Origin of the sequence: Pseudomonas peli (assembly GCF_050563605.1) — a bacterium.
Taxonomy (GTDB): Bacteria; Pseudomonadota; Gammaproteobacteria; order Pseudomonadales; family Pseudomonadaceae; genus Aquipseudomonas; species Aquipseudomonas peli_A.
Genome location: NZ_JBNXUH010000011.1, coordinates 1 through 55,367 on the forward strand (window position 1 = coordinate 1; position 55,367 = coordinate 55,367).

Below are 55,367 nucleotides of genomic sequence, written 5' to 3' on the forward strand. Positions count from 1 at the left end.
CGTTAAGCCTGATCAGAAACTTTCGCGATTAGGCCAACACCAATCGCTGGAGTCGCTGAACGGGTTCTCCCCGGCCGGCTCAGGCCACCGGCCGGAGCCGCTCAAAAAAGCCGGTTGAGGCCGTCGAACGCCGCCACCCGGTAGGCTTCCGCCATGGTCGGGTAGTTGAAGGTGGTGTTGACGAAATACTTGATGGTATTGGCCTCACCCTTCTGGTTCATGATCGCCTGGCCGATATGCACGATCTCCGAGGCTTGGTAGCCGAAGCAATGCACACCGAGCACTTCTAGAGTTTCGCGGTGGAACAGTAGCTTGAGCATGCCTACCGGCTCGTGGGAAATCTGCGCCCGCGCCATACCTTTGAAGAACGCCTTGCCGACTTCGTAAGGGATCTTGGCCTGGGTCAACTCGCGCTCGTTCTTACCAATCGAGCTGATTTCCGGAATGGTGTAGATACCGGTCGGCACGTCATCGACGAAACGCCAGCTGCCATTGTCGACGATGCTGCCGGCCGCCGAACGGCCCTGGTCGGCCGCCGCACTGGCCAGGCTCGGCCAGCCGATCACGTCGCCTGCGGCGTAAACGTTCAACACCTGGGTACGATAGCTCTCGTCGACTTCGATCTGCCCCCGGCTGTTGACCTTGATGCCGATATTTTCCAAGCCCAGCTGATCGGTGTTGCCGGTACGGCCGTTGCACCAGAGAAACGCGTCAGCCTTGATCTTCTTACCGGACTTGAGGTGCAGGATCACCCCATTCTCCACCCCTTCAACGCTTTCGTACTCTTCGTTGTGACGAATCAGCACGTTGTTATTGCGCAGGTGGTAGCTCAATGCATCGGAGATTTCCGCATCGAGGAAGCTCAGCAGCTGATCACGGTTGTCGATCAGGTCGACCAGCACACCCAGGCCACTGAAGATCGAGGCGTACTCGGAACCGATTACCCCGGCACCGTAGATAATGATGCGGCGTGGGGTATGGCCGAGGCTGAGAATGGTGTCGCTGTCGTAGATGCGTGGGTGGTGGAAGTCCACGTCCACCGGGCGATATGGCCGCGAACCGGTGGCGATGACGATCTGCTTGGCCACCAGTTTTTCCACCACGCCATTGGCGCAGACCACTTCGATGGTGTGCTCATCGGCAAAGCTGCCGGTGCCGAAGAACACATCGATACGGTTGCGCGCGTAATAGCCGGTACGCGAGCTTACTTGTTTGGCGATCACCCGCTCGGCGCTTTTCAGCACGTCGGGGAAGGAGAACCAACGCGGCTCGCCGATCTGACGGAACATCGGGTTGGTGTTGAACTGCATGATCTGCCGCACCGAGTGGCGCAGCGCCTTGGACGGGATGGTGCCCAGGTGGGTGCAGTTGCCGCCGACTTCGCGGCGGCTGTCGACCACGGCCACCTTGCGCCCGGCCTTGGCCGCGTTCATTGCCGCGCCTTCACCTGCAGGGCCGGAACCCAGCACCACTACGTCGTAGTTGTAGACCGCCATGTTTACTCCTTCAGATCACACCGGAGCACTTGTACCGCACTCTCGGCAGGGCCAGCACTGCGCACGCAGCCTGACAATCAATTCGTAGCTGCAAGCCTAGCCTTTTAGCCGGCCGCAGGACGATTAGCGTTTGGTCGCGTCGTAGGCCAGGTCTTCGGTTTTGCCTTGCGGGTCGCTGTTGATCTCCTCGCACTTCTCGCGGCTACCACCACAGATCGAGCATTCCTTCTCGATACCCAAGTTGGCGATACCGCCGCACGAACCGGCGATGGGCTTGCGGCCCATGATCACACCCACAGCCATCATGCCGACTACCAGCACCATGACCAGAAACACCACTAAAAACGTCATTGCTCGTCTCCTGCAGCGAATAGCTGCTCGAAAGCCTGAGTTGTCTGTGTGACGAAAGCGTCACCTTCACGGGTCACGAAAAACGCTGCAATCCCCATGCGCTCAGCAAATGCCAGGCCACGCTCAGTGCCCATCACCATTAGCACTGTAGACAAGCCATCGGCGCGCAAGGTCGATTTGTCCACCACGGTCACCGCTGCCAGCTTGTGAGTGATCGGTGCTCCGGTAAACGGATCGAGGGTGTGCGAGTAGCGCTGGCCCTCTTCCTCGAAGTAATTGCGGTAATCACCTGAGGTGGAAATGCCGTAGCCATCCACCGCCAGCACTCGCTGGGCGACACGCTGGCCGTCCTGCGGGGCCTCCAGGCCAATGCGCCAAGGCTGACCGTCGGGCTTTTTACCCGCAGCCTTAAGCTCACCGGTTACCTCAACCATATAACTGGTCACGCCCAGCTCAGTGAAGCGCTGCACAAGCTTGTCCACCGCATAACCGGCAGCAATGCTGTTGAAGTCGACCTGTACATCAACCTCTTTGCACAGCTGCTGCCCGTCACGACGCAGATACTGCATGCCCACCCGCGCACGCGCGGCGACCAGTTGCTCAGCAGTCGGCACCTTTTCGGCGCGCGCTTTGGGACCGAAGCCCCAGAGATTGAGCAGCGGTTCCAGGGTCAGGTCGAATGCACCCTGACTATGCTCATGCAGCACGCGTCCAGCGTCGACCAGCTCCAGCACCCCGTCAGGCATGGCCTGACAGGTACCCGCTGGGGCCTGGTTGAATTGCTCGATTGCGGAATCATCGCGATAGGTCGACATCTGCACGTCAACCTCAGCCAGGATTGCATCGGTCTCGCGCTTGAGTAGCTCAACGCTCGGCGAATCCTTGCTGCGCACGTATTTGACCGTGTAGGTGCTGCCCATGGTTGGGCCGCCAAATTCTTCTACAGGCTCTGAAAACCAACAGCCCGTTAGGGCTGCCAGCAAGCTGACAGCGATAACGGGCCGCAGTAGCACATGGATCATGCTTAACCGCCGAAGTCGTCGAGCAGGATGTTCTCCTCCTCCACACCTAGGTCGATCAGCATCTTGATCACGGCTGCGTTCATCATGGGCGGGCCGCACATATAGAACTCACACTCTTCCGGAGCCGGATGGTCCTTGAGGTAGTTCTCGTACAGCACGTTGTGGATAAAGCCTTTGAGACCGCTCCAGTTGTCTTCCGGTAGCGGATCGGACAGCGCCAGATGCCACTTGAAGTTGGGGTTCTCGGCCTGCAGCTGATCGTATTCTTCAACGTAGAAGGCTTCACGCATGGAGCGTGCGCCGTACCAGAAGCTGATCTTGCGGGTCGACTTCAAGCGCTTGAGCTGGTCGAAGATGTGCGAACGCATCGGCGCCATACCGGCACCGCCGCCGATAAACACCATCTCGGCGTCGGTTTCCTTGGCGAAGAACTCACCGAACGGACCGTACACATCGATCTTGTCGCCTGGCTTGAGGCTGAACACATAGGAACTCATCTTGCCCGGCGGCAGATCGTCCTTGCCCGGTGGCGGCGAAGCAATACGAATATTGAACTTCACCAGGCCCACTTCTTCCGGATAGTTGGCCATGGAGTAGGCACGGATCACGGTCTCTTCGACCTTGGACACGTACTTCCACTGGTTAAACTTGTCCCAGTCGCCGCGGTACTCTTCCTGAATGTCAAAATCCTTGTAGCGCACTTCGTGCGGCGGGCACTCCAGCTGTACATAACCACCGGCGCGGAAGTCGACGCTTTCGCCTTCCGGCAGTTTCAGCGTCAGTTCCTTGATGAAGGTGGCCACGTTGGGGTTGGACTCAACGGTGCATTGCCACTTCTTCACGCCGAACACTTCTTCCGGCACTTCGATCTTCATGTCCTGCTTGACCGGCGTCTGGCAGGACAGGCGCCAGCCGGCCTTGGCTTCGCGACGAGTGAAAGCAGCCTCTTCAGTCGGCAACATTTCACCGCCGCCATGCTCGACCACACACTTGCACTGGGCGCAGGTACCACCGCCGCCGCACGCCGAAGAGAGGAAGATGTTGTTGGCCGCCAGGGTCTGCAGCAACTTGCCGCCCGCAGGAACCACAATGGTTTTTTCGCCGTTGATCTCGATGCTCACATCACCACTGGAAACCAGCTTGGCGCGCGCCGCGAGAATGACCAGCACCAGCGCCAGCACGATGCCGGTGAACATGCCGATGGCGATAAGAATCTCTAAATTGATCATCTATGCATCCCTTCCTTACAACTGCACGCCGGAGAAGGACATAAAGCCCAGAGACATCAGACCGATGGTGATAAAGGTGATACCCAGGCCCTGCAGGCCAGCCGGTACGTCGCTGTACTTGAGCTTCTCGCGGATACCCGCCAGTGCGGCAATCGCCAGCGCCCAGGACAGACCGGAGCCGAAGCCATACACGGTACTTTCCGCCAGGTTGTAGTCACGCTCGACCATGAACAGGGTGCCGCCCATGATGGCGCAGTTCACCGTGATCAGCGGCAGGAACACCCCCAGGGCGTTGTAGAGGCTGGGTACATACTTATCCAGCAGCATCTCGAGGATCTGCACGATGGCCGCGATCACCCCGATATAGCTGAGCAGACCGAGGAAGCTCAGGTCCACTTCCGGCAAACCGGCCCAAGCCAGCGCGCCATCTTTCAGCAGGTAGGTGTAGATCAGGTTGTTCGCAGGCACGGTGATGACTTGCACCACGATAACCGCGATACCCAGGCCAATCGCCGTCTCGACTTTCTTCGAGATGGCGATGAAGGTGCACATGCCGAGGAAGAAGGCCAATGCCATGTTCTCAACGAACACCGCCTTGGCCAGCAAGCTGAGGTAATGCTCCATTAGTAAGCCTCCTTATTCGAGACCTGCGGAGCCATCTTGAAGCTTGGCTTCTCCAGCTGATCTTTTTTCCAGCTACGCAGTGCCCAGATAAACAAACCGATCAGGAAGAACGCCGAAGGCGGCAGCAACAGCATGCCGTTAGGCTGGTACCAGCCACCGTCGTTGATCACCGGAATGATCTCGTAGCCCATCAGTTTGCCCGCGCCGAACAGCTCGCGAACGATGCCCAGCACGATCAGCATGGCGCTGTAGCCGAGGCCGTTACCGATGCCGTCGAAGAACGACAACACCGGCGGGTTCTGCATGGCGAAAGCTTCAGCGCGGCCCATCACGATGCAGTTGGTGATGATCAGACCGACGAACACCGACAGCTGCTTGGACAGGCTGAACGCAAAGGCCTTGAGCACCTGATCGACCACGATCACCAGGGAAGCAATGATCACCATCTGCACGATCATGCGGATGGAGCTGGGGATCTGGCTGCGAATCATCGAGATAAACAGGTTGGAAAACCCGGTTACCAGGGTCAGGGCAATCGACATCACCAGCGCGGTTTTCAGGTTCGAGGTCACCGCCAGAGCGGAACAGATACCCAGAATCTGCAAACCAATCGGGTTGTTGTTGAAAATCGGGTTGAGCAGAACTTCTTTAATAGTCGGCTGCGACATGATCAAGCCTCCCCTTTTTGCAGATTGGCGAGGAACTGGGCGAAGCCGTTCTCTCCCAGCCAGAAGTGCAGCAAGTTATTCACACCATTGCTGGTCAGGGTTGCACCCGCCAGGCCATCGACCTGGTGAGTCGCCTGCGCGCTCTGCGCATCGACGTTGCCCTTGATGATCTGAATCGCCAGCTCGCCCTTGTCATCAAACAAGGTCTTGCCCAGCCACAGACTTTTCCACTTCGGGTTATCCACTTCGCCGCCCAGACCCGGGGTCTCGGCATGCTGGTAGAAGCCGAAACCGGCAACGGTATTGAGGTCACCCTGGAGGGCCATAAAGCCGTGCAGGGTCGACCACAGGCCATAGCCGCGCACAGGCAGAATCACGGTTTCCAGCTTGCCATCCTGCTCCACCAGGTAAACCGTGGTGAAACGCTCGCGGCGCTTGATCGAGGCGATATCGTCAGAGCCTTCAAGCACGGCTGACAACTTCGGATCCTTGGACGCTTTCAGCGGATCGAAAGTAGCCGGATTCTGCGCATCGCTGAAGGTGCCAGTGTCGAGATCGACAATCCGTGCGCGGATGCGCTCGGCGAACAACGCCTTGACCTGCGCGCTGCTCATGCTGGCATCGCCCAGCCCGGCGATTGCCAGGATGCTGCGCTGCTTGTCCAGCTGGCGGTTTTCCACCTGAGTCGGTTTCAGCGCGATGGCTGCACCGGCAACAAACACCGAGCACACCAGGCAGACCAACAGGGCTACCACCAAGGTGCGGACGGTGGATTCTTTTTGACTAGACATTGCGTGCCAGCCTCCGCTTGATATTGGCTTGAACGACAAAGTGGTCGATCAGCGGTGCAAACAGGTTGGCGAACAGGATCGCCAGCATCATGCCTTCGGGGAAGGCTGGGTTGACCACACGGATCATCACCACCATCACACCGATCAGGGCACCGAAAATCCACTTGCCGGTATTGGTCATGGAAGCCGACACCGGGTCGGTAGCCATAAAGAACATACCGAAAGCAAAACCGCCCACCACCAGGTGCCAGTGCCAAGGCATGGCAAACATCGGGTTGGTGGTCGAACCGAGCATATTGAGCAGCAGGCTGAAGCCGATCATGCCCAACATCACACCGGTAACGATGCGCCAGGAGGCAATCTTGGTAATCAGCAGAATGCCGCCACCAATAAGGATCGCCAGGGTGCTGGTTTCGCCCATGGAACCGTGAATGGTGCCAACGAAAGCATCCATCCAGGTGATGCCATTGCTCACCACGTTTTCAATGCCACCAGCAGCGGCCAGGCTCAGCGAGGTTGCGCCGGCAAAGCCGTCAACCGCGGTCCACACTGCATCACCGGACATCTGCGCCGGGTAGGCGAAGAACAGGAAGGCACGACCGGTCAGCGCCGGGTTGAGGAAGTTTTTGCCGGTACCGCCAAACACTTCCTTGCCGATCACCACGCCGAAGCTGATACCCAGCGCGACCTGCCACAGCGGAATGCTCGGCGGCAGAATCAGGGCGAACAGTACCGAGGTGACGAAGAAACCTTCGTTGACTTCATGCTTGCGGACCGAAGCGAACAGCACTTCCCAGAAACCGCCGACGATAAACGCCGTGGCATAAACCGGCAGGAAGTAAGCCGCGCCCTGGATAAAGTTATCCCACAGGCTGTTGGGGTCGAACCCGGCCAGCGAGCCGATCAGCGCGAAGCGCCAGCCTTCCTGGGCCGCCAGCAGCTCAGGGCTGTTAGCGAAGATCAGGTTGGCCTGATAACCGGTGTTCCACATCCCGAAAAACATCATCGGGAAGGTACACAGCCACACGGTGATCATCATGCGCTTGAGGTCGATGCCGTCACGCACATGGGCGGTGGTCTTGGTTACGCTGCCAGGGCGATAGAAGAAGGTGTCAACAGCCTCATAGAGGGCGTACCACTTCTCGAACTTGCCGCCTTTTTCGAAGTTGTGCTCGACTTTGTCGAGGAATGCACGAATACCCATGACTTAACCCTCCTTCTCAATACGGGCGAGGTTATCGCGCAGGATCGGGCCGTACTCATACTTGCCGGCACAGACATAGGTGCACAGCGCCAAGTCTTCTTCGTCGAGTTCCAGGCAGCCCAGTTTCTGAGCCATCTCGGTGTCACCGACAATCAGGTAGCGCAGCAGTTGCGTCGGCAGGATATCCAGCGGCATCACGGCTTCGTAGTTGCCCACCGGCACCATGGCGCGCGGGCTGCCATTGGTGGTGGTGGAGAAAGCGAACTTCTTCGCAGCGTTGAGCTTGGAAACAAAGATGTTCATCACCGAGTGCTTGTTTACCCCGGCACGCAGGTAATGCATCAGTTCACGCTCGTGCCCTTCAACCAGGCAGGACACCTGCAGGTGATAACGACCGAGGAAGGCGAAAGCGCCCTGCGCGGTACGGCCACCCAGCACTGAGCCGGAAATAACCCGGTTGAAACCAGGCTGCAGCTGGCCGGCAGTCAGCTCGCTGAGGCTTGCGCCCAGACGGGTGCGCACCAAGCGCGGCTGCTCGACCACAGGACCGGCCAGCGCGACAACGCGCTCGGTCCACAGCTGCCCGGTAGTGAACAGTTTGCCGACGGCAATCACGTCCTGATAGTTGATCGACCAGACGCTCTTGCTGACGCTGACCGGATCGAGAAAGTGAATGTGCGTACCTGGCAAGCCCGCAGGGTGTGGACCGGCGAAGGCTTCGGTGTGCACCTTGCTCAGTTGCTCGCCAGGCAAGCTGGCACCCTCAGCCTTGCACAGAAACACCTTGGCCAGATTGCTCAGCACCTGCAGACCGTTAGTAAAGTCGGCGGCGTACTCGGCAATCACCACAGCCGGATCGGCTGCCAGCGGGTGGGTATCAATGGCCGTGACGAAAATCGAGCTGGGCTGCGCGTCAGCAGCAGGCACCTTGCTGAACGGACGGGCGCGCAATGCGGTCCACAGGCCCGATTGCAGCAGCACTTCACGCACTTTGGCGTCGCCGACAGTCGCAAGCTGATCCACCGCTACCTGATCAAAGGTAATTTGCTCTTCACCCTCGACATCGATCACCACCGATTGCAGCACTCGCTTCTCGCCGCGGTGGATAGCGCTGATCACGCCTGCAGCTGGAGCGGTGTATTGCACGCCTGGCGATTTCTTGTCCGAGAACAGCACCTGGCCAAGCTTGACCCGGTCACCGACCTGAACCTCCATCGAAGGCTTCATTCCGTGATAATCGAAGCCTATGACGGCGACGCTACGCACCGGCCTTGCAGCCTCAATGCGCTGCACCGGCACGCCTGTTATGGGCAAATCAAGCCCATGTTTTATTTTGATCATAGGTTTGCCTAACCACTGATTTATAAACTTTTTTAGAATACGGACGACACCAACGCAGAAAAATGCGGCGCAACGCCAAAACAGATTGGGCGCTGGGCAGGATGTCGGTCGCGGGAAAAAATCTGGCCGATTATAAGTCGCACCTTCGGCCACTGGCCACCCAAGCGCTTGCTTTTATCCGGTTTAACGTAACAGAAGGCAACAGATAGCGGCTTGACTGCAGAGGCCCGGCGCGCGACATAAGACCAATAGACTAACTGGAGCCCTGCCATGCGCCTGCTACTCGCGCTCACCACCTTACTGCTGCTCAGCGGCGAGTTATTCGCCAACAACCGCGAACGCCTGCAAGAAGCCAACTTCGCTGCCACTCACGAATTCGAGCAGAACAGCCTGGAACGCAAGAACCAGAGCGTGCTGACCTACCTGTGGGCCGATGTTTACGCCGCCGCTTTCTACGCCCCCGCCCAGGCCAGTGCCAGCCAGGCGGTCACCAAGCCACTCACGCAACGCCTGGAGCTCTACTACTTTCGCGACATCGATAGCCAAGACGTGATCAAGGCAGCCTGGGTCACCCTCGAACGCCAGCACGACGCCGCCACACTGCAGCGTCTGCGCCCGGAGATAGACGCCCTGCACGCCACCTTCCGGGATATTCGCCCCGGCGACCGCTACGCCCTGAACTTTAACGCCGACAGCGGCCTGACCCTGGAAGTGAATGGCAAGGTCGCCTACACCAGCCAGGACCCTGCCCTGGCCAAGGCCTACTTGGGCATCTGGCTCTCACCCAACGGTCTGTCGGATAAGTTGCGCACTAGCCTGCTGGCCGACTAAAACAGGCTGCTGAAAAACTACCTGCGTTGCCATCGCGGCGTTAAAAACAGGCTCACAGCCGTAAGGCTGAACGTGCGTTAGCACGGCCCAACAGGGGTGAGCGAAGCGAATCAAATGCTCATTTACAGCTCGTAAACTCCGCTTTTCGCCTGTTTTGCCTTGCGCTGGCTGCCTCGCCTACGTTTCAACAACCTGTTAATCCAGACAATAAAAAACGGGAGCCGAAGCTCCCGTTTTTTTATGCATTGCCTGCGCTTAGCGCGGGAAGGCTGGCGGGTTAACCCCGGCCATATCTTCCATCACACGAACCACCTGGCAGCTGTAACCGAACTCGTTGTCGTACCACACGTACAGCACAACGCGGTTGTCGTTGCAGATGGTGGCTTCGGCATCGACTACACCGGCGTGACGCGAGCCAACGAAGTCAGTGGAAACCACTTCCTGCGACTGAACGAAGTCGATCTGCTTCTGCAGGTCCGAGTGCATGGCCATCTGGCGCAGGTACTCGTTGACCTCTTCACGGGTGGTGGCCTTCTCAAGGTTGAGGTTGAGGATGGCCATCGACACGTTCGGCGTCGGTACGCGAATAGCGTTGCCGGTCAGCTTGCCTTTCAGCACTGGCAGCGCCTTGGCAGCAGCAGTGGCAGCACCAGTCTCGGTGATCACCATGTTCAGCGGTGCGCTGCGACCACGGCGATCGCCCTTGTGGAAGTTGTCGATCAGGTTCTGGTCGTTGGTGTACGAGTGAACGGTTTCGACGTGACCATTAAGGATGCCGTACTGATCATTGATCGCCTTGAGCACCGGCACGATGGCGTTGGTGGTGCAGGAAGCGGCCGAGATGATCTTGTCATCAGGAGTGATTTCACCGTGGTTGATGCCGTGCACGATGTTCTTCAGCGCGCCTTTGCCAGGTGCGGTGAGGACTACGCGATCGACACCCGGGCAGGCCAGATGCTGGCCCAGGCCGTCGGCGTCACGCCATACACCGGTGTTGTCCACCAGCAGCGCGTTCTTGATGCCGTACTGGGTGTAATCCACCTCGGCTGGCGACTTGGCGTAGATCACCTGGATCAGGTTGCCGTTGGCCGTCAGGGTGCTGTTTTCTTCATCGATGGTGATGGTGCCATCAAACTTGCCATGCACCGAGTCGCGGCGCAGCAGGCTGGCGCGCTTGACCAGGTCATTGGTCGCACCTTTGCGCACAACAATAGCGCGCAGACGCAGGCCGTCGCCACCACCGGTTTTCTCGATCAGGATGCGTGCCAGCAGACGGCCGATACGACCGAAGCCGTAGAGCACCACGTCGGTGCCTTCGCGGGCTTCGCTGTTCTGCTTGCCAACCACTTCAACCAGCTCGTCCTTGACGAACTGCTCGATGCTGCGGCCCTGGCCTTCGGCCTTGAACTTGCTGACCATCTTGCCCAGATCTATCGAGGCGGCGCCCAGCTTGAGCTCGCTCATGGCCTTGAGCACCAGGAAGGTATCGTGCACCGACAGCTCGCTGTCGCCGGTCAGGCGGTGACGTGCAAAGCGGTGGGCCTTGAGAATGTCGATCACCGAGCGGTTGATCAAACCACGGCCGTAGATCGAGGTGACCACGTTGTTGTTACGGTAGAGTTGGCCAATCATCGGAATCATCGCTTCCGCAAGGGCTTCTCGATCGATCCACTCACCGAGACACTGGTCGGGCTTCTGAGTCACGGGCAGTACCTTCCACATGTAGGGGCTGAAAAAAGGGGCTACATTATGACGGCGCAAGCAAGCATGAGCAATGCACGACTGTCGTAACTGACACCGCACATAAACGCCCGCTACAATCGCCGACCTTGTGCCATGACCGTGAGCCGCCCGTGTCCGTACTGCGTCTACCGTCCCTACCGGCCACTGCCGGCAAACAACACTGGGGCAACCTGCCTGGTGCCGCGCTGAGCCTGGCGATTGCCGAAGCCGCCAGCAATGCCAAACGCTTCACCCTGCTGCTGACTGCCGACAGCCAGAGCGCCGAGCGCCTGCAAGAGGAGCTGAGCTTTTTCGCTCCGGATTTGCCGGTACTGCATTTCCCTGACTGGGAAACCCTGCCCTACGACCTGTTTTCGCCGCACCAGGACATCATTTCGCAGCGGATTGCCGCGCTTTATCGCCTGCCCGAGCTGAAACACGGCGTATTGGTAGTCCCGATCACCACCGCCCTACACCGCCTGGCGCCCAAACGTTTTCTGCTCGGCAGCAGCCTGGTCATGCAGGTTGGTCAGCAACTCGACGTAAACCAGATGCGCGGCAACCTGGAAGCTGCCGGCTATCGCTGCGTAGACACGGTGTACGAGCATGGCGAGTTCGCGGTACGCGGGGCGCTGATTGATCTGTTCCCGATGGGCAGCAGCCAGCCATACCGCATCGACCTGTTTGATGACGAAATCGAAACCCTGCGCACCTTTGATCCGGAAAACCAGCGCTCTATCGACAAGGTCGAGTCGATCAAGCTGCTGCCGGCGCGCGAATTCCCGCTGGAAAAGAAAGCCGTTACAGATTTTCGCGGGCGCTTTCGCGAGCGTTTCGACGTGGATTTCCGCCGCTGCCCGATCTATCAGGACCTCAGCACCGGCATCACCCCGGCCGGGATCGAGTACTACCTGCCGCTGTTCTTCGAAGAAACCGCCACCCTCTTCGACTATTTACCCGTCGACACCCAGGTGTTTTCCCTGCCGGGCATCGAAAAAGCCGCCGAGCAGTTCTGGGTGGATGCGCGCAGCCGCTACGAAGACCGCCGGGTAGACCCGGAACGCCCGCTGCTGCCGCCTGCCGACATATTCCTGCCGGTGGAAGACTGCTTCGCTCGCCTGAAAAACTGGCCGCGCGTGGTGGTCAGCCAGGACGATATAGAGGAAGGCGTCGGCCGCCTGCGTTTCAACGCCAAACCGCTGCCCGACCTGGCGATCCAGGCCAAGGCCGGCGAACCGCTGGCGGCGCTACGGCGTTTTATCGAGGAATACCCTGGCCGCGTACTGTTCTGCGCCGAGTCCGCCGGACGCCGTGAGGTGCTGCTGGAATTGCTCGCGCGCCTCAAGCTCAAGCCCAACGAATTTGAAAGCTGGCCGGCCTTCACCGCCAGCAAACAACGCTTAGGGATATGCATTGCGCCGCTGGATGACGGCCTGCTGCTCGAAGACCTGGCCCTGGTGGCGGAAAGCCCACTCTTCGGCCAGCGCGTTATGCAGCGCCGGCGCCGCGAGAAATCACGCGATGGCGGCGACAACGTCATCAAGAACCTTACCGAGCTGCGCGAAGGCGCGCCGGTGGTACATATCGACCACGGCGTCGGCCGCTATCTGGGCCTGGTGACCATGGAATTCGACGGCCAGGCCGCCGAATTCCTCGCGCTGATGTACGCCGAGGAAGCCAAGCTCTACGTGCCGGTGGCCAGCCTGCACCTGATCGCCCGCTACACCGGCAGCGATGACGCCCTCGCCCCACTGCACCGCTTAGGCTCGGAAGTCTGGCAGAAGGCCAAGCGCAAAGCCGCCGAACAAGTGCGTGATGTCGCCGCCGAGCTGCTCGACATCTACGCCCGCCGGGCCGCCCGCGAAGGCTATGCCTTTGCCGACCCGAAGGCCGATTACGCCACCTTCAGCGCTGGTTTTCCCTTCGAAGAAACGCCGGACCAGCAAGCCGCCATCGACGCGGTGCATGACGACATGCTCGCGCCCAAGCCGATGGACCGCCTGGTCTGCGGCGATGTTGGCTTCGGCAAGACCGAAGTGGCGATGCGCGCGGCCTTTATCGCCGTGCATGGCGGCAAGCAGGTGGCGGTACTGGTACCGACCACCCTGCTCGCCCAGCAGCACTACAACAGCTTCCGCGACCGCTTCGCCGACTGGCCGGTGAAAGTCGAGGTAATGAGCCGCTTCAAAAGCGCCAAGGAAGTCAGCGAGGCCGTGCAGCAATTGGCCGAAGGCAAGGTGGATATCGTGATCGGTACCCACAAGCTCCTGCAGGAAGACGTCAAGTTCAGCAACCTGGGCCTGGTGATTATCGACGAAGAGCACCGTTTCGGCGTGCGCCAGAAGGAGCAGCTCAAGGCCCTGCGCAGCGAAGTCGATATCCTCACCCTCACCGCCACACCAATTCCACGCACCCTGAACATGGCCGTGGCCGGCATGCGTGATCTGTCGATCATCGCCACGCCGCCGGCACGGCGCCTCTCAGTGCGTACCTTCGTCATGGAGCAGAACAACCCGACGATCAAGGAAGCGCTGCTGCGCGAACTGCTGCGCGGCGGCCAGGTGTATTACCTGCACAACGATGTGAAAACCATCGAGAAATGCGCCGCCGACCTCGCCGAACTGGTGCCCGAAGCACGCATCGGCATCGGCCACGGGCAGATGCGCGAGCGCGAGCTGGAACAGGTGATGGGCGACTTCTACCACAAGCGCTTCAACGTGCTGATCGCCTCGACCATCATCGAAACCGGTATCGACGTACCGAGCGCCAACACCATCATCATCGAGCGCGCCGACAAGTTCGGCCTAGCCCAATTGCACCAGCTGCGCGGCCGTGTCGGCCGTAGTCACCACCAGGCCTACGCCTACTTGCTGACCCCGCCGCGCAAGCAGATGACTGACGATGCGCAAAAACGTCTGGAAGCCATCTCCGGCGCCCAGGACCTCGGCGCAGGCTTCCTGTTGGCCACCCACGATTTGGAAATCCGCGGTGCCGGCGAGCTGCTCGGCGACGGCCAGAGCGGGCAGATCCAGGCGGTGGGTTTCACCCTTTATATGGAAATGCTTGAGCGCGCGGTGAAATCGATCCGCAAGGGCGAGCAGCCTAACCTCGACCAACCCCTTGGCGGCGGCCCGGAAATCAACCTGCGCGTACCAGCGTTGATCCCCGAGGACTACCTGCCCGACGTGCATGCGCGGCTGATCCTCTACAAACGCATCGCCAACGCCGCCGATGAGGATGGCCTGAAAGAGCTGCAAGTGGAGATGATCGACCGCTTCGGCCTGCTGCCGGATGCAAGCAAGAACCTGATACGCATCACCCTGATGAAATTGCAGGCGGAAAAGCTCGGGATCAAGAAGGTCGATGCCGGCCCACAAGGCGGACGTATCGAATTCGCCGCCGATACCTGCGTCGATCCGCTGACCCTGATCAAGCTGATCCAGAGCGCGCCGAACCGCTACAAGTTCGAAGGCGCGACGATGTTTAAGATCCAGGTGCCCATGGAGCGCCCGGAAGAACGCTTCAATACCTTAGAGGCGCTGTTCGAGCGCCTGACTCCCTCTACCTAAAGGACTGACCCATGCGCGCACTCCGCACCCTGGCCCTGCTGCCGCTTATCCTGCTGGGCCTGCTCAGCAGCACTGCCGCCCTGGCTGAAAGCCTGTACCAGGTTGAAGTCATCGTATTCCGCCAGGCCGCCACACCGATTTCCGCCGGCCAGCTGCCGCCGGACAACTGGGCGCAGAACGCGCTGCCGGTGGACGGCAGCAACAGCCGCAGCACCGCCCTGAATGCCGAAGCCGGCAAACTCAGCCCTTCCAGCGGTTATCAGGTTCTACTGCACAAAGCCTGGTCCCAGAGCCTGGGCGAATCGAGCAGCCGCGTCGCCATCAGCACCGGCGATGAGCAGTTCGGCCACTACCCCGTCGAAGGCACCATCAGCCTCAAGGCCGGGCGCGTGATGGAGCTGGACAGTGACATCTGGGTCAACCAGCTCGACGCCAGTGGCATCCTCAATGACAGCGAGCGCATCAAGCAGAGCAGCCGCCTGAAAAGCGGCGAGCTGACCTTTGTCGATAATGGCAGCCTTGGCCTATTGATTCGCGTCAGTCCGCTGTAAGAACGCAGGCAATAAAAAGGGCCGCATTTCGCGGCCCTTTTTATTGCAGCACGGCCCAGTCAGCTGGCCAGCACGCGCGCCAATACGGCCTTGACCGTACCCATGCCCTCTTCCAGGGCGCGCTCGATTTCCGCCATGGTGATCAGCGCACGGGACTTGCCAGCGGCTGGATTCACCACCAACGCCAGGCAGGCGTAGGGCAAAGCCAGCTCACGGGCCAGCACCGCTTCCGGCATGCCGGTCATACCGACGATGTCGCAGCCATCGCGCTCCATTCGGGCGATTTCCGCTGCGGTTTCCAGGCGCGGCCCTTGGGTGCAGCCGTACAGCCCATGATTGCTGAACGCACAGTGCTCAGCAGTCAGAGCATTGGCCAGCTTGGTGCGCAGCCCAGCGTCATAGGGATGGCTGAAATCGACATGGGTGACATGCTCCAACTCACCCTCGAAATAGGTGTGCTCGCGGCCGTAGGTGTAATCGATAATCTGGTGCGGCAGGCAGAAGTGCCCGGTGCCCATGGCCGAGTGAATACCGCCCACCGCGTTCACGGCGATGATGGCCTTGGCCCCCGCCTCACGCAGCGCCCAGAGGTTGGCGCGGTAGTTGACCTGATGCGGCGGGATGCGGTGCGGATGCCCGTGACGTGCGAGGAACAACACCTCGCGGCCGGCATAGTCGCCTTTGAGCACCGCCGCAGAGGGTGCGCCATAGGGCGTATCGATATGCAGCGCGGCCTTGATGGTCAGACCGTCCAGCTTGGTCAGCCCCGTACCGCCGATAATCGCGTAAACCGTCATCCCTTACTCCTAGTCGATTAATTGCGCATCGCGCAGGCTGCCAAGTGCCGCCAGCCAGCGCGGGTTCTGCCGATACTCAATACCCGGGAAAGCCTGCCGGCGCATTCGCGCCAGACCGTGCGGCGGCTCCACCTTGAGTCGCTGCAAGGCGCTCAGGGCCAGCTCCGCCGCAGCCCGGTCATTACACACCAGGCCCATATCGCAACCCGCTGCCAGCGCCGCTTCGATACGGCAGGCCGCATCGCCGACCACATGGGCGCCGGCCATGGACAAATCGTCGCTGAAAATCACCCCATCAAAGGCTAGCTCGCCACGCAGAATGTCCTGCAGCCAGCGCCGGGAGAAACCCGCAGGCTGACTGTCCACCTGAGGGTAGATCACATGGGCGGGCATCACCGCAGCCAACTGCCGGCTCAACTGGGCAAAGGGCTGCAAGTCGACTGCACGAATCTGTTCCAGGCTGCGCTCATCCACCGGGATGGCCACATGGGAATCCGCCTCGGCCCAGCCGTGCCCGGGGAAGTGCTTGCCGGTGGCGGCCATGCCCGCAGCGTTCATCCCACGAATAAAAGCGCCGGCCAGCAAGGTCGCGCGCTGCGCATCGCCCTCAAAGGAGCGACTGCCGACCACCGCGCTGCGCTGATGATCGAGATCCAGCACCGGGGCAAAGCTCAGGTCCAAGCCTGCAGCCAGCACTTCGGTGGCCATAACCCAGCCGCACTGCTCGGCCAAATGCTCGGCATTGGCGTTGTCGGCCAGCGCACGCATCGCCGGCAAGCGCACAAAACCCTGACGCAGACGCTGAACGCGCCCTCCTTCCTGATCCACCGCCAGCAGCAGGTCCGGCCGCAGCGCGCGAATGGCAGCAGACAGCTCGCGCACCTGGCGCGGGTCTTCAATATTGCGGGCAAACAGAATCAACCCAGCTACCTGCGGCTGACGCAGGATCTGACGATCCTCAGCGGTCAGCCAGGTGCCGGCGATATCCAGCATCAATGAACCTTGCATGGGTGAACTCACAACTCGTCCTTAAATAAGAGGCGCAACCGCCCACTCGGGGCAGGCGGCCTCGTCAATCTGTACCGCACATTGAACCGGGACACGCGCAAAGAGTTCCAGCAAGTCACTGTTGCGCAGGCGCACGCAGCCATGCGACAGCGCCACGCCCATAGGCTCGCTGTCCGGCGTACCGTGTATGTAGATATAGCGGCGAAAGGTATCGACAGCGCCCAGACGATTGCGTCCAGGCTCACAACCACTCAGCCAGAGAATGCGCGTAAGAATCCAGTCACGCCCGGGAAATTGCGCATGCAACTCGGGCGACCAGACTTCGCCGGTCCAGCGCCTGCCGCGCAGCACGGCGGCGCTCGGCAAGCCCTCACCAATCTTCGCCCGCACCTTGTGCAAGCCGCGTGGCGTACAGCCGGAACCATTGCGCTCACCGGCGCCATTCAGCGCAGTGGAAACACTCAGGCGCAGCTGCAGCTGCCCATTGGCAAAGCCATACAGGCACTGATCAGCGAGGGAAATATGCAGAAAATCGAGAGCAACCATGGGCGGCTAGCTTAGCGGATCAAATCCACCAAGCCCACCCGCCGAGGTCAAACTTTGCTGGGGATGGCTGGAGTCTTGGTGCGCGGCTTGAGCTGTGCGCTGGCCAGGGCTTCATCGGTCAGGCCGGTTTCCGAACGCATACCGGCAGCCAGAAATGGCACCATCAGGCGCATCACCTGCTCAATCGAAGTATTGACGCCGAAATCGGTTTCAGACATGGCCCGCAAGGCCTTGATCCCGGACATGCTGAAAGCCGCGGCGCCGAGCATAAAGTGCACGCGCCAGAACAGTTCCAGCGGAGGAATGCGCGGAGCGGCTTCATGCACCAGCTGCATATAACGGCGGAACACCTTGCCGTACACCTCTTCGAGGTACTTACGCAGGTGACCCTGGCTCTGGCTGAAGGCCAGACCCAGCAAGCGCATAAAGATTGAAAGATCATTACCACTACGCGGCTTTACTGCCAGCGCCTGCTCGACCAGCAACTCAAGCAGCTCTTCCAGGCTGACCTTGGTTTCCGGCTTGGCCTGACGGCGATCCAGCTCACGCTCCAGGCTTACGCAGAAAGGCCCGAGAAAGCGCGAGAACACCGCCTGAATCAGGGCCTTTTTCGAGCCGAAGTGGTAATTCACCGCAGCCAGGTTTACCCCTGCTTTGCTGGTGATCAAACGCAGAGAAGTTTCTGCGAAACCTTTCTCCGCAAAAAGCTGCTCTGCCGCATCGAGAATGCGTTCAACGGTTTCCGACTGGGCCATGACTCTTTTCATCTGAACAAACACTTGTTTGAAACATACGTTTCAGCCGCCCGCCTTGTCAAGCCGGGCAAACCATCTTGTGGCCGGGTGGTCACAGACATCCGCTAAAGGTACAGGCTAACCCTTGCTAGACGCCCCATAAACGGCCTGAGTAACAGTGCACTGCAACAGACGATACGAAGGTCAATTGAGTAGAGATCAGAACACAAGGATTGCCAATCGCCGATCACTGTATATAATCCCAGTCACTGTACAAAAAAACAGAGCCGACCATGCTAAAACTGACGCCGCGCCAAGCTGAAATTCTCGCCTTCATCAAGCAGTGCCTTGAAGACAACGGCTACCCGCCTACCCGCGCGGAAATCGCCTTGAAACTGGGGTTCAAATCACCCAACGCAGCGGAAGAGCACCTCAAGGCCTTGGCTCGCAAGGGTGCCATCGAAATGACCCCTGGCGCTTCACGCGGCATCCGCATTCCAGGCTTCGAGCCCAATGCCGAGGAAGACGAAGGCCTACCGGTGATTGGCCGCGTCGCCGCAGGTGCGCCGATCCTGGCGCAGCAGCATGTCGAAGAGTCCTGCAAGATCAATCCAGACTTCTTCCACCCCAAGGCTGATTACCTGCTGCGTGTACGCGGCATGAGCATGAAGGACATCGGCATCTTCGATGGCGATCTGCTGGCCGTACACACCACCCGTGAAGCCCGTAACGGGCAAGTAGTGGTGGCGCGTCTCGACGATGAAGTGACCGTCAAACGCTTCAAGCGTGAAGGCAACAAGGTCTGGCTGATTGCGGAAAACCCGGAGTTCGCGCCGATCGAAGTGAACCTGGAAGAACAGGATTTGATTATTGAAGGTTTGAGCGTCGGCGTTATCCGCCGCTAGTGGAGGATTTATGCAGTTCCCGCAATCACTGAACCGTACACAACTGCCTTTGTTCGATGCATTTCTGGCATCGACGGTGACGCCATTACTTGCCGATAGCGCTGAGCTGCCCTGGCAGGATGATGAGACAGAGGCTTTCAGTGAACTGTCGCTGCGTGGTGCAGCCGGGCACTGCCTGAACCTTCTAGCACCGATTCTGCGTGAGCTTAGCGACAACCACGACGAACGCTGGCTGACCCTAATCGCCCCGCCGTCCAGCCTGACCCAAACCTGGCTACGCGAAGCAGGCCTGAACCGCGAACGCATTCTGCTGCTCCACCCGCGCGGCGAACAGAGCGCGTTGGAGTTGGCGCAACAGGCGTTGACGCTGGGCCGCAGCCACACGGTTGTTAGCTGGCTGCACCCACTTGAACGCCAGGCGCGGCAACAGCTTGAGCAAGCGGCCCGTAAGGGCAAAGCGCAAAGCCTGAATATCAGTCTGGGGTAATTGGCCAAAGGTCACGCACAAGGAATGTGCATGCTAGCCAGTAGAAACCTGATGCAAGAAACACCCAACACGAGCAGAACGCTCTAGCTCAGAGCCCGGAAGAGTTCTGCAATCAATGCAGAACCCGCGGCCCTTCTTCCTGCTGGAAATTATTTTCAGCCAGGCGCCCCGCCATCTGCACACCGACATTAAGCATGGCCTTGGCCACCTCGACGTGCTGCCCCTGCAGAAATGCCTTGGCATCAGCAGAGAAATCCAGCACCACCAGCGACTCTTCATCCTCTGCACGACGCAGGGCAATACGCCCGTCGGGCAATTCAACAATTTCCAGGAATGATGTAGGCATTGGCTTAGCTCTCCACGGTAGGCCGACAGTGTAACAGCCGACCCGGGCTCGCCCTAGTCCGCCGGTCCAATCAGCCTCTTACCATTCGCTCAGGGTTTGCCGAAAGCGCTGTGCCAGAGCCTTCAGCTGCTGACGCCAGGCTTCAAGCGTCTCCTGCGCCAAGGGTGCGACTTCTTCATCCAGACTGACCGCTGTGATCAATGGCGTAGCGGGATCGACCTTGGCTTTCTTACCCGCCTGCGGCGGCTGAAATAGCTCGGCATAGGCCTTGAGCAGCTGAGCAACCCAGCTGTCAGCGGACTGTGCCAGCTCGACCAGCTCACCCAACTCCTGGCTCGGCGCTGCTTGCAACACCTCCTCAGTGAGGAATCGCTCGGCACGCGGCGCGGCGCTGTCAGGCAAACGGTAATAGCCAGCAATCTCATGGCACAGGCCCAGCAACGCACCATACAGATGAAACAACGCAGCCTCGCGCTCGGCCTGGATCAAGGCTAGAGCATTCATGCTCTGGCCCTGCTCGGCTTTGCGCCAGGACTCCAGCGCCAGGCCGGCGTAGAAGACTTTCTGATTGGTGCGGGTATAGAGTTCATTGGCCATTGCGGCACCCTCCACAGCGGATTGGATAAGCATACGCGCGCCGGCTAATGGCCGACACGCGCTCCGCTAGATCAGCTCTTGTCTTCGACTTTCCACTTACCGCCATCAAAGAACGCACGCCAGCCAGTCGGCTTGCCGTCGACTTCGGTCTGTACGTACTGCTCTTTAGTCTTGCGGCTGTAGCGGATCACCGCTGCGCGACCTTGTGGATCTTTCTTAGGCGCATCGCAGAGGAAGTGATACTTGGGATCGATCTCATCACGATGCGGAATCAGCTCCAACACCAGCGGTGCGCGAGTTTCGCGGTTTTTCGGGAACTGGCTGGCAGCCAGGAACAGACCCGAAGCGCCATCGCGCAGGATGTAGGTGTCGTTGACCTTCTCGCACTTGAGCTCCGGCATCTTCACCGGGTCCATTTTCGGCGGCGCCGCTTCACCACTTTTCAGCAGTTTGCGGGTGTTCTTGCACTCGCTATTGGTGCAGCCGAAGAACTTGCCGAAACGGCCGGTCTTGAGCTGCATCTGGCTACCGCACTTGTCGCAATCCAGGCTCGGGCCTTCGTAGCCCTTGATACGGTACTGGCCCTGCTCTACTTCATAACCGCTGCAATCCGGGTTATTGCCGCAGATATGCAACTTGCGAGTTTCATCGAGCAGGTAGGCGTCCATCGCGGTCGAGCAGATCGGGCAGCGGTGCTTGCCGAGCAGCACGCGCGACTCCGACTCACCCTCGTCATCGGCGGCAATTTCGTCGCCTGGCACCAGGTTGACAGTGGCCTTGCAGCGCTCTTTCGGCGGCAGTGCATAGCCGGAACAACCGAGGAATACCCCGGTTGATGCGGTACGAATGGTCATCGGTCGGCCGCAATCACGGCAGGCGATATCGGTCAGCGTCGGCTGGTTGGCACGCATGCCGCCCTCACCTGCCTCAGCCACTTCAAGTTTCTTCTTGAAGTCACCGTAGAACTCGTCCAGCACGTGTTTCCACTCGCGCTCGCCCTGGGCCACATCATCGAGATGCTCTTCCATGCCAGCGGTGAAGCCGTAGTCCATCAGGTTGGAGAAACTCTCGGCCAAACGCTCGGTGACGATGTCGCCCATCTTCTCGGAGTAGAAGCGACGGTTGTGCAGCGCCACATAGCCGCGGTCCTGGATGGTGCCGATAATCGCTGCATAGGTCGACGGACGACCGATACCACGCTTCTCCATTTCCTTGACCAGGCTGGCTTCCGAGTAACGCGCTGGCGGCTTGGTGAAGTGCTGGCTAGGGTCGAGCTTGACCAGCTTGAGCACTTCGCCCTGATTCATTTCCGGCAAGACATCGTCATCGCCTGGCTTGCTCAGCTGCGGCAACACGCGGGTATAACCGTCGAACTTGAGAATACGGCCCTTGGCACGCAGCTCGAACTGCGCTGCCGTCACGGTAACTGTGGTCGACAGGTATTCAGCCGGCGGCATCTGGCAGGCTACGAACTGGCGCCAGATCAGCTCGTACAGGCGCTCGGCGTCACGCTCCATGCCCGACAATTGAGTCGGCTTGAGGTTGACGTCGGAAGGACGGATCGCTTCGTGCGCTTCCTGGGCGCCTTCCTTGCTGCTGTAGGCGATCGGGTTGGCGGGCAGGTACTTCTTGCCGAACTCGCCTTCGATAAAGTCACGCACCATGCTCACAGCATCAGCCGAGAGATTGGTCGAGTCGGTACGCATATAGGTGATGTAGCCGGCCTCATACAGACGCTGGGCCATCATCATGGTCTTCTTCACCCCAAAGCCCAGGCGGTTACTCGCGGCCTGCTGCAGGGTGGAGGTGATAAACGGCGCCGAAGGCTTGCTGCTGGTCGGTTTGTCTTCGCGCTTGGTGATGCTGTAGCTGGAAGCTTTCAGCGTGGCCAGGGCCGCCATGGCCTGGGCCTCGTTCAGCGGCTTGAAGGCAGCGCCGTTCTCACGGGCTACTTCAAAGCGCACATTGGCACCTTTGGCGGTGCCCAGATCAGCGTGCACTTCCCAGTATTCTTCTGGGACGAAAGCGCGGATCTCTTTTTCGCGCTCCACCACCAGCTTCACTGCTACCGACTGCACACGACCGGCAGACAGACCACGGGCGATCTTCGCCCACAGCAGCGGAGAGACCATATAACCCACTACGCGGTCGAGGAAGCGCCGCGCCTGCTGGGCGTTGACTCGGTTGATATCCAGCTCGCCAGGCTTGGAAAACGCTTCCTGGATCGCCTTCTTGGTGATTTCGTTGAACACCACGCGCTTGTAGCGGCTGTCGTCACCACCGATGGATTCGCGCAGGTGCCAGGCAATGGCTTCCCCCTCGCGGTCCAAGTCGGTTGCGAGATAGATAGTGTCGGCATCCTTGGCCAAACGGCGCAATTCCTCGACCACCTTCTCCTTGCCTGGAAGGATCTCGTACTTGGCTTTCCAGCCGTGTTCGGGATCAACCCCCATGCGTGCAAACAGCTGACGCTTGGCTTTTTCCTTGGGCGACAGCGCCGGTACTTCACCTGCAGCGGCTTTACCACGCTTGACCGGCTCTTTGGCGGTACTCGCCGAACCACTGGTGGGTAGGTCACGGATGTGGCCGATGCTCGACTTCACCACGTACTCGTTGCCCAAGTACTTGTTGATGGTCTTGGCCTTGGCCGGGGATTCCACGATGACCAGCGATTTGCCCATGGATTGGAAAATTCCTGAAATTCGGTAAATAAATGCGGGAGGCGCTGTACTGCCTGCTAGCGCGGCACCGCTATATATAGTGGTGGTCCGGCCGAGGTCAAGCGCAGCAGTGGCCCGATGTCAGCTCAAGGCCGAGTGAACAGTGCGGTTTCAGCCTGAATCAAAGCAAAGCGTGGAACCGTCTCGCCGTCCACCTCAACGCTTTCGCAGAACATCTCCAACGGCCTCACCCATAGGCCAAACTCGCCGTACAGCGCCTGATAGACCACCATCGCCTGTTCCGTTTCGGAATGCTGGGCTACGCCAAACACACGGTATTCAGGGCCTTTATAGTGGCGGTAGAGGCCGGGCTGTAGCTGCATGGGTGAATTCCTTGAAGATTTTCTGCTGATAAACAAAAACCGGGGCACTGGGCCCCGGTTTTTTCCATCTCTTACACCGGTGAAGCTTAGAGGCGTTCGAAGACGGTGGTGATGCCTTGGCCGAGACCTACGCACATGGTCGACACACCGAAGGTGCCGCCATTCTGCTTCATCACGTTCAGCAGGGTACCGGAGATACGCGCGCCGGAACAACCGAACGGGTGACCCAGGGCGATCGCGCCGCCATGCAGGTTGACCTTCTCTTCCATCTTATCGAGCACTTTCAGGTCCTTCAGCACAGGCAGGGCCTGGGCAGCGAAGGCTTCGTTGAGCTCGAAGAAGTCGATGTCATTGATGGTCAGGCCAGCACGCTTGAGGGCTTTCTGAGTCGACGGTACTGGACCGTAACCCATGATCGCTGGATCAACACCGGCCACGGCCATGGCACGAACCACTGCCATTGGCTGAATGCCGAGGTCTTGGGCGCGCTGGGCGCTCATGACGATCATGCAGGAAGCGCCGTCAGTGATCTGCGAGGACGTACCTGCAGTCACGGTGCCGCCTTTCGGGTTGAACGCAGGCTTCAGTGCAGCCAGGCTTGCCAAGGTAGTTTCCGGACGAATGGTTTCGTCGTAGTCGAACACCTTCAGGAAGCCGTTCTCGTCGTAGCCTTGCATCGGGATGATTTCATCCTTGAACTTGCCTTCGACGGTAGCTTTGTGGGCCAGACGGTGCGAACGCTCACCGAATGCGTCCTGCTGCTCACGGCTGATGCCATGCATCTTGCCGAGCATTTCAGCGGTCAGCCCCATCATGCCCGAGGCCTTGGCCGCGTACAGCGACAGGTGCGGGTTTGGATCGACGCCATGCATCATGCCAACGTGGCCCATGTGCTCCACACCGCCGATGACGAACACGTCACCGTTGCCGGTCTGGATCGCCTGCACAGCAGTGTGCAGAGCGCTCATGGACGAACCGCACAGGCGGCTTACAGTCTGGCCAGCAGCTGTGTGCGGGATCTGGGTCATCAACGACGCCATGCGCGCGATGTTCCAGCCCTGCTCCAGGGTCTGGTTAACGCAGCCCCAGATCACGTCTTCCACTTCAGCTGGATCCAGCTTGGTGTTACGTGCCAGCACGCCGCTGATCAGGTTAGCCGACATGGTCTCGGCACGGGTGTTGCGATGCATGCCGCCCTTGGAACGACCCATCGGGGTACGACCGAAGTCGACGATGACTGCATCTCTAGGATTCAGGCTCATAAATTCACTCTCGCTCTAGTCTGTCCGCGATTAACCGAAAAACTTCTGGCCGTTAGCGGCCATTTCGCGAAGCTTGGCAGTCGGGGTGTACAGCGCGCCCAGCTCGGCGTATTTGTCGGCCAGGGCAACGAACTCGGCTACACCGACGGTATCGATATAACGCAGCGCACCACCGCGGAACGGCGGGAAGCCGATGCCGTAGATCAGGCCCATATCGGCCTCAGCTGCGGTATCAACGATGCCGTCTTCCAGACAACGCACGGTTTCCATGCACAGAGGAATCATCATGAAGTTGATGATGTCTTCATCAGTCACTTCACGCTGCTCGGTCACGATGGACTTGAGCAGATCGTAGGCAACCGGATCAGAAACCTTCTTCGGCTTGCCGCGCTTGTCCATTTCGTAGGAGTAGAAGCCTTTGCCGTTCTTCTGGCCCAGGCGATCTGCTTCATACATCACGTCAACCGCAGTACGGCCTTCAACAGCCATGCGATCCGGGAAGCCTTCAGCCATTACGTCACGGCCGTGGTGACCGGTGTCGATACCAACCACGTCGGACAGGTACGCCGGGCCCATAGGCCAGCCGAACTTTTCCATGACTTTGTCGATACGCACGAAGTCCACACCGAATGCCAGCAGCTTGGAGAAGCCACCGAAGTACGGGAACAGCACGCGGTTAACCAGGAAGCCTGGGCAGTCGTTGACCACAACCGGGGTCTTGCCCATTTTCTTGGCGTAGGCAACGGTAGTAGCCACGGCTACGTCGCTGGACTTCTCGCCACGAATCACTTCAACCAGCGGCATCATGTGCACAGGGTTGAAGAAGTGCATGCCAACGAAGTTTTCCGGACGCTTGAGGGCCTTGGCCAGCAAGTTGATGGAAATAGTCGAGGTGTTCGACGCGAGGATTGCGTCTTCTTTAACCACGCCTTCCACTTCAGCCAGCACGATCTGCTTGACTTTCGGGTTCTCAACCACGGCTTCGACAACGATGTCGACAGCGCCGAAGTCGCCGTAGGACATGGTCGGGCGAATAGCGGTGAGGGCTTCAGCCATCTTCGCCGCAGTCATACGACCTTTGGCAACGCGGCCGCCGAGCAGCTTGGAAGCCTCGGCCAGACCCATCTGGATACCCTCTTCACGGATATCCTTCATCAGGATCGGGGTGCCCTTGGAAGCGGACTGGTAGGCGATACCGCCACCCATGATGCCAGCGCCGAGTACGGCAGCCAGTTTCACGTCTTTGGCGATTTCGTCGTACTGCTTGGCTTTCTTCTTCAGGTCCTGATCGTTCAGGAACAGGCCGATCAGGCTGGCAGCAACCGGGGTTTTAGCCAGTTTGACGAAGCCAGCAGCTTCCACTTCCAGCGCTTTGTCGCGACCGAAGTTGGCGGCTTTCTGAATGGTTTTGATCGCTTCAACCGGCGCCGGATAGTTCGGGCCGGCCTGACCTGCAACGAAACCTTTGGCGGTTTCAAAGCACATCATCTGCTCGATAGCGTTGAGCTTGAGCTTTTCCAGCTTTGGCTGACGCTTGGCCTTGTAGTCCAGCTCGCCGGAGATGGCGCGCTTGATCAGGTCCAGGGCAGCGGCTTGCAGCTTGTCAGCGGCAACCACAGCATCCACTGCACCCATTTTCAGGGCGTCAGCAGCTTTGTTTTCTTTACCACCGGCAATCCACTCAACGGCGTTATCGGTACCGATAACCCGTGGCAGACGCACGGTGCCGCCGAAGCCTGGGTAGATGCCCAGTTTGACTTCTGGCAGGCCAACTTTGGCGCTTTCGGCCATGACGCGGTAATCCGCGGCCAGGCACATCTCAAAACCACCGCCCAGGGCGATGCCGTTGATCGCGACAACAGTCGGAACATTGAGGTCTTCAAAATCACTGAAGATCTTGTTGGCTTCGAGGTTGCCAGCCACCAGTTCTTCGTCCGGCAACTTGAAGTTGTCGACGAACTCGGTGATGTCGGCGCCGACGATAAATACGTCTTTGCCACTGGTGACAATCACGCCCTTGATCGAACCATCGGCCTTGATCGCATCAACGGATTGACGCAGTTCATTGAGGGTAAGACGGTTGAATTTGTTGACGGATTCACCCTTGAGGTCGAATTTCAATTCGACAATGCCACTCTCAAGAGCCTTAACCGTGATGGCTTTACCTTCGTAAATCATCAACTGATCTCCACGGTATGGAAGCTGAACAGTACACATCGGAGCCAACCAGCAAGCTACTCCACGGCATAGCCGTCTCAGAGTAGCCCCAATCAGCCTGGCACACCCACCGACGCGATAATCGGGCTGTAAAGGCGGTGCCTTTGAAGGCAAACGCTCAATTCATACGCCCGTTTGATTTGGGTGTGCACACCTTCAAGGAAAAGCCCCTACTTGTCAATTGGCCTGTAATGACTACAAAGGCGTACAAAAAATTACGTTCAGGCTTACAGCAGCTCGCCGGTGACTCTGCAGCGAACAAGCAGTGATCCGCAGCGATATACGCTTACTTCGCCAACTCTGCAGGCAGAAGTGTGATCCAGCGCATACCTAGCAAAATGATTTGGCTGCAGGTACAGTCGTCTCAATACGGCCGTTTTAGACCGCCCGTAGCCAAAACAAAAACAATTAGAGCCCAATCAAGGGCGCACGGAGTTTCCCCCATGTCGAGCCGCATGCTTGCCATTGTTTTGAGCACCCTGCTCGCGATCACCCTCCCCCTATTCAGCGCCGCTACCCAGGCTGCAGATGCCGCCACCAGCTTGCTGAAGCTGCACCAGCTACGCCTCGCTGCACAAAAGTCCTTGGGCGATTTCTATATGTTCAACGGCATGGAAGGCGATCAACGCTATGCGCGGATGATTAACGACTCAGTGAGCGAAGTGAATAACCACCTGACGGCGCTAACGGACATGCCCGGCGAAGGCGCGAAAGCCCTGCGCTCGCAGCTGGACCAACAATGGAAGGGTTACGAGATCGACCTCAACAACCTGATTAACGCACTGAAGAGCCAAGGCTTTACCGACCTACAACCGGTAGCCGACCTGGCTGCCCGCAACCAGCAGCTGATGACCCTGAGTCAGGAGCTGTATACCAAGATCCAGCAGGAAGGCAGCTACAGTGTGCCGGCTCTAACCCAGCGCAGCCGCGAGCAGAGCATTCTGATGCAAGGCATTGCCGTGGATTACGCCTCGCGCAGCGCCTCAGTAGGCGCCACCTTTATGGGCGGCGGCGATGCACGGCCAATCGAGGAGCTGGTCAGTGAATTCGCCAGCAAGATGGCGGCACTGGAGAAAGACCCGAAGAACACGCCGCAGCTCAAGCGATCATGGGAAGGGGTCGCCACCAAATGGCGCTATATTGAAAAGTCGCTGATCAACTACAACGAGAACAGCGTGCCATTTCTGGTCAACAAGTATTCCAACACCATCATCCAGGGCATTGAACAGATTTCCAGTCAGTACGCGGCCGCCAACCTCTGATCGCGACCGTCGCCATCCGCATTCGTTTTACCGGCCTGCCTGGCCGTACTCCGGCCCAGTGCTCGCACTGGGCCTTCTTTTATTCAGGCTTTGGCCTGGAGAAACGCGACAATTGCCTCCAACGCTTCGCGAGCGCCCCGCTCGCCCCAGCATACCGAAAGCATCTGATCGGTCGCCTCGACCTTGAACGCATCCGCCGGCAGGGCCTGCAATTGCGTCAACAAAGCCTGATCGGTACAGGGCTCGCGCCATTTATTCACCCACTGCCCCGGCTCCATCTGCCAATAGCACCAGCTATCAACCTGGCCGCGGCGGCGTGCACGGTGGTATTGCGGACAGGAATGCGGCGGCTGACGCAGCAACCAATGCGGCCACTCCTGGCGCGACAACTGCATCGCCACGCCCATACGCCGCGCCTGCAGGCGCACATCCATCTGCCCGCGCTGGTGGCGCGAGGGCACCAGCCAGGCCAGCGGGCTGAGCAAAAAAGCCAGGAGCAAAAGCAGAAACCAGGGACTCATATCGTTATCTCACCGGCAAAAGCCTGTCATCAGCGCTCAGGACGGCCATACTAAAACCATTGAACCACTTGCAAGGAGAGTTACCCCATGCCCTACCAGCACATTCTGGTCGCCGTCGACCTTACCGAGGAATGCGACCCGGTTATGCACCGCGCGCAGAAACTGGCCGCCAGCAGCGGGGCCAAATTGTCTGTGGTGCATATCGTCGAACCTATGGCCATGGCCTTTGGCGGCGATGTACCAATGGACCTATCGATGCTGCAACAGCAGCAATTCGACCAAGCCCGCGAGCGTTTGGACAAATTTTCCGGCAAGTACCCCGACCTGAGCACCGAACATCGCCACCTGGCTTACGGCCAGCCGCGCCAGGAGATCCATCGCCTGGCCGAAGAACAGCAATGCGACCTGATCGTCGTCGGCAGCCACGGCCGTCATGGTCTGGCGTTGCTACTGGGCTCGACAGCCAATGACGTACTGCACGGCGCACCCTGCGATGTTCTGGCCGTACGCCTGAAAAAAGCCGAGTAACGCGAACGGCGGGCGAATAACGCGGCTGCGTTATTCGCCGCTATCGGGTGAGCTCATGACCAGTGGGCGAATCTTCTGCAGCTGGGTTTCCAGCGAATAGGTCATGCTCGAGGCCATGGAGAAGAAGGTCAGGAACGCTTTGAGGTTGGAGTCACCCTCACAGGTGGCGTGAATCCGCTGCCAGAACGCCTGATTAACCAGCTGTAACTGCTGGAACATACGTACCAGCCCCTTCAGCTCCCAGTCAGGAGTACGCCCTTCGCGCAGGTTGAAGTACTGCTGCGTCAGGTACAACGACACCGTGCGCAGGATAAACTCCTGGCTATTGGCGAACGGCAGATGATGCTGCGCCATGGGCTTGAGCTTACCCAGCACCGGGCAGGCACTGGTGGCCATGATCACCCCGAGCAGCGCACGCAGGCCCTCTTCCAGGCCCACCTGCTTGTTGTACTCCCGCTCGGGTGTACGCACCCATACAGCCACCTTCTTGAACGCCGGCAGGCCCTGGAAATCCTCGATTACCCGATGCAGATCGACCGCCGCCGGGCAATGACTGAAGTTGTCCTTGCTCAGCGGGCAATTGCTGCACTGTTGGTACTCAAGACGCGTCCAGGCCGGTGCGCTTTGCGCAGCCTCTGCCTCATACACCCGGTCCAGCTCAATCCTGTAACTGAACTGATGATTGTCGTCGAGAGTGATGCGGTACTCGATGGCCATGACTGTCTCCGGCAGAGGTCTCAAAATCCTGTTTGAGCGCGTTACCTACTTAATACATCGGGTTTAGCCTTCCAGCTCGGCCCAACGCTCGACCAATTGCTCCAGCTCATGCTGCACGGTCTGCAGTTTCGCCAGCACCTCAGCGGTCTTTTCCGCAGGCTGCTGATAGAAACTCGACGAGCCGATCTGCTCCTGCAAACTGGCAACCTGCCCCTCCAGCACCTCGATCTGCCCTGGAATGGCTTCCAGCTCGCGCTGCAGCTTGTAACTGAGTTTTTTCTTGCTCGCCACCACTGCAACGGCCGCCACGGGCTCAGCCGCAACCGGCGTAGGGACCACTGCTGAGGCTAGTTCAGGCTTGCCGGCTTTGCTTTCGCCAACCCCGAGCAGGCGCGGCGAACCGCCCTGACGCAGCCAATCCTGATAACCGCCGACGTATTCGCGCACGCGCCCTTCGCCTTCGAATACCAGAGTGCTGGTCACCACGTTATCGAGGAATGCCCGGTCGTGGCTGACCATCAGCACGGTGCCCGGGAAGGTCAGCAGCACTTCTTCAAGCAGTTCCAGGGTTTCCACATCGAGGTCGTTGGTCGGTTCGTCCAGCACCAGCAGGTTGGCCGGCTTGCTGAACAGCTTGGCGAGCAAGAGACGTGCCCGCTCACCACCAGACAGCGCCTTGACCGGGGTACGCGCACGCTGTGGGCTGAACAGGAAGTCGCCCAGGTAGCTCAGCACATGGCGGTTCTGCCCATCGATCTCGATAAAGTCGCGGCCTTCGGCGACGTTGTCGATCACGGTCTTTTCCAGATCGAGCTGGTGACGCAATTGGTCAAAATAAGCCACATCGATGCGTGTGCCTTCGGCCACTTCACCGCTGGTGGGCTGCAAACCACCAAGCATCAGCTTGAGCAAGGTGGTTTTGCCGGTGCCGTTGGCGCCAAGCAGACCGATGCGGTCGCCGCGCTGCAGCACCATGGAGAAGTCCTTGATCAGGAACGGCCCACCTGGATGCGCAAAACTGACGTTTTCCAGCACCATCACCTGCTTGCCGGATTTCTCTGCAGTTTCCAGCATGATATTGGCCTTGCCGGTGCGCTCACGGCGCTCGCTGCGCTCCACACGCAGGGCTTTAAGGGCGCGCACGCGGCCTTCATTACGGGTGCGGCGGGCCTTGATGCCCTGACGAATCCACACTTCTTCCTGAGCAAGGCGCTTGTCGAACAGTGCGTTGGCGGTTTCTTCGGCGGCCAGGGTGGCTTCCTTGTGTACCAGGAAGCTGGCGTAATCGCCGTTCCAGTCGATCAGGCCGCCACGGTCCAGTTCGAGGATGCGCGTGGCCAGGTTCTGCAGGAAGGAACGGTCGTGGGTGATAAACAGCACCGCCCCCTGGAAATCGGTCAAGGCTTCTTCCAGCCAGGCAATCGCGCCGATATCCAGGTGGTTGGTGGGCTCGTCGAGTAGCAGCAGATCCGGCTCGGAGACCAGCGCCTGGGCCAGCAGCACCCGGCGACGCCAGCCACCGGAGAGCTCAGCCAAGGTCTTGTCGGCCGGCAGTTGCAGGCGGCTCAGGGTGCTGTCGACCAGTTGCTGCAAGCGCCAGCCGTCACGGGCCTCGAGGTCCTGCTGGACATGCATCAGCTTGTCCAGATCGGCTTCGGTGACACAGTTCTGCGCCAAGTGGTGGTATTGCGCGAGCAGTTCACCCACACCGTCCAGGCCTTGGGCGACCACATCAAACACGGTGCGATCGTCGGCCTGGGGCAATTCCTGCGGCAATTCGCCGATTTTCAAGCCAGGTGCGCGCCAGACGGCGCCGTCATCGGCCTTCTGGTCGCCCTTGACCAGCTTCATCATGCTCGATTTGCCGGTACCGTTGCGGCCGATGATGCACACCCGTTCGCCACGGGCGATCTGCCAAGACACCTTGTCCAATAGCGGCATTGCGCCGTAGGCCAGGGAAATATCGGTGAACTTGAGCAGGGTCATGGCACGCCTCAACAAAAAACGACGGGTGAACGCTGGTAAAACCGCGGCCGAGCAACGGGCTTCGTTGCATCCAGTGCACAGCGGCAACCTGAAACACCCAGAAAATCATCTGCAGCTGCCCGAGGCACCCGCAAAACAGGGCGCGCATTCTAACCGAGAAGCGCACAGACCAAGCAGGCAATTTCAGCGGCAGGCGCGGTAAATTCTGCGTTTGCCATCCGCTACCCAGGCAACGGGCGCTCTAGCACGCGCACCAAGACTCAAGCGACGAATAGTGCCGACAATTACGCGTTGAAACGCATTGAGCCTTCACCGCCTATAGGCAAACGACTAAGCTAGAGCCATACGCACTATTTGCCTGGAAGTGTCATGCGCGGTCCCCTGTTCAGCCTGCTGTCCTGCCTGTTGGTTTCCTCCCTGAGCGTCGCTGCGGCGCAGGCCGCCACCCTGACGCAACAACGTCAATATTACGATCAAGCCAAAGCCGCGCTGGCCAAAGGCGACAAAGGCCCTTACCAGCGCTATGCCAGTGCCCTGCGTGACTATCCGCTGGAGCCTTACCTGGCGTATGACGAGCTGACCGCCCGGTTGAAGTGGGCAAGCAACGACGAAATCGAGAAATTCCTCGCCGAACATGGCGACCTGCCGCAGATCAGCTGGATGAAACTGCGCTGGCTGCGCTGGCTGGCCGAGCGCAGCGAATGGCAGACCTTTATCAACTACTACGACCCGGCGCTGAACTTCACCGAGCTCGACTGCCTGTATGGCCAATACCAGTTGAGCCACGGCATGCGCGCCGAAGGCAACGCCACTGCAGAAAAACTCTGGCTAGTGGGCAAATCCCAGCCCAACGCCTGCGATCCGCTGTTCGCACTCTGGGCCGCCGAAGGCCAACTCACTGAGCAAAGACGCTGGCAGCGCGCCAAGCTGGCGGCCGAAGCGCGCAACTATGGCCTGGTCACTCATTTGATCAAGACCATGCCGACCCTCGGCAACCACGGCAAAACCCTGCTGCAGGTTGCGCAGAAGCCTGAGCTGCTAAAGCAGACCTCGCGCTTTACCCAGACCGACCCGGCCATGGCCGATGTGGTTGGCCTCGGCCTGCGGCGTCTGGCCCGCCAGGACCCGGAAAGCGCGCTCAAGCTGCTCGATGGCTACGCCCAACGGATGAAATTCTCCAGCGAGGAACAAGTCGCCATCGCCCGCGAAATCGGCCTGACCCTGGCCAAGCGCTTCGATTCCCGCGCCCTGCAGGTCATGGCCAAGTACGACCCCGAACTGCGTGACAACACCGTCAGTGAATGGCGCGCGCGCCTGCTGCTGCGCCTGGGCCGTTGGGATGAAGCCAACCAGCTGACGCGCCGGATGCCCGCGGAACTGGGCAACACCAACCGCTGGCGTTACTGGCAGGCGCGTAGCCTGCAACTGGCGCAGCCCAACAGCCAGGAACCGAAAGCGCTGTACCAGGCACTGGCCAAGGAACGTGATTTCTACGGCTTTATGGCCGCCGACCAGGTGCAGGCGCCCTATCAGCTGAATAACAAGCCACTGGCCCTGAGCCCGCAGACCATCCAGAAAGTGCGTAACTCGGCAGCGATTCGCCGCGCCCTGGAGTTCCATGCCCGCGGCCAAGTCGCCGATGGCCGCCGCGAGTGGTACAACGTCAGCCGTCTGTTCAGCCGCGATGAAATGGTTGCCCAGGCGCGCCTGGCCTATGAGATGGGCTGGTACTTCCCGGCCATCCGCACCATCAGCCAGGCGCAGTATTGGGACGATTTGGACGTACGCTTCCCGATGGCGCACCGTGAACACCTAGTGCGCGAAGCGAAAAACCGTGACATCCACTCCAGCTGGGTATTTGCCGTCACCCGCCAGGAAAGCGCCTTTATGGCCGATGCCAAATCCCACGTCGGCGCCATGGGCCTGATGCAGCTGATGCCAGCCACCGCCAAGGAAACCGCCAAGCGCTTTGGCATTCCGCTGTCATCACCGCAGCTGGCCTATCGCCCGGAAATCAATATCCAGCTGGGCGCGGCCTATCTGAGCCAGATCTACGGCCAGTTCAACGGTAACCGTGTGCTCGCCTCCGCCGCCTACAACGCCGGCCCAGGCCGGGTGCGCCAGTGGCTGCGCGGTGCGGATCATCTGTCGTATGACGTGTGGATCGAGAACATCCCGTTTGATGAAACCCGCCAGTACGTGCAGAACGTACTGTCCTACTCGGTGATCTACGGCGAGAAGCTCAACGCGCCGCAGCCACTGGTGGCCTGGCACGAGCGTTACTTCGACCAGTAACGGCTAAATAGGCACGCTCAACTGCAACGGTTAAGCGTGCAGCGCCGCTTACTCCAACACCTGCACAGGCATATCCAGACGCAGCTGCCCTTCGCCACAGGCGATCAGGTTCTGCCCGAAATACACCTCTCCTTCACGCTCACGGTAGGTTTTCAGGGTGGTCAGCGGCTCGCGATCCGCGCTGCGCTCACCTGTCTGCGGGTCGAGAGTGGTCATGATGCAGCGCGAGCAGCCCTTGACCACACGAAACTCCAGCTCACCGATGCGGATGCGCTTCCAGCTGTCTTCGGCATAAGGCTCGCTGCCGCTGACCACCAAGTTCGGGCGAAAACGCAGCATCGGCAACGGCCGACCGACCCGCACCGACAGATCATCCAGCGAAGCCTGACCGATCAGCAGCAAAGGGAAACCATCGGCAAACGCCACCTTGTCGCCCGCCTCGGCATAGGCAGTATCGACCTGCCGCGCACGCGGCTCTGACACCTGCACCAAGCGACAGTTACGGCCGAGAAACTGGCTCAGCCACTGCGCGGCCTGATCACCGGCATCCGGCACTTGCAGGCTGTCGCGCCAGATCGTCACACCGCGCAACGGGGCATGCTCATCCGGCACGGCTACCTGCAGATCAGCCATACCCGGCGCACTCAGCTGCAGGTGCGTGCTGCCCAGCCAGCGCGCCTGCAACTGGGTCATCTGCGTCAGCAAACGTTGCGTAAGGAAGCGCCCGGTTTCAGCATCGACTACCATCCAGCGACGATCACCCTGCACGCCCAAGGCGTCCAGCGCCGTTTCACGCAAGGCCTCGCCTGCCGCCGACTTCAGTGGATAACGGTACAACCCGGAGAGATGCAACATGAGCCCAGCTTCCGTTTGGCAAAACGCACTTATACGAGCAACCCGCCGTACCTACAAGCCCGCCTTGGCCCTACCGCTGCTGGTGTTGCTAAGCGCCTGCAGCGGCACCGCGCCGGATAACCTGGGCATCCGTGAGGGTCGCCTGACCGCCTGCCCGGATTCACCCAACTGCGTGAATAGCCAGGCCAGCGATGAGCGACACGCCATTGAGCCGCTGCCGCTCAAAGGCTCTGCCGAAGAAACCCAGGCGCGCCTCAAAGCACTGCTCAGCGAAGAGCCACGCGTGACACTGGTGGAGGAAGCGCCGGGGTATTTGCGCGCGGAATTCAGCAGCAAGCTGATGCGCTTTGTCGATGATGTGGAATTTATGATCGGCGGAGCCGCCGTGGATGTGCGCTCGGCGTCGCGCCTAGGCTATGCGGATTTCGACGTTAACCGCGAGCGCATTGAGCATCTGCGCCAGCGGCTAAGCGAATAAGCGAATAAGCGCATGTCAGCCTGATGCTCGCGTCAGGCTTATTCCTCGGGGTGCAGCAGCGCCAAACGCTGGTGCACCACATCCACCAGCTTGTCCGGCTGGAACTTGGAGAGGAAGTTGTCGCAACCAACCTTCTTCACCATCGCTTCGTTGAAGCTGCCGGACAGCGAGGTATGCAGCACCACGTACAAGTCCTTGAGGCGTGAGTCGTTGCGAATTTCGGTGGTCAGGCGGTAGCCGTCCATCTCCGGCATTTCCGCATCGGTGATCACCATCAGCAGCTTCTCGTGTACATCAACCCCAGCGTCGGCCCAGCTTTTCAGCAGGTTCAGCGCACGCAGGCCATCGCTGGCGGCATGGCAACGGATATCCAGTTGCGCCATGGTGCCCTTGAGCTGAGTCATGGCCACGTTGGAGTCATCCACCAGCAGCACTTCACGGCCCTTGGCGTATTCGAGCAGCGGGTCGGCGAGTTTTTCCGGGGAGACCTTGGTGCTCATCGGGCTGATTTCCGACAGCACCTTTTCCACGTCGATCACTTCGACGATCTGGTCTTCAACCTTGGTGATTGCCGTCAGGTAATGCTGACGTCCGGCACCACCGGGCGGCGGCAGGATGGATTCCCAGTTGAGGTTAAGAATGCGCTCGACCCCACCGACCAGAAACGCCTGCACCGAGCGGTTGTACTCGGTAACGATGATGGTACTGCGCTCATCTGGCACGATGGGCCGCATACCGATGGCCTGGGACAGATCGATCACCGGCAGGGTCTGCCCGCGCAGGTTGACCACGCCGCACACAAACCGATGACGCTGCGGCATCAGGGTCAGCTTGGGCATCTGCAGGACTTCCTGCACCTTGAACACGTTGATCGCAAAAAGCTGCCGGCCCGCCAGGCGGAACATGAGAATTTCCAGGCGGTTCTCACCCACCAGCTGGGTGCGTTGGTTCACTGAGTCGAGAATGCCGGCCATCATGCGCTCCTGTTCACTTATCGATCTAGCCTAGCTCAAATAGCCATGCCCTGGTGTATCGGCCATCTGCCGCGCATCTGAAGGCAGATGGCGCGGCGCCATCATGCGACAAGCGCAACGACTAGGCCAGTCAGGCGGCAGAAGCCGCCCGGCTTATTCCACCAGCAGCGGCGAGTCTTCCGGCAGATGCACGCGCAAGGCAGCTGGCATTGCCGCAAAGCGCAGCTTGCGACTCTCCATCGGCTCGCCATCCAGATTGAGATCCAGACCTTCCGGTGCCTCGACCTCCAGCCAGGGCAGCCGCGCACTCAGCGACACGCTCTGCAAGCCATTGATACCGCCAGACAGCAGCGTGCCCAGGGTGCCGACCACATCGGCCGCCGCCGGAACGATGCAGATATCCAACAAGCTATCGTTGACCCGCGCCTGCGGACACAGCACATGCCCGCCGCCGGCCTGGCGGCCATTGCCGATGCCGAGTGCGAGAAACTCGCCTTCCCACTGAAAGTCCGGCCCGGTAAAGCGGCCAAACGATGACTGAACTTCAGCAAAGCGTGTCAACCCCGTCAAAAAGTAAGCCGCGCCGCCGAGCAGACGTTTGAGGTCTTCCGAGGTATTGGCGGTGACATTGGAGCCAAAANCCGCCAGTGGCCATATTGAGAAACACCTGACCATCGACTTCGCCCAGATCAATCGGTTGCGCAGGCGTATCCAGCAGCGCCAGGGCAATTCGCGGGTCAAGGCCAATCCCCGCCGCGTGGGCAAAATCATTGGCCGTGCCCAATGGCAACAAGGCCAGGCTGGCCTTGGTTTTTGCCAGTGCCATGGCTTCGGCCACCTCGCGCAGGGTGCCATCGCCGCCGCCGGCGATCAGGGTCGGGTAACCGGCCTGCAAGGCTTCATTAACCAGACGCTGCGCATCGCCACCCTCCCAGGTAACCCGTACATCCAGCTGCCAGCCCTCTTCACGACGCTCCTGCACGGCAGCACGCACCTCGGCATTGAGAGCTTGCTTGCCATGCAGAATCAGCAGCGCTTTACGTTTTTGCATTCCCGGCATCCTTTTCACGCCTTTAGATAAAGGCTCAGCAACATGATTTGCGGCTGTACCCGCTTGCGACAGGCCCCCAAAAACATCAACTAATCAGATTATTAAGCTCAATATTTACGTATTTTTAATCGTATTGATTTATTGGATCATCTGTTCATCGCCACTGAACACCGCCGCTGAAAGCCGGTGTTCCTCAATGAGGATACGCAGATGATCGAAGTACGCCCCTTCGCCGAACTCGGCGGTGCCCATCATGGCTGGCTGAATGCCCGTCATCACTTTTCCTTTGCCGAATACTATGACCCGGCGCGCATGAGCTGGGGACCGCTGCGGGTCTGGAACGATGATGAAATCGCGCCGCATACAGGCTTTCCGACCCATCCGCACCGCGATATGGAAATCATCACCTATGTACGCCAAGGGGCCATCACCCACAAGGACAACCTGGGTAACCATGGTCGTACCGAAGCCGGTGATGTGCAGGTAATGAGCGCCGGCACCGGGATTGCCCACAGCGAATACAACCTGGAAGACACCACCACCAAGATCTTCCAGATCTGGATTCAGCCAAACCAGTCGGGCCTGCCGCCGTCCTGGGGCGCCAAGCCGTTCCCCAAAGGTGAGCGCGCCGGCACCTTTGTCACCCTGGCCAGCGGCTTTGCCGAAGATCAGGATGCCCTGTCTATCCGTACCAATGCACGGATGGCCGCCGCCACCCTGCAAGCCGGGCAGAGCACCGAGTACCCGATTGGCGCGGCACGCAAAGCCTATCTGGTAGCCGCCAGCGGCAGCATCGAGGTCAACGGCATGAGCGCCCAAGCTCGCGATGGTGTGGCAATCAGCGATGTAGAGGTAATCCGGGTGACGGCTATCGAAGATAGCGAAATCATCCTGGTGGATGTGGCCTGACCCGTCACTGCAGAACCTGTCCAAAGGCTCGCGAGCTAGAGTCCTGCAAGGCAAAAACAGGCGAGGAAGCGGAGTGTACTTTTGTACATGAGCATTCCGAGCCGGTTTTTAACGCAGCAGGGCCGACGCGCAGCAGCCTTTTACGCCGGGTAGCCGGTAATTTTGCGAATGGTTTGATACAGCGGCTTGAGTTGTTTGTACATGCGCTGATAAACCTGCGTGTACAGCTGCTGATAGGTGCGCTGCGCGTCTGGATTGGGGGTAAACACCTGACCGACCCGAGTCATGGCTTTGATCGCTGTCGGGTAATCCGGATGCAACCCCAGGCCCACCGCACAATTGATCGCTGCGCCCAGGCCGCTGGTTTCATACAGGTGTGGACGCTCTGCAGGCAGGCCGAAGATATCAGCCGTCAGCTGCATCGCCGCATCGCTTTGCGAACCACCGCCGGAAACGCGCAGGCGGGTGATACGGGTGCCCGAACGCTTCTCGATCTTCTCCTTGCCCTGGCGCAGGGCATAGGCCAGCCCTTCCAGAATCGCCCGGTAGATATGCGCGCGGGTGTGCACGTCGCCAAAGCCGATGATCGACCCCTTGGCCTCCAGGCCCGGCTCACGTATGCCCGGCGACCAGTAGGGCTGCAGCATCAGCCCCATGGAGCCGGCGGGCACGCTGTTGACCAGCTCATCGAACAATGCCTCAGGCTCAACGCCCAGCTCTTTGGCCCGCTGCATCTCACGCAGGCCAAACTCCTGCTTAAACCAGCTGACCATCCAGAAACCGCGATAAATCATCACCTCGGTATTGAAGTGATCGGGAATCGCCGAGGGGTATGGCGGAATAAGCGGAATGGTTTCCAGGTACTTGCTGCGGGTGGTGTTGATGGTCGCCGTAGTGCCATAGGACAGGCACGCCGTGCTCGCCTCCACACCGCCGGCACCAAGTACCTCACAGGCCTTGTCGGCACCGGCGGCAATCAGCGGCAGGCCTTCGGGAATCCCGGTATGGCGGCTCGCCGCCGCGCTGATATGGCCGAGTAGCTCACCGGGCTTGCACAGCTCAGGCAACTGCTCGCGGCGCACCGGCATGGCCTGCCATTTCCAGTCGCCGGGTTTGGCCCACTGCAGGCGTTTGTAGTCGAATGGCAGGTAGGCCACGCAGCTGGTCAGCGAATCGACAAACTTGCCGCACAGCCGGTGAGTAAGAAACCCTGAGAGCAGCAGCACCTTGTGGGTATTGGCCCAGATGTCCGGCTGGTTCTGCGCGACCCAGTTGACCTCGGCCTGGGCGCGAAAGTAATCCACCGTAGCCTGCAGGCCCGCCAGTTTGAACAGCCAGCCCCAGGGCCCGGTAATCCGCCCTTCGACCTTGGCCTGACGTTGATCAAGCCAGAGCATCGCCGGGCGCAAGGGCTGACCTTGCTGATCAACATTTATCAGGGTGCCGCGCTGAGTGGTCAGTGACACACCCTTGATCAGACTGCGGTCGATATCCACCTGTTGCCACAGCTGAGCGCAGGCCTGACCCAGGCTGGCCCAGTAATACTCGGGGTCCTGCTCGGCCCAACCGGGCTGTTTGGAGTAATAAGCCTCAAGTTCCACCTTGCCCTTGGCGAGCAGGTTGCCCTGAAGATCGAACAACAGCGCCCGGATACTTTGGGTGCCATTGTCGATGGCCAGCAGGTAACTTTTCTCGCTCAAGACGCAGTCCTTCCTATTGATCAATCTTCTGCCGGCAGGCTGTAGCAGCGCTGCCAAAGTTGCAGATACACCTGCTCTTCCCACTGCCAGCGCGTGTCACTCCAGCCCAGGCGGGCCTGACACAATGCGCGGATACGCGGCAATTCGGCCACTGCACCCTGAGCCAACAACAGGCCAAGGCGGGTACGGCGTAGCAGCAGATCATCCAGGTGCAGCACCAGTTCCTGCTCGGCCGCCCAAGCCAGCTCGGCCCACAGCGTATCCGTACCCGCCACCTGCTCGACACCCAATTCCTCAAGCAACGCCAGCAGCTGTGGCAGCGCTCGACCATAACGGCCGATCAGGCGCTTCTGCTGAGCAGGGCTTAGGGTTGGCATCGGGTGACTGGGTACAGGTGCAAAGGTCGCCGCGCCTTGATCATCCACAGTACGTCCCACAAAAGGCGCACAGGCCCGCAGCACTTCCAGCGCCAATAGACGGAAGGTGGTCAGCTTGCCGCCAGCCAGGGTGACGCAGCCGGGCTCAACCCACAGCGCATGCTCACGTTTCTCATCCGAGGGCTTGCGCCCAGCAACGCCGTCGCTGACCACCGGACGTACGCCTGCCCAACTCGACAGCGCATCCGCAGCGCGAATCCCGGCGGACGGAAATTGCTGATTGCAGGCAGCCAGCAGGTAATCCACCTCTTCGCGGCTGATTCGTGCTTCCTGCGCCAAGGGCGCCGAGTGATCCAGATCGGTGGTGCCGATTACCGTCGCGCCTTCCCAGGGGAAGACAAACACCGGACGCTTATCAACCACGTGCATAAAACTGAAGGCATGGGCCACCGGCAAGCGCCAGGCGGGCAGCAGCAGATGACTGCCGCGTAGCGGACGGATATGTTCCAGGCCAGTTTTCTGCCGCAACTGATCAGCCCAGGCACCGGTGGCCTGAGCCACCACGCGGCTGTTAAAGCGGTACAACTTCCCGGTTTCGGCATCTTCGGCCAACAGGCCGCTGACCTGCCCGCCTTCGCGGCGCAGCTCGGCCACGCGCATACCGTTGAGCGCTTCGCCGCCATCGGCACGGGCTTCACCCAGCACGCGCTGCACCAGCCGCGCATCGTCGGTCACCGCATCGAAAAAGCGCGTACCGCCCAGCAGCCCGTCTTCCTTCAGGCCCGGAGCCAGATAGCGCAGTTGCTGCAAGGGGTAGTACAGATGGTTGCGCTTGCCGGCCAGGGCGTCGTACACCGCCAGCAAGCTGCCAAATACCTTGGGGCCGGGAAAGCCGCCCTGGTAATGGGCCATGATAAAACTCAAGGGGTCGACCAAGCCCGGCGCTTCCTGCAGCAGGCGCTGGCGCTCGCGCACCGAATCGCGGGTCAGAGCAAACTGGCCCTTGGCGATATAGCGCAGCCCGCCGTGGACCATTTTCGAGGAGCGACTGGAGGTGCCCCAGGCGAAGTCGCGCTGCTCCAGCAGCAGGCACTTCCAGCCGCGCCGCGCTGCTTCACGCAGAATCCCGGCACCGCTGATGCCGCCGCCGACCACGATCAGATCCCAATCGCGTGCGGCCAGCTCGGGCAAGGCCTGTTCGCGCCAGGCGGCGTTCCAGTTGTTCATCATCAATCCTGAATCAGCACGCCAGGTGCCAGGCGCTGCTCAGGATCGAAATGCCCGGCCAACGCCTTGAGCGTGGCCATGCCCAGTTCGCCCTTCTCCACCGGCAGGTAAGGCGCGTGATCGCGGCCGACACCGTGTTGATGGCTGATGGTGCCGCGATTCTCGGCGATGGTCAGGCTGGCGGCGTGCTTGAGCTTCTGCCAGCGCGCCATAGCCTCGGCGTAGCTATTGCCCGGGCGGAACACATAGGTGGTGTAGATGCTCGAACCCTCGTTGTAGACATGGGACAGGTGGGTAAACACATGCACCTGTTCACCCTCCTCGCTCAGGCCATTGCGCAGGCTGGCCTCGACTTTGTTCAGCAGGCTGTCGACGTTGCTCCAGTCGGTGGCGGTTTCCAGGGTGTCTACCGCATAACCGGCGGCCCACAGGCCGTGGCGCAGATAAGGGAAACGGAAGCGGTTCTCCGCCCACTTTTTGCCCAGCAGGGTGCCGGTAAATACGCCGTCAAAGCTCTTCAGCAGCTTCTTCGCCTGTTTCAGCGAGGCGGCGTTCTGTGTGCGGCTGCCGGTCACGCCGAAGGTCAGCATGCACTTGCCATCGCGTGCGCCGCGCAGGGCCAAGTATTTCTCCAGCCAAGCGATTTGCTGCGGATGGCCGGCCAGGGCCAGCTGGGTCTTGGTTTCGATGGCATTGGACAGGCGAAGCATCGACAGCGGCACCCGCGCCTGAGCCAGGCTGCGGATGGCGAGCAGCGCCTGCTGCCAGTTGGGCAGGAACACCGCATAGAAGTTTTCCTGCTCGGCCAGACGAGTGATGCGCACCTTGACCTCGGAAATGATGCCGAAGCGCCCTTCCGAACCCATCAGGATTTCGCGCAAATCGGGGCCGGCAGCAGACGCCGGGAAGGTCGGAATCTCCAGGGTGCCTGCAAAGGTCTCGACCTTGCCGCCGGCGAACAGCTGCTCGATGCGCCCGTAGCGCAGCGACTGCTGGCCGCTGGAACGGCTGGCGACCCAACCGCCGAGGGTCGACAGTTCCCAGGATTGCGGGAAGTGACCGAGGGTGTAGCCTTGGGCGCGTAACTGGCTTTCCACCTGAGGACCAGTGGCACCGGGGCCGAAGGTAGCGATCAGGCTGTCGTGATCGATCTCGATCAGCTTGCCCATGCGCTCAAGCGACAGGGTCAGCACCGGTTTGTTGCCGGCCTGCGGGTTGATATGCCCGGCCACCGAGGTGCCGCCGCCATAGGGGATCACGATCAGATCCTGCTGACTGGCCCAGGCTAGCAACTCGCGGATCTGCGCGGCGCTCTCCGGATAAGCCACGCCATCGGGAAACACGCCAAAATCGCCAGAACGCATCGCCAACCAATCTGGCAGGCTTTGGCCACGGGCATGGCGCACGCGGTCTTCGGCATTCAGGCAAATCAGCGGATGGGCTTGCAGACGCGAGGCGGGCACCTGGGCCAGCACCTGCTCCAGGCTGGCATCGGCCAGCACCTGGCCAGGGCCGACCAGTTCGGCGAGAAAAGCCTCGCCATGGGCCGGCAGTTCCACCACTGTTGCTTCATCACCCCAGCCGTTCCAACGTCGCATCTGTGTCTCCCGGATATTTCAGTCACCCTCGATGGCTGCCTATACTAGCTGGCCGCCCAGGAGCGTCACTGTCGAATCGGGCCAGGCGCTATCGCCAATCAAGACATTCAGAATAAGAAGATGACCGACAACCTCGGCTACACCTCAGTCCCCTCCCTGCTCAAATACCTGCGCCATGCCGAGCAGCTGGGTCTGGATATCGATCAGGCGCTGACGGCGGCCGGCATCAAGGCCGAGGACCTGGCCGACAACAGCAAGCGCATCCCCAGCGAAACCCATGAACGCCTGCTCGCGCATTTGCTGCGCGTGTCTGGTGATCCGCTGTTCGGTCTGCACTGCGCGCGTTTTGTGCAGCCAGGCTCCTGGAGCGTGCTGGGTTATATCACCATGAACTGCGCAACACTGGGTGAGGCCATGAGTCGCATCGTGCCTTACGAGAAATTGGTGGGAGATATGGGCGTCAGCCGGGTCGAGGCGGCCAACGACCATGTTCGCCTGATCTGGACCTGCCGCCATCAGGCTCAACCGATCCGCCGGCATATGGTGGAAAACGTGCTGGCTTCCTGGCTGCTGTATGCGCGCTGGATCTCCGATTCGGACAGTTCGCCGCGGGAGGTGTGGTTCGAGCACGCACTGCCTGAAGGCGGCGATATTGCCGAGTACCAGGCGATTTTCGGCTGCCCGATCCGCTTCGAGCAAAGCGGCAATGCGCTGATCGTGCCGCTGGAATACCTCGCCGTGCCGCTGCGCCAAGCCGACGCCAACCTGCTGCGCACCCTGGAAGAACACGCCCTGACCCTGATGGCCGGGCTGGACGACAACGAGCCGCTGCCACAGCGGGTAAAGAACGCCCTGCGTCTGTTGCTCAAGGATGGTTTGCCGAGAAAGGAACGGGTCGCGGAGAAATTCAATATGACGGTGCGCACCCTGCAGCGTCATCTGCAACTGGCCGGCACCAGCTACCAGCAGATTCTCGATGAACTGCGCCAGGAACTGGCCGAGCACTACCTGTTGCGCAGCGACCTGACGATACAGGATATCGCCAGCTACCTGGGCTTTACCGAGTCGCGCTCGTTCCACCGCAGCTTCAAGACCTGGACCGGACAGACCCCAGGCGAATTTCGCGAGAGCCAGCGCAAAGCGTAACGGCGCTAGCCGAGAATCTCGCTTAGCGGGATAAACCTCAGGCTATCGCCCTCGCTCAAGGTGGTGTTCTCCAGCACCTCAGCAAAACCCTCAGCCCAGGCGGCGCTGCGCAGCACCCCGGAACTCTGGTTCGGGTAAGGCACCACCCGGCCGTTTTCCAGACGCGCGCGCAGGTATTCGCGGCGATTGCCAGCTTTACTCCAAACGAAACCGGCCGGCATCGGAAAGCCCAACGGTTCGACCCGCTGCACGCCCAGGCGGCGCAGCAGATACGGCCGCGCAAGCAGGCCAAAGGTCACCAGGGTCGAAGCCGGATTACCCGGCAGGCCGATTACTGGTACGCCACGGAACTGCCCGCAGGTCAGCGGTTTGCCCGGCTTGATCGCCAACTTCCACAGCGCCAGCTCACCCTCTTCGCGCAGGGCCATGCCGAGGAAATCCGCCTCGCCCACCGACACACCGCCGGTGGAGAGAATCAGGTCGACGCCGCTCAGCGCGCCCAGCGCCGCGCGGGTCAGCTCCAGGTCATCAAGCAGAATGCCGCCATCCACAACCTCGCAGCCCAGACGCTGCAACCAGGCGATCAGTAAACGGCGGTTGCTGTTGTAGATCTGCCCGGGGCCGAGCGGCTGACCGGGCTCAACCAGCTCATCGCCAGTCGATAACACCGCCACGCGCGGCCGCCGACGCACCGTCAATTCGGCGCAACCCAGGGACGCAGCCAGGCCCAGTTCAATCGGCCCTAAACGAGTACCGACCGGCAATACCGAGTCGCCGATACGGGTTTCCTGGCCCTGGGCGCGCACGTTCTGCCCGAGCTTCAGCGGCTCGCTAAAGGCAACGCGGCCGTCCTCGCCGAGCACAGCGTTTTCCTGCATTTCCACGCTATCGGCACCGGCTGGCAGAGGCGCGCCGGTAAAAATCCGCGCGCAGGTGCCGGACTGCAAAGGCGCAGGCGCACTGCCGGCCTGAATACGCTGACTGACGACCAGAGGCTCGTCATTCCAATCGGCCAGGCGCAGGGCGTAGCCATCCATGGCACTGTTGTCCCAAGGCGGCAGATCCAGCTCGGCAAGCAACGGCTCGGCCAATACCCGGCCAGCGGCATCGCTCAGCTTGACCCGCTCGCATTCAACAATCGCGCTGGCCTCGGCCTGCGCCAGCAAGCGCGCCAGCGCCGCCTCAACGGGCATCAATCCCAGCTTGTCACAGCAGCTCATCCACGGCTCTCGCAGACGGCCACCGACTTGAGATGCGGGACGAAATTGCACGGGCGATGACGGTTATCCAACTGCTCGCCGAGGATGCCATCCCACGCCGTGCGGCAGGCATTGGTCGAACCCGGCAGACAGCACACCAGGGTACCGTTAGCCAGGCCGGCCAAGGCGCGGGATTGAATGGTCGAGGTGCCGATATCAGGCACGGAAATCTGCCGGAACAGCTCACCAAAACCATCGACCTGTTTATCCAGCAGACAGCTCACCGCTTCCGGGGTGCTATCGCGGCCAGTGAAGCCGGTACCGCCAGTAATCAGCACCACCTGCACCTGATCTTCGGCAATCCAGGTGGCGACCTGGGCGCGAATTTTGTACAGATCGTCCTTCAGCAAAACCCGTGCGGCGAGCTGGTGACCAGCGGCCTGCAGGCGGTCGACAAACAGCTGGCCGGAGGTATCGGTTTCCAGGCTGCGGGTGTCGCTGACGGTCAACACCGCGATATTCAAGGGCACGAAATGTGCCTCGGCCTTGTGGTTCATGGCAGGCTTCCAGTTATGGGCGATAATGCCCGCCGTTATATCACAGGCCCGCTTTCGGAGACTGCGCATGCCCGCTCCCACCACCCTGCCCCGCTGTTCTGTTTTGCTGCTTGCTGGCGGCCGTGGGCAACGCATGGGCGGCGCTGACAAGGGCCTGCTCGACTGGCAAGGCCGCCCGCTGATTGCCTGGCTGCACGAGCTGGTGCGACCGCTAACCGACGACCTGCTTATCTCCTGCAACCGCAACGCCGAGCGCTATGCGCCCTTCGCAGATCGCTTGGTTAGCGATGACGAGGCGGACTTCCAAGGCCCGCTGGCGGGCATTCGCGCCGGCCTGCGCGCCGCGCGCCAGGAGAATGTATTGATCCTGCCGTGTGATGCCCCGCAACTCGACAGACCGCTGCTTGAGGCGCTACTGAACCTGGCCGGTGAGCGCGCAGTCGTGGTACGGCAGGGCGAGTTTCTCGAGCCGCTGTTCAGCGTCATTCCCCGTGCACTGCATGCCGACCTGGAACAGGCCTGGCAAGCCGGCGAACGCAGCCCGCAACGCTGGTTGCGCAGCCTTAATCCATTGACAGTGGAGTGCCCACTCGGTGACCCTCGCCTGGCCAACTTCAACACGCCCGACTTGTTGACGACACGCGGATAAACGCCGGCAAGGGAACTTGACCGACAAAGTTTCGTCACAAGCAGGGTAAAAACCTCTATCCAATCAAGGAGAAACCCATGTCTCAGCGGATTATTCCAGCATTGCTGCTTACCTTGGGCCTGGTCGCGCTGACTGGTTGCGCGTCGCCAACGGTAATCACCCTCAATGATGGCCGCGAAATTCAGACCATCGACGAGCCGAATTTTGACGAGGATTCGGGCTTCTACGAGTTCGAACAACTCGATGGCAAACGCGCCAAGGTCAACAAGGATCAAGTGCGTACCGTCAAAGAGCTGTAAGCAGATAACCCAGGCGTTGCCACGTACTACTTGCCCAGCGCCTGGGCTCTGATCGATATATTCAACGCGCTTGGCCAATAGCAAAAATTAAAACCTAAGCCCTTGTGCGGTAAAACTTTCTCAGTAAAATTTCTGACCCATTCGGAGTGTAGCGCAGCTTGGTAGCGCGTCTCGTTCGGGACGAGAAGGTCGCAGGTTCGAATCCTGTCTCTCCGACCAGATCACATAAAAAGCCCGCTTAATCGCGGGCTTTTTATGTCTGGAGAAAGGTTATTGCAAGCTTTCGAACGCATGCACCAGGGCCTTGCTCAGGTCCACGATGGAGAACTTGGTCAGCACATCATTGGCACCAACTGCCTTGGCTTTTTCGGTGTTCATGGTGCTGTCGAGTGAGGTGTGCAGCAGCACATAGATCTGGCCGATATCCGGCTTCTTGCGCAGCGTACGCACCAGGTCGTAGCCGTCCATTTCCGGCATTTCGATATCCGACACCAGCACCTCGATGGGCTCCCCGGCATCGAATTGCCGCTGCAGCAACTCAAGGGCGTCGGCGGCGCTGCGCACCATCTGGCAATCCAGCTCCAGCTTGCGCAGGGTAATCATGGTCTGGTGCAGCGCGACGTGGGAGTCATCCACCACCAGCACGCGACGCCCCTTGAGCAGCGCACGTTCGCGCTCGGACAACAGCTGCTCGTCCAGCTCCTCGACAATCATCGGCGCGAGTTCGTGCAGAACTTTTTCGATATCGAGAATCTGCACGATCTTGCCGTCGATCTGCGTCACCCCAGTGATAAAGGCTTTGCTGCCAGAACCTGCTGGCGGCGGGCGTACATCGCGGGTGTAGCACTGCACGATGCGCTCCACGCTTTGCACATGCAGGCCCTGACGCGAGCGACTGAGTTCGGTGACGATCAGACAACCGTCGTTGTTGCCAGGCACGCCCTGCTCGCCGATGGCCTTGGCCAGATCGATCACCGTCAGCGCCGAACCCCTCAGGGTCGCCACGCCACGCACATGAGGATGGCGGCTGGGCAGTTTGGTCAACGTGGGGCAGGGAATAATTTCCTGAACTTTGAGCAGATTGATCCCCAGCAAGCGGCCGCTGTGCAAACGGAACAGCAGCAGCGACAGGGCGTCTCCAAGCACCATGCTCATTGATCTTCTTCCTTCAATAAATCACTGACCGCGCGCACCTTGAGCATCAGGCGCTACGCAGGAACTCGACAATCTGTTCGGCTTCGAATGGCCAGTTCAACTCGGCTCCGGTATCGCTGCGACGCAGCACCGGAATGCGCAGACCATAGTCCTCGACCCAGTGTTCATGCTCGGCAATATCGACCAGTTCGACCAGCAGGCCGTGCTCGACAAAAGGCATCAGCAACACTTCGGCCACCTCGCACAGGTGGCAGCCGAGCGTACCGAATAATTGGCATTCCGGGAGCATCTGCGCACCTCCACTGACTACTGGAGGTGCAGTTTAGCACTGCCCCAGGTTCAGGCGTTCGTGGACTTGCTGCTGTCTAGGGCGGGGTTGAGCAGGTTCTGCAGGCCATCGAGCAAACGACTGTTGAGTTGCTCAGCCTTGTCCAGACGACCGCTGTCGAAACGCTCATCCAGCGAGAAGCCGCCTTTGAGCATATCCAGCAGGCTGGTTTTAGCTGTGCCTTCTTCAGCCACCTGATTGGCGCTACGCAACGCTTCGAGCAAGCCCTGGGCATAGTCGATCAACGAGCTGTTGACCGCACTGGCCGCCTGGCCGCCGTCTTGCGCCACGGCGCTGTAGGCATCGGTTGCCTGACGCACAGTGGTTTGGGTCAGACGCAGGGACATGGATGCCAATTGCTCGCCATCCATTTCCAACGCCATGGCGCGGTCGAAGGCGCCAGACAGATCACCGGCATAGAACTTGTTGGAGAGGTCCTGCACCTGGCCGAAGAGCTTTTCCAGCGCGGCGCGCTCTTCGTCATCCAGCTCGCCTTCGACGCTGACCTGCCAGGCACCGATCTGCATGCTGCCGGACTGGCTGCTGGCAACTACCGAACTGCCGTTGCCATTGCTGCTGGCGACAACGCCGCTCTGCGACCAGTTGGCCGAAGCCTGGGCAATGGAAATACGCAGGCGGTCACCATCACGGGTGGTCACCTCCATATCGAAGGTTTCCGCTTGTGCGGCAAACCGCTCGCTGTAAGCAGCGAGCTTGGTAGTACCGTCAACCAGCGCAGCATCCGGATTAAAGCGTTTGTCTAGGTCGCTGAAACCGTCCTGGATTTTCTGGTAGGTGTCGTCGATATCGCTCGCCACCTTGCCTTGCAGAACGCCCATGCCGTCGAGGATTTTGCGCGCTTCGGCAAAGCCCTTTTCCACGCCGCTACGGGCCTGATCGAGAAGCTTCTGCAGCTTGCCGGTATCGGCACCGGCGGCTTGTTCGCTTTGCAGGCGCTGCTCGATAAAACCGAGAATGCGCCCGGCGACTTTCTCCGGGGTGTAATCATTGGCCTTGCCGGCCAGCGCGCCGGGCTCAAGCCCCAGGCGTTCAGCCAGGCGATTGGCCAGTGTTGCCTGCGCGTCAGCAGCATTGCGCACAACAGGCTGAGCAGTGGCGGAGGTAGGACGTGAAGCAGAGGATAAATTTGAGGCCAGGGGGTTCATGGCAAAGTACCTAGGCGGTGTATCTGACTGGTTGGCGGCCGTACGGGATAAAACTTTAGCCTAACTGCGGATAAACCGATCAACGGCGCGCCAGGCATTCTAGAGCGATTGCACTGGCATCCGCTGCGCACTAGGCCGTATCAGGCAGCACCCGAGCAGACCAAAGTCTAAAGGCCAAGCACCAACGCCCATGCTTTATTGCGCCTCGCTGTAACAGATCGGCCACAAGCCGACCCGCACACACGAGGAGCTAACAATAATGACTCAATCTCCCCTCGCTCGCGCTGTGGCATTCGCCACACTGGGCACCTGCCTCTGCCTGCCATCGCTGGCCCAGGCAGAGTTTATCAAGGACAGCAAAGCCAGCCTCGAGCTGCGCAACTTCTATATGAACCGCGACTTCCGCGACCGCCCCGCATCCGGCCAGGCAAAGGCTGAAGAATGGGCTCAAGGCTTTATCTTGAAAGTCGAGTCGGGCTTTACAGAAGGCACCGTAGGGTTTGGCCTCGATGCATACGCAGGCACCGGCCTTAAGCTCAGTTCAGACGATGACCGTGCAGGCACAGGGCTGCTGCCCAGCGCCTTTGGCAATGAGGGCCCAGGAAGTTATGGCGAAGCCTCTGCGGCGGTGAAAGCCAAACTATCCAACACCGTGCTCAAAGTGGGCGGCTTGATGCCCAAGTTGCCGATCGTCTCCTCCGGCGATTCGCGTCTGCTACCTCAGGTATTTGACGGCGCCATGATCACCTCCCAGGAGATCGCCGGACTGACGCTAAATGGCGGTCAGTTGCGTCAAACCAACTTCCGCAATTCGACCAACCGTGAAGACATCCGTACTACCAATTACGCAACTGGAGTCAGCGACCGCTACAACTTCGGCGGTGGCACCTACCAGTTCAATGCCGGCAACACCACGGCCGGTCTGTGGTACGGCGAGCTGCAGGATGTCTATGACCAGAAGATGTACAACCTGATCCATACCCAGCCGATTGGCGACTGGAAACTGGGAGCCAACCTTGCCTACTTCGACTCGTCAGAAAATGGCCGCAACCTAGTCGGCAAAATTGATAACAACCTCACCTCATTAATGCTATCCGCTGGGATTGGTGCTCACACTTTCCGCCTGGGTTATCAGGACAGCAGTGGCGACAACCCCTTCCCGTTTCTGGGCGAAACCGACCCAGCTATTGCCAGCTATCTGCAAATCCTCGACTTCACCCGTGCGAACGAACAGTCCTGGCAAGCGCGCTATGACATCAACTTCGCCACTTACGGTGTGCCAGGCCTGAGTGCTTTCGTTCGCTACGTAACAGGTGATGGATTTGACCTTGCAGATGGCAGCAACGGGAAAGAGTGGGAACGCGACCTAGACATCACTTACACCATTCAAGAAGGCACCTTCAAGAACCTGGCTTTCCGCTGGCGTAACGCGATGGTGCGCTCCAATGCCAGCATCGGCGACCTCGACGAAAACCGTCTGATCGTCAGCTACACCCTGCCGCTGTTCTAAGCCTCAACGCTTAAGCGGTCGCAACAAAAAAGGCCCGGACATTGTCCGGGCCTTTTGCATTAACACGTAGCCATCAATCCTGGCTGACGGCGCCAATCTTGTGCACCGAGAGGTCGGCACCGTAGTACTCCTCCTCCTGGCTCAGGCGGATGCCCACGGTGGCTTTCAACACACCGTACACCAGCACACCGCCAATCAAGGCCACCACCACGCCCAGCGCGGTGCCGACAAACTGGCTGGCCAGGCTGACGCCGCCCAGGCCACCCAGCGCCTCTTGGCCGAAGATGCCGCAGGCAATACCGCCCCACACGCCGCACAGACCGTGCAGCGGCCAAACGCCGAGCACGTCGTCGATCTTCCACTTCACCTGGGTCGCGGTAAACGCCCAGACGAACAACGCACCGGCAATGGCGCCAGTGACAAGGGCACCGACCGGATGCATCAGGTCGGAACCGGCACACACCGCCACCAGGCCAGCGAGCGGACCGTTGTGCAGGAAGCCTGGGTCGTTACGGCCAACAAGCAAGGCGGCCACTGTGCCGCCGACCATCGCCATCAGGGTGTTGACCGCCACCAGGCCGCTGACGCTGCCCAGGGTCTGTGCGCTCATAACGTTGAAGCCGAACCAGCCGATGATCAGAATCCACGAGCCCAGCGCCAGGAATGGAATATTCGACGGGGCAAAGGCCACCAGGCGGCCCTCGCGGTAACGCCCATCACGGCGACCCAGCAGGATCACCGCGCCAAAGGCCAGCCAGCCGCCCATCGCGTGCACCACCACCGAGCCGGCGAAGTCATGGAAGGTTGCGCCAAACTGCGCTTCCAGCCAGGCCTGCACGCCGTAGTTGCCGTTCCAGATCATCCCCTCGAAGAAGGGGTAGATAAAGGCCACGATCAGCACCGTGGCACACAGCTGCGGGCCGAACTTGGCGCGCTCGGCGATGCCACCGGAAATGATCGCCGGGATGGCCGCAGCAAAGGTCAGCAAGAAGAAGAACTTCACCAGCGCATAGCCGTTGCCTTCAGTCAGCACACTGGCTGGCTCAAGGAAGGTCACGCCGTAGGCAATCCAATACCCGACAAAGAAATAGGCCAGGGCCGATACGGCAAAGTCGGAGATGATCTTCGACAAGGCGTTGACCTGGTTCTTCTGCCTGACCGTACCCACTTCGAGAAAGGCAAAGCCGGCATGCATGGCCAGCACCATCACGGCACCGAGCAGGATAAACAGGGTATTGGAGCCGTGAATCAGGGTTTCCACAGCACTGTTGATGTTTTCCATCTGCGAAGAAAACTCCGTCGCGGGGAAAAAGCACCAAAGCGGATCACAAACCGATAAATACGCACCATATAGCGGCACTTATCCGAAACCACCTTGCCGAGACCGAGCCTGTACAGCACCAAGCCGGTGCTGACTGAACCTTGTCTCGAAGTACTTATTCCATAGTTATTAAGAAGTTATTGATGCACCACGGCGTCCTGGCCAGAACCCTTGCAGCCCCATAAAGGAGCGTAGTTGCAAGAGCGCGCACCAGCGCAATGCAAGCGCTGTACCAGCCGATAGGCCATCAGCAGCAGCCGCGCAGGCAAGAAAAAAGGAACCACGGCCCCACAGGGGACTCGAAACCCCTACACTGCCCTCGTCATAAGGAGAGACACCATGGCTCGTAAGACCCCCGTATCATCCAGCTCGGATCAGTTACTTGACGAATTCCAGGCGCTGGTACGCGATACCGAAAGCTTGCTGCAGCACTCAGCCAGCCTCGCAGGCGAACAAGCTGAAGAGCTGCGCGAGCAGATCCGCAGCAGCCTAGGCCGCGCACGCAGCACCCTGCACAATGCCGAAGACGCCCTGCATGCACGCGGCAAAGCGGCTATTGAAGCCACCGAAGGCTATGTGCAGACTCACCCGTGGCAAACCCTCGGCATTGCTGCCGCTATCGGTCTGCTGTTGGGCATGCTGATTACCCGCCGTTAAAGAGAACATTAATGGATGCAACACCGTCCACCCCGCCAAGTCGCGGCAGTTCGCCACGGCGATTTGCCAGCGCCTTGCTGGGGTTATTGCAGGGCCACATCGCGCTGTTTGGCGAAGAGCTCAAAGAACAGCAAAGCCATACTCTCAACCTACTGGTACTCACCAGCCTGAGCCTGCTGTTCGGCCTGCTGCTGGTTATCGGCTTGTCCGCCGCACTGCTGATTACCTTCTGGGAGACGCACCGCCTGCTGGTTATCAGCGCCCTGTGTGCCTTCTATGCAGTGGGCCTGCTCGGCACCCTGATCGCGCTGTTGCAGCGTGTACGCAATGCGCCGGCGCCCTTCAGCGCCAGCCTTGAAGAACTGGCCCGCGACCGTGAGCAACTGCTGCCATGACTATGCCCGAGCTACCCGCTAAGGCCTCGCGCCGCGAGCTACGCAAAACCCTACTGCGCATGCGTCTGGAAATGCACCGCCAGGAACTGCGCCACGAAACCCTGGTGATGCTGCAACCGCTGCGTCAGGCGCAACACTGGCGCAATAACTGGCGTGAAGAACTGGGCAATAGCAACGCACCACTTTGGGTCGCTGGCGGAGCCCTGCTATTGGCAACCATCGGCATCCGCCGTGGCCAATGGCGACGCTGGCTGCGCATCGCGCTGATCGCCTTCCCGCTGCTCAGGCGCAATCCGCCGCGGCGCCCGGACACACCCGCAGACTCGACTAAAGATACCCGCGCAGGGGATTGAGCTGGCCACGATCTTGCTTAGCCACCTAGCTACGCCGCCCACTGGGGCGTCTTGCCTGGCTAAGGAACTGCGCAGTGTTCAACGGTCAACCGCTTGCTGTATTCCAACCCTTTATTGATACCGCCACCGGACGTATTGCCGGTGTCGAGGCCTTGGCACGCCTGCGCAGCGATGATGGCCGGCTGCACTCGGCAGGCCCATTGTTCAGTGACCCGAGAACCCCACCTACCGCTCTGCGCCGCCTTGACCGCGAGGTGCGCGAGCAAGCCCTGACGCGCTTTCATGAAGCCCCGCAGGACTGGTTCCTCAGCCTGAATATTTCCCCCCGCTGGATCAGCCGGCTGCGCCCCGAGCAAGCCCTGCCCAGCCTCAAACAGCTGCAACGCAGCGGCATCGACCCGGCGCGCATCGTCTTTGAAATCACCGAACTGGGCGGCGCCAGCACGCGTCTGCCGGGCGTGGTGGAGCGCTATCGACAAGCCGGCGCACGCATCGCCATCGACGACTTCGGTGCCGGCTACTCGCAACTCGACCGCGTGCTGGCCCTGCAGCCGGACATCCTCAAGCTGGACATGCGCCTGTTTCAACAGGCCGCGCGCGGCGGCCCGAGCAGTGAGATCGTCAAGGCCCTGGCGCAGATGGCGGAAAAGACCGGCTGCTGGATTATCGCCGAAGGTGTGGAAACCGAAGCCGAACTGGATTTCGCCCTGGAGTGCGGGGCGCGTTATGTACAGGGCTACCTGTTTGCCAAACCGGAAGAGGCCTTCTTCAGCAGCCACGCCTTCGTCAAACGCTTCGCCCAGTTGCGCGATC

General features: G+C 60.1%; 52 protein-coding genes, 1 tRNA gene and 1 pseudogene (1 of these 54 running past the window's edge). 19 read left to right on the forward strand and 35 right to left on the reverse strand.

All coding sequences use genetic code 11. The features are described from left to right. Window positions 1-101: 101 nt before the first annotated feature. From sthA to ACQ4LH_RS14325, 9 genes are all read right to left on the reverse strand, one after another. Window positions 102-1,496: a Si-specific NAD(P)(+) transhydrogenase gene (sthA, locus tag ACQ4LH_RS14285; protein WP_430697768.1), complete on the reverse strand. Its 1,395-nt coding sequence runs from the start codon at window positions 1,494-1,496 to the stop codon at window positions 102-104. A 123-nt stretch (window positions 1,497-1,619) separates the two neighbouring features. Next, window positions 1,620-1,847 carry a (Na+)-NQR maturation NqrM gene (gene nqrM, locus ACQ4LH_RS14290; protein ID WP_167141192.1) on the reverse strand — a complete coding sequence of 76 codons (228 nt, stop codon included), beginning with the start codon at window positions 1,845-1,847 and terminating at the stop codon, window positions 1,620-1,622. After that, window positions 1,844-2,767, reverse strand: coding sequence for an FAD:protein FMN transferase (locus ACQ4LH_RS14295; RefSeq protein ID WP_430697769.1), 924 nt, complete (start codon window positions 2,765-2,767; stop codon window positions 1,844-1,846). Before ACQ4LH_RS14295 ends, nqrM begins: the two co-directional genes overlap by 4 nt. Window positions 2,768-2,871: 104 nt before the next feature. Beyond that, entirely contained in the window at window positions 2,872-4,098 is a 1,227-nt protein-coding gene (gene nqrF / locus ACQ4LH_RS14300) for an NADH:ubiquinone reductase (Na(+)-transporting) subunit F (protein WP_430697770.1), read from the reverse strand. Window positions 4,099-4,113: 15 nt separating this feature from the next. After that, complete coding sequence (gene nqrE, locus ACQ4LH_RS14305) at window positions 4,114-4,722, reverse strand: NADH:ubiquinone reductase (Na(+)-transporting) subunit E (protein ID WP_090238197.1); 609 nt, start codon at window positions 4,720-4,722, stop codon at window positions 4,114-4,116. Next, window positions 4,722-5,396, reverse strand: coding sequence for an NADH:ubiquinone reductase (Na(+)-transporting) subunit D (locus ACQ4LH_RS14310; protein ID WP_170049031.1), 675 nt, complete (start codon window positions 5,394-5,396; stop codon window positions 4,722-4,724). The genes nqrE and ACQ4LH_RS14310 overlap by 1 nt, the downstream gene beginning before the upstream one ends. Beyond that, window positions 5,393-6,181: a Na(+)-translocating NADH-quinone reductase subunit C gene (locus tag ACQ4LH_RS14315; protein WP_430697771.1), complete on the reverse strand. Its 789-nt coding sequence runs from the start codon at window positions 6,179-6,181 to the stop codon at window positions 5,393-5,395. Before ACQ4LH_RS14315 ends, ACQ4LH_RS14310 begins: the two co-directional genes overlap by 4 nt. Next, the gene (locus ACQ4LH_RS14320) at window positions 6,174-7,385 is read right to left on the reverse strand and encodes an NADH:ubiquinone reductase (Na(+)-transporting) subunit B (protein WP_430697772.1); all 1,212 of its coding nucleotides are present in this window, start codon (window positions 7,383-7,385) and stop codon (window positions 6,174-6,176) included. The genes ACQ4LH_RS14315 and ACQ4LH_RS14320 overlap by 8 nt, the downstream gene beginning before the upstream one ends. Window positions 7,386-7,388: 3 nt before the next feature. Further along, window positions 7,389-8,726, reverse strand: coding sequence for a Na(+)-translocating NADH-quinone reductase subunit A (locus ACQ4LH_RS14325; RefSeq protein ID WP_430697773.1), 1,338 nt, complete (start codon window positions 8,724-8,726; stop codon window positions 7,389-7,391). A gap of 270 nt (window positions 8,727-8,996) precedes the next feature. Here ACQ4LH_RS14325 and ACQ4LH_RS14330 point away from each other — a divergent pair, with 270 nt between their 5' ends. Beyond that, window positions 8,997-9,557: a chalcone isomerase family protein gene (locus tag ACQ4LH_RS14330; protein WP_430697774.1), complete on the forward strand. Its 561-nt coding sequence runs from the start codon at window positions 8,997-8,999 to the stop codon at window positions 9,555-9,557. A 255-nt stretch (window positions 9,558-9,812) separates the two neighbouring features. On the opposite strand, the gene ACQ4LH_RS14335 is transcribed toward ACQ4LH_RS14330, so the two are convergent. Then, a complete protein-coding gene (locus ACQ4LH_RS14335; protein ID WP_430697775.1) occupies window positions 9,813-11,279 on the reverse strand; it encodes a glyceraldehyde-3-phosphate dehydrogenase in 1,467 nt (488 codons plus the stop codon). 131 nt (window positions 11,280-11,410) lie between these two features. Here ACQ4LH_RS14335 and mfd point away from each other — a divergent pair, with 131 nt between their 5' ends. Both mfd and ACQ4LH_RS14345 read left to right on the forward strand, forming a co-directional pair. Then, a complete protein-coding gene (gene mfd / locus ACQ4LH_RS14340; protein WP_430697776.1) occupies window positions 11,411-14,848 on the forward strand; it encodes a transcription-repair coupling factor in 3,438 nt (1,145 codons plus the stop codon). An 11-nt stretch (window positions 14,849-14,859) separates the two neighbouring features. Next, window positions 14,860-15,399 carry a CsiV family protein gene (locus ACQ4LH_RS14345; protein ID WP_430697777.1) on the forward strand — a complete coding sequence of 180 codons (540 nt, stop codon included), beginning with the start codon at window positions 14,860-14,862 and terminating at the stop codon, window positions 15,397-15,399. 59 nt (window positions 15,400-15,458) lie between these two features. On the opposite strand, the gene ACQ4LH_RS14350 is transcribed toward ACQ4LH_RS14345, so the two are convergent. From ACQ4LH_RS14350 to ACQ4LH_RS14365, 4 genes are read right to left on the reverse strand one after another with little or no spacing between them, the layout of a single operon-like run. Next, a complete protein-coding gene (locus ACQ4LH_RS14350) occupies window positions 15,459-16,196 on the reverse strand; it encodes an S-methyl-5'-thioinosine phosphorylase (protein ID WP_430697778.1) in 738 nt (245 codons plus the stop codon). Window positions 16,197-16,205: 9 nt separating this feature from the next. After that, window positions 16,206-17,204 carry a beta-N-acetylhexosaminidase gene (gene nagZ / locus ACQ4LH_RS14355; RefSeq protein ID WP_430697779.1) on the reverse strand — a complete coding sequence of 333 codons (999 nt, stop codon included), beginning with the start codon at window positions 17,202-17,204 and terminating at the stop codon, window positions 16,206-16,208. 21 nt (window positions 17,205-17,225) lie between these two features. Then, on the reverse strand, window positions 17,226-17,750 hold the full coding sequence (locus ACQ4LH_RS14360; protein WP_430697780.1) for a L,D-transpeptidase family protein: 525 nt from the start codon (window positions 17,748-17,750) through the stop codon (window positions 17,226-17,228). A 47-nt stretch (window positions 17,751-17,797) separates the two neighbouring features. Continuing rightward, complete coding sequence (locus tag ACQ4LH_RS14365; protein ID WP_304862916.1) at window positions 17,798-18,505, reverse strand: TetR/AcrR family transcriptional regulator; 708 nt, start codon at window positions 18,503-18,505, stop codon at window positions 17,798-17,800. Window positions 18,506-18,777: 272 nt separating this feature from the next. Between ACQ4LH_RS14365 and lexA the strand changes: the two genes are divergently transcribed. Together lexA and sulA are read left to right on the forward strand one after the other, a co-directional pair. Then, complete coding sequence (gene lexA / locus ACQ4LH_RS14370; protein ID WP_160084936.1) at window positions 18,778-19,389, forward strand: transcriptional repressor LexA; 612 nt, start codon at window positions 18,778-18,780, stop codon at window positions 19,387-19,389. Window positions 19,390-19,399: 10 nt separating this feature from the next. Further along, the gene (gene sulA, locus ACQ4LH_RS14375; RefSeq protein ID WP_430697781.1) at window positions 19,400-19,876 is read left to right on the forward strand and encodes an SOS-induced cell division inhibitor SulA; all 477 of its coding nucleotides are present in this window, start codon (window positions 19,400-19,402) and stop codon (window positions 19,874-19,876) included. A gap of 112 nt (window positions 19,877-19,988) precedes the next feature. On the opposite strand, the gene ACQ4LH_RS14380 is transcribed toward sulA, so the two are convergent. The 6 genes from ACQ4LH_RS14380 to fadB all read right to left on the reverse strand — a co-directional run bounded on the left by ACQ4LH_RS14380 (window position 19,989) and on the right by fadB (window position 27,302). Then, window positions 19,989-20,222 carry a hypothetical protein gene (locus ACQ4LH_RS14380; protein ID WP_090248059.1) on the reverse strand — a complete coding sequence of 78 codons (234 nt, stop codon included), beginning with the start codon at window positions 20,220-20,222 and terminating at the stop codon, window positions 19,989-19,991. Between the two features lie 78 nt (window positions 20,223-20,300). Continuing rightward, window positions 20,301-20,819 (reverse strand): DUF6586 family protein, encoded by a 519-nt coding sequence (locus ACQ4LH_RS14385; RefSeq protein ID WP_430697782.1) that lies wholly within the window; start codon window positions 20,817-20,819, stop codon window positions 20,301-20,303. 71 nt (window positions 20,820-20,890) lie between these two features. Then, window positions 20,891-23,500 (reverse strand): type I DNA topoisomerase, encoded by a 2,610-nt coding sequence (gene topA / locus ACQ4LH_RS14390; RefSeq protein WP_430697783.1) that lies wholly within the window; start codon window positions 23,498-23,500, stop codon window positions 20,891-20,893. A 125-nt stretch (window positions 23,501-23,625) separates the two neighbouring features. Next, complete coding sequence (locus ACQ4LH_RS14395) at window positions 23,626-23,862, reverse strand: DUF1653 domain-containing protein (RefSeq protein ID WP_090387350.1); 237 nt, start codon at window positions 23,860-23,862, stop codon at window positions 23,626-23,628. 86 nt (window positions 23,863-23,948) lie between these two features. Further along, window positions 23,949-25,124: an acetyl-CoA C-acyltransferase FadA gene (gene fadA / locus ACQ4LH_RS14400; RefSeq protein ID WP_090248066.1), complete on the reverse strand. Its 1,176-nt coding sequence runs from the start codon at window positions 25,122-25,124 to the stop codon at window positions 23,949-23,951. A 30-nt stretch (window positions 25,125-25,154) separates the two neighbouring features. Then, window positions 25,155-27,302, reverse strand: coding sequence for a fatty acid oxidation complex subunit alpha FadB (gene fadB, locus ACQ4LH_RS14405; RefSeq protein ID WP_305592398.1), 2,148 nt, complete (start codon window positions 27,300-27,302; stop codon window positions 25,155-25,157). Between the two features lie 482 nt (window positions 27,303-27,784). Between fadB and ACQ4LH_RS14410 the strand changes: the two genes are divergently transcribed. Beyond that, complete coding sequence (locus tag ACQ4LH_RS14410; protein WP_430697784.1) at window positions 27,785-28,603, forward strand: hypothetical protein; 819 nt, start codon at window positions 27,785-27,787, stop codon at window positions 28,601-28,603. A gap of 83 nt (window positions 28,604-28,686) precedes the next feature. Here the strand turns inward: ACQ4LH_RS14410 and ACQ4LH_RS14415 are convergent, their stop codons facing one another. After that, the gene (locus ACQ4LH_RS14415; protein ID WP_430697785.1) at window positions 28,687-29,124 is read right to left on the reverse strand and encodes a hypothetical protein; all 438 of its coding nucleotides are present in this window, start codon (window positions 29,122-29,124) and stop codon (window positions 28,687-28,689) included. Window positions 29,125-29,211: 87 nt separating this feature from the next. On the opposite strand from ACQ4LH_RS14415, the gene ACQ4LH_RS14420 reads away from it, so the two are divergent. Continuing rightward, a complete protein-coding gene (locus ACQ4LH_RS14420) occupies window positions 29,212-29,652 on the forward strand; it encodes a universal stress protein (protein ID WP_275961405.1) in 441 nt (146 codons plus the stop codon). 30 nt (window positions 29,653-29,682) lie between these two features. Here the strand turns inward: ACQ4LH_RS14420 and ACQ4LH_RS14425 are convergent, their stop codons facing one another. Together ACQ4LH_RS14425 and ACQ4LH_RS14430 are read right to left on the reverse strand one after the other, a co-directional pair. Beyond that, window positions 29,683-30,369, reverse strand: coding sequence for a DUF6901 family protein (locus tag ACQ4LH_RS14425; RefSeq protein ID WP_305592392.1), 687 nt, complete (start codon window positions 30,367-30,369; stop codon window positions 29,683-29,685). A gap of 63 nt (window positions 30,370-30,432) precedes the next feature. Continuing rightward, window positions 30,433-32,355 carry an ATP-binding cassette domain-containing protein gene (locus ACQ4LH_RS14430; RefSeq protein ID WP_430697786.1) on the reverse strand — a complete coding sequence of 641 codons (1,923 nt, stop codon included), beginning with the start codon at window positions 32,353-32,355 and terminating at the stop codon, window positions 30,433-30,435. Window positions 32,356-32,724: 369 nt separating this feature from the next. On the opposite strand from ACQ4LH_RS14430, the gene ACQ4LH_RS14435 reads away from it, so the two are divergent. Next, entirely contained in the window at window positions 32,725-34,650 is a 1,926-nt protein-coding gene (locus ACQ4LH_RS14435) for a transglycosylase SLT domain-containing protein (RefSeq protein ID WP_430697787.1), read from the forward strand. A 48-nt stretch (window positions 34,651-34,698) separates the two neighbouring features. Here the strand turns inward: ACQ4LH_RS14435 and ACQ4LH_RS14440 are convergent, their stop codons facing one another. After that, entirely contained in the window at window positions 34,699-35,505 is an 807-nt protein-coding gene (locus ACQ4LH_RS14440; protein ID WP_430697788.1) for an MOSC domain-containing protein, read from the reverse strand. On the opposite strand from ACQ4LH_RS14440, the gene ACQ4LH_RS14445 reads away from it, so the two are divergent. After that, the gene (locus ACQ4LH_RS14445; protein WP_430697789.1) at window positions 35,504-35,983 is read left to right on the forward strand and encodes a DUF1499 domain-containing protein; all 480 of its coding nucleotides are present in this window, start codon (window positions 35,504-35,506) and stop codon (window positions 35,981-35,983) included. The genes ACQ4LH_RS14440 and ACQ4LH_RS14445 overlap by 2 nt on opposite strands. A 38-nt stretch (window positions 35,984-36,021) precedes the next feature. On the opposite strand, the gene ACQ4LH_RS14450 is transcribed toward ACQ4LH_RS14445, so the two are convergent. Beyond that, a complete protein-coding gene (locus ACQ4LH_RS14450) occupies window positions 36,022-36,957 on the reverse strand; it encodes a chemotaxis protein CheV (protein WP_430697790.1) in 936 nt (311 codons plus the stop codon). 153 nt (window positions 36,958-37,110) lie between these two features. After that, window positions 37,111-38,008 (reverse strand): annotated as a pseudogene (gene yegS, locus ACQ4LH_RS14455) (lipid kinase YegS). 210 nt (window positions 38,009-38,218) lie between these two features. Between yegS and ACQ4LH_RS14460 the strand changes: the two are divergent. Continuing rightward, window positions 38,219-38,917 (forward strand): pirin family protein, encoded by a 699-nt coding sequence (locus ACQ4LH_RS14460; protein ID WP_430697791.1) that lies wholly within the window; start codon window positions 38,219-38,221, stop codon window positions 38,915-38,917. Window positions 38,918-39,057: 140 nt separating this feature from the next. Here ACQ4LH_RS14460 and ACQ4LH_RS14465 read toward each other — a convergent pair whose 3' ends face one another. Genes ACQ4LH_RS14465 through ACQ4LH_RS14475 form a run of 3 tightly spaced genes read right to left on the reverse strand, consistent with a single transcriptional unit; the run spans window position 39,058 to window position 43,819 of the window. Continuing rightward, on the reverse strand, window positions 39,058-40,617 hold the full coding sequence (locus ACQ4LH_RS14465) for an FGGY-family carbohydrate kinase (RefSeq protein WP_430697792.1): 1,560 nt from the start codon (window positions 40,615-40,617) through the stop codon (window positions 39,058-39,060). 20 nt (window positions 40,618-40,637) lie between these two features. Continuing rightward, window positions 40,638-42,221, reverse strand: coding sequence for an FAD-dependent oxidoreductase (locus ACQ4LH_RS14470; RefSeq protein WP_430697793.1), 1,584 nt, complete (start codon window positions 42,219-42,221; stop codon window positions 40,638-40,640). A gap of 2 nt (window positions 42,222-42,223) precedes the next feature. Next, window positions 42,224-43,819, reverse strand: a complete 1,596-nt coding sequence (locus ACQ4LH_RS14475) for an FAD-binding oxidoreductase (protein ID WP_430697794.1) — start codon at window positions 43,817-43,819, stop codon at window positions 42,224-42,226. A gap of 120 nt (window positions 43,820-43,939) precedes the next feature. On the opposite strand from ACQ4LH_RS14475, the gene ACQ4LH_RS14480 reads away from it, so the two are divergent. Next, window positions 43,940-44,965, forward strand: a complete 1,026-nt coding sequence (locus ACQ4LH_RS14480) for an AraC family transcriptional regulator (RefSeq protein WP_430697795.1) — start codon at window positions 43,940-43,942, stop codon at window positions 44,963-44,965. A 5-nt stretch (window positions 44,966-44,970) separates the two neighbouring features. Here ACQ4LH_RS14480 and ACQ4LH_RS14485 read toward each other — a convergent pair whose 3' ends face one another. Both ACQ4LH_RS14485 and moaB read right to left on the reverse strand, forming a co-directional pair. Further along, complete coding sequence (locus ACQ4LH_RS14485) at window positions 44,971-46,185, reverse strand: molybdopterin molybdotransferase MoeA (RefSeq protein WP_430697796.1); 1,215 nt, start codon at window positions 46,183-46,185, stop codon at window positions 44,971-44,973. Further along, on the reverse strand, window positions 46,182-46,721 hold the full coding sequence (moaB, locus tag ACQ4LH_RS14490; RefSeq protein WP_275961613.1) for a molybdenum cofactor biosynthesis protein B: 540 nt from the start codon (window positions 46,719-46,721) through the stop codon (window positions 46,182-46,184). The genes ACQ4LH_RS14485 and moaB overlap by 4 nt, the downstream gene beginning before the upstream one ends. 67 nt (window positions 46,722-46,788) lie before the next feature. Between moaB and mobA the strand changes: the two genes are divergently transcribed. From mobA to ACQ4LH_RS14505, 3 genes are all read left to right on the forward strand, one after another. Next, on the forward strand, window positions 46,789-47,370 hold the full coding sequence (mobA, locus tag ACQ4LH_RS14495; RefSeq protein WP_430697797.1) for a molybdenum cofactor guanylyltransferase MobA: 582 nt from the start codon (window positions 46,789-46,791) through the stop codon (window positions 47,368-47,370). 77 nt (window positions 47,371-47,447) lie between these two features. Further along, a complete protein-coding gene (locus ACQ4LH_RS14500; RefSeq protein ID WP_160015517.1) occupies window positions 47,448-47,669 on the forward strand; it encodes a YgdI/YgdR family lipoprotein in 222 nt (73 codons plus the stop codon). Window positions 47,670-47,811: 142 nt separating this feature from the next. Further along, window positions 47,812-47,888, forward strand: a tRNA-Pro gene (locus tag ACQ4LH_RS14505). A gap of 51 nt (window positions 47,889-47,939) precedes the next feature. Here the strand turns inward: ACQ4LH_RS14505 and ACQ4LH_RS14510 are convergent. Genes ACQ4LH_RS14510 through ACQ4LH_RS14520 form a run of 3 tightly spaced genes read right to left on the reverse strand, consistent with a single transcriptional unit; the run spans window position 47,940 to window position 50,318 of the window. Then, a complete protein-coding gene (locus tag ACQ4LH_RS14510; RefSeq protein ID WP_430697798.1) occupies window positions 47,940-48,824 on the reverse strand; it encodes a chemotaxis protein CheV in 885 nt (294 codons plus the stop codon). 46 nt (window positions 48,825-48,870) lie between these two features. Further along, a complete protein-coding gene (locus ACQ4LH_RS14515) occupies window positions 48,871-49,113 on the reverse strand; it encodes a glutaredoxin family protein (protein WP_430697799.1) in 243 nt (80 codons plus the stop codon). 50 nt (window positions 49,114-49,163) lie between these two features. After that, window positions 49,164-50,318, reverse strand: a complete 1,155-nt coding sequence (locus ACQ4LH_RS14520) for a DUF5610 domain-containing protein (protein ID WP_430697800.1) — start codon at window positions 50,316-50,318, stop codon at window positions 49,164-49,166. Between the two features lie 259 nt (window positions 50,319-50,577). Here ACQ4LH_RS14520 and ACQ4LH_RS14525 point away from each other — a divergent pair, with 259 nt between their 5' ends. After that, window positions 50,578-51,828 carry an OprD family porin gene (locus tag ACQ4LH_RS14525; RefSeq protein ID WP_430697801.1) on the forward strand — a complete coding sequence of 417 codons (1,251 nt, stop codon included), beginning with the start codon at window positions 50,578-50,580 and terminating at the stop codon, window positions 51,826-51,828. A gap of 73 nt (window positions 51,829-51,901) precedes the next feature. Here the strand turns inward: ACQ4LH_RS14525 and ACQ4LH_RS14530 are convergent, their stop codons facing one another. Further along, window positions 51,902-53,110 carry an ammonium transporter gene (locus ACQ4LH_RS14530; protein WP_430697802.1) on the reverse strand — a complete coding sequence of 403 codons (1,209 nt, stop codon included), beginning with the start codon at window positions 53,108-53,110 and terminating at the stop codon, window positions 51,902-51,904. Window positions 53,111-53,488: 378 nt separating this feature from the next. On the opposite strand from ACQ4LH_RS14530, the gene ACQ4LH_RS14535 reads away from it, so the two are divergent. The 4 genes from ACQ4LH_RS14535 to ACQ4LH_RS14550 all read left to right on the forward strand — a co-directional run. Beyond that, window positions 53,489-53,806 (forward strand): DUF883 family protein, encoded by a 318-nt coding sequence (locus ACQ4LH_RS14535; protein ID WP_090248105.1) that lies wholly within the window; start codon window positions 53,489-53,491, stop codon window positions 53,804-53,806. An 11-nt stretch (window positions 53,807-53,817) separates the two neighbouring features. Beyond that, window positions 53,818-54,201, forward strand: coding sequence for a phage holin family protein (locus ACQ4LH_RS14540; RefSeq protein WP_430697803.1), 384 nt, complete (start codon window positions 53,818-53,820; stop codon window positions 54,199-54,201). Continuing rightward, window positions 54,198-54,554, forward strand: coding sequence for a hypothetical protein (locus tag ACQ4LH_RS14545; RefSeq protein WP_430697804.1), 357 nt, complete (start codon window positions 54,198-54,200; stop codon window positions 54,552-54,554). Before ACQ4LH_RS14540 ends, ACQ4LH_RS14545 begins: the two co-directional genes overlap by 4 nt. A gap of 74 nt (window positions 54,555-54,628) precedes the next feature. After that, window positions 54,629-55,367: the 5' portion of an EAL domain-containing protein gene (locus ACQ4LH_RS14550; protein WP_430697805.1), read on the forward strand. It continues 425 nt past the right edge of the window; 739 of the gene's 1,164 nt are visible here — the first part of the coding sequence; it begins with the start codon at window positions 54,629-54,631; its stop codon lies beyond the right edge, outside the window.

What these genes read in the sequence shown, in the direction of transcription:
- moaB (WP_275961613.1), bottom strand. Translation starts at nt 46,721, where the DNA reads ATGAACCACAAGGCCGAGGCACATTTCGTGCCCTTGAATATCGCGGTG.
- ACQ4LH_RS14450 (WP_430697790.1), bottom strand. Translation starts at nt 36,957, where the DNA reads ATGGCCGGCATTCTCGACTCAGTGAACCAACGCACCCAGCTGGTGGGT.
- ACQ4LH_RS14475 (WP_430697794.1), bottom strand. Translation starts at nt 43,819, where the DNA reads ATGCGACGTTGGAACGGCTGGGGTGATGAAGCAACAGTGGTGGAACTG.
- ACQ4LH_RS14500 (WP_160015517.1), top strand. Translation starts at nt 47,448, where the DNA reads ATGTCTCAGCGGATTATTCCAGCATTGCTGCTTACCTTGGGCCTGGTC.
- sulA (WP_430697781.1), top strand. Translation starts at nt 19,400, where the DNA reads ATGCAGTTCCCGCAATCACTGAACCGTACACAACTGCCTTTGTTCGAT.
- ACQ4LH_RS14420 (WP_275961405.1), top strand. Translation starts at nt 29,212, where the DNA reads ATGCCCTACCAGCACATTCTGGTCGCCGTCGACCTTACCGAGGAATGC.
- ACQ4LH_RS14315 (WP_430697771.1), bottom strand. Translation starts at nt 6,181, where the DNA reads ATGTCTAGTCAAAAAGAATCCACCGTCCGCACCTTGGTGGTAGCCCTG.
- ACQ4LH_RS14520 (WP_430697800.1), bottom strand. Translation starts at nt 50,318, where the DNA reads ATGAACCCCCTGGCCTCAAATTTATCCTCTGCTTCACGTCCTACCTCC.
- ACQ4LH_RS14350 (WP_430697778.1), bottom strand. Translation starts at nt 16,196, where the DNA reads ATGACGGTTTACGCGATTATCGGCGGTACGGGGCTGACCAAGCTGGAC.
- ACQ4LH_RS14380 (WP_090248059.1), bottom strand. Translation starts at nt 20,222, where the DNA reads ATGCCTACATCATTCCTGGAAATTGTTGAATTGCCCGACGGGCGTATT.
- ACQ4LH_RS14410 (WP_430697784.1), top strand. Translation starts at nt 27,785, where the DNA reads ATGTCGAGCCGCATGCTTGCCATTGTTTTGAGCACCCTGCTCGCGATC.
- ACQ4LH_RS14515 (WP_430697799.1), bottom strand. Translation starts at nt 49,113, where the DNA reads ATGCTCCCGGAATGCCAATTATTCGGTACGCTCGGCTGCCACCTGTGC.
- ACQ4LH_RS14510 (WP_430697798.1), bottom strand. Translation starts at nt 48,824, where the DNA reads ATGAGCATGGTGCTTGGAGACGCCCTGTCGCTGCTGCTGTTCCGTTTG.
- nqrM (WP_167141192.1), bottom strand. Translation starts at nt 1,847, where the DNA reads ATGACGTTTTTAGTGGTGTTTCTGGTCATGGTGCTGGTAGTCGGCATG.
- ACQ4LH_RS14545 (WP_430697804.1), top strand. Translation starts at nt 54,198, where the DNA reads ATGACTATGCCCGAGCTACCCGCTAAGGCCTCGCGCCGCGAGCTACGC.
- ACQ4LH_RS14360 (WP_430697780.1), bottom strand. Translation starts at nt 17,750, where the DNA reads ATGGTTGCTCTCGATTTTCTGCATATTTCCCTCGCTGATCAGTGCCTG.
- ACQ4LH_RS14470 (WP_430697793.1), bottom strand. Translation starts at nt 42,221, where the DNA reads ATGAACAACTGGAACGCCGCCTGGCGCGAACAGGCCTTGCCCGAGCTG.
- sthA (WP_430697768.1), bottom strand. Translation starts at nt 1,496, where the DNA reads ATGGCGGTCTACAACTACGACGTAGTGGTGCTGGGTTCCGGCCCTGCA.
- lexA (WP_160084936.1), top strand. Translation starts at nt 18,778, where the DNA reads ATGCTAAAACTGACGCCGCGCCAAGCTGAAATTCTCGCCTTCATCAAG.
- fadA (WP_090248066.1), bottom strand. Translation starts at nt 25,124, where the DNA reads ATGAGCCTGAATCCTAGAGATGCAGTCATCGTCGACTTCGGTCGTACC.
- ACQ4LH_RS14440 (WP_430697788.1), bottom strand. Translation starts at nt 35,505, where the DNA reads ATGTTGCATCTCTCCGGGTTGTACCGTTATCCACTGAAGTCGGCGGCA.
- nagZ (WP_430697779.1), bottom strand. Translation starts at nt 17,204, where the DNA reads ATGCAAGGTTCATTGATGCTGGATATCGCCGGCACCTGGCTGACCGCT.
- nqrE (WP_090238197.1), bottom strand. Translation starts at nt 4,722, where the DNA reads ATGGAGCATTACCTCAGCTTGCTGGCCAAGGCGGTGTTCGTTGAGAAC.
- ACQ4LH_RS14395 (WP_090387350.1), bottom strand. Translation starts at nt 23,862, where the DNA reads ATGCAGCTACAGCCCGGCCTCTACCGCCACTATAAAGGCCCTGAATAC.
- ACQ4LH_RS14485 (WP_430697796.1), bottom strand. Translation starts at nt 46,185, where the DNA reads ATGAGCTGCTGTGACAAGCTGGGATTGATGCCCGTTGAGGCGGCGCTG.
- ACQ4LH_RS14330 (WP_430697774.1), top strand. Translation starts at nt 8,997, where the DNA reads ATGCGCCTGCTACTCGCGCTCACCACCTTACTGCTGCTCAGCGGCGAG.
- ACQ4LH_RS14415 (WP_430697785.1), bottom strand. Translation starts at nt 29,124, where the DNA reads ATGAGTCCCTGGTTTCTGCTTTTGCTCCTGGCTTTTTTGCTCAGCCCG.
- ACQ4LH_RS14425 (WP_305592392.1), bottom strand. Translation starts at nt 30,369, where the DNA reads ATGGCCATCGAGTACCGCATCACTCTCGACGACAATCATCAGTTCAGT.
- ACQ4LH_RS14525 (WP_430697801.1), top strand. Translation starts at nt 50,578, where the DNA reads ATGACTCAATCTCCCCTCGCTCGCGCTGTGGCATTCGCCACACTGGGC.
- topA (WP_430697783.1), bottom strand. Translation starts at nt 23,500, where the DNA reads ATGGGCAAATCGCTGGTCATCGTGGAATCCCCGGCCAAGGCCAAGACC.
- ACQ4LH_RS14435 (WP_430697787.1), top strand. Translation starts at nt 32,725, where the DNA reads ATGCGCGGTCCCCTGTTCAGCCTGCTGTCCTGCCTGTTGGTTTCCTCC.
- ACQ4LH_RS14445 (WP_430697789.1), top strand. Translation starts at nt 35,504, where the DNA reads ATGAGCCCAGCTTCCGTTTGGCAAAACGCACTTATACGAGCAACCCGC.
- ACQ4LH_RS14325 (WP_430697773.1), bottom strand. Translation starts at nt 8,726, where the DNA reads ATGATCAAAATAAAACATGGGCTTGATTTGCCCATAACAGGCGTGCCG.
- ACQ4LH_RS14430 (WP_430697786.1), bottom strand. Translation starts at nt 32,355, where the DNA reads ATGACCCTGCTCAAGTTCACCGATATTTCCCTGGCCTACGGCGCAATG.
- fadB (WP_305592398.1), bottom strand. Translation starts at nt 27,302, where the DNA reads ATGATTTACGAAGGTAAAGCCATCACGGTTAAGGCTCTTGAGAGTGGC.
- ACQ4LH_RS14480 (WP_430697795.1), top strand. Translation starts at nt 43,940, where the DNA reads ATGACCGACAACCTCGGCTACACCTCAGTCCCCTCCCTGCTCAAATAC.
- ACQ4LH_RS14540 (WP_430697803.1), top strand. Translation starts at nt 53,818, where the DNA reads ATGGATGCAACACCGTCCACCCCGCCAAGTCGCGGCAGTTCGCCACGG.
- ACQ4LH_RS14385 (WP_430697782.1), bottom strand. Translation starts at nt 20,819, where the DNA reads ATGGCCAATGAACTCTATACCCGCACCAATCAGAAAGTCTTCTACGCC.
- mobA (WP_430697797.1), top strand. Translation starts at nt 46,789, where the DNA reads ATGCCCGCTCCCACCACCCTGCCCCGCTGTTCTGTTTTGCTGCTTGCT.
- ACQ4LH_RS14460 (WP_430697791.1), top strand. Translation starts at nt 38,219, where the DNA reads ATGATCGAAGTACGCCCCTTCGCCGAACTCGGCGGTGCCCATCATGGC.
- ACQ4LH_RS14530 (WP_430697802.1), bottom strand. Translation starts at nt 53,110, where the DNA reads ATGGAAAACATCAACAGTGCTGTGGAAACCCTGATTCACGGCTCCAAT.
- ACQ4LH_RS14335 (WP_430697775.1), bottom strand. Translation starts at nt 11,279, where the DNA reads ATGTGGAAGGTACTGCCCGTGACTCAGAAGCCCGACCAGTGTCTCGGT.
- ACQ4LH_RS14295 (WP_430697769.1), bottom strand. Translation starts at nt 2,767, where the DNA reads ATGGGCAGCACCTACACGGTCAAATACGTGCGCAGCAAGGATTCGCCG.
- ACQ4LH_RS14320 (WP_430697772.1), bottom strand. Translation starts at nt 7,385, where the DNA reads ATGGGTATTCGTGCATTCCTCGACAAAGTCGAGCACAACTTCGAAAAA.
- nqrF (WP_430697770.1), bottom strand. Translation starts at nt 4,098, where the DNA reads ATGATCAATTTAGAGATTCTTATCGCCATCGGCATGTTCACCGGCATC.
- ACQ4LH_RS14365 (WP_304862916.1), bottom strand. Translation starts at nt 18,505, where the DNA reads ATGGCCCAGTCGGAAACCGTTGAACGCATTCTCGATGCGGCAGAGCAG.
- ACQ4LH_RS14535 (WP_090248105.1), top strand. Translation starts at nt 53,489, where the DNA reads ATGGCTCGTAAGACCCCCGTATCATCCAGCTCGGATCAGTTACTTGAC.
- ACQ4LH_RS14345 (WP_430697777.1), top strand. Translation starts at nt 14,860, where the DNA reads ATGCGCGCACTCCGCACCCTGGCCCTGCTGCCGCTTATCCTGCTGGGC.